Source organism: Rhodoferax sp. (assembly GCF_037143375.1).
Lineage (GTDB): Bacteria > Pseudomonadota > Gammaproteobacteria > Burkholderiales > Burkholderiaceae_C > Rhodoferax.
Window position 1 is genome coordinate 1 of record NZ_JBAWYV010000015.1, and the last position, 46,258, is coordinate 46,258.

Genomic DNA, 46,258 nt, shown 5'->3' on the forward strand with positions numbered 1-46,258 from the left:
CCTTGATGGGGCGGCCCAAGTTGTTGTTGCTTGATGAGCCGTCGATGGGCCTGGCACCGTTGCTGGTGCAGGAGGTGTTCAACGTCATCAAGACGCTCAAGGCGCAGGGCATGACCATTTTGTTGGTGGAGCAGAACGCGTTTGCCGCGTTGGCGATTGCCGACCGGGGTTATGTGCTGGAGACCGGTCAGGTCACCTTGACCGGCACCGGGCAGGAATTGATCAGTAACGAACAGGTGCGCGCGGCGTACCTGGGTATGTAAAAAATTTAACCAAGGAATACCATGACTAAAAAATTCGCATCCCAAGCTGACCTGGAGGTCAAAAAGACCACCTTTGCGCAGATGTCCGAGCACTGCTGGGCCTACACCGCCGAGGGTGATCCCAACACCGGCGTGATCATTGGCGACGACTCGGTGTTGATCTGCGACGCACTGGCCACACCCGTGATGGCGCAGAGCCTGATTGCCGAGATTCGCAAGATCACCGACAAACCCATCAAGTACGTCGTGCTGTCGCACTACCACGCAGTGCGCGTGCTGGGCGCCTCCGGCTTCAAAGCGGCTGGTATGCAGGAAATCATCGCCAGCCAGGGCACCTACGAGATGATCGTGGAACGCGGCGCGCAAGACATGCAGTCTGAGTACGAGCGCTTCCCCCGTCTGTTTGACGCCTTTGACTCCATCCCCGGACTGACCTGGCCGACACTGGTGTTCAAGGATTCCATGACACTGTGGATGGGCAAGTTGGAAGTCAAGATCATGCATTTGGGTGCGGGCCACACCAAGGGTGACACCGTGGTCTGGGTGCCAGCAGAAAAAGTGCTGTTCTCAGGTGATCTGGTGGAAGCCGATGCCGCTTGCTACACCGGCGACGCCCAACTGGCCGAGTGGCCCGCCACGCTGGATGCGCTGGCCGCACTGCAGGCTGAAAAATTAGTACCCGGCCGTGGACCGGCGCTGGTCGGCCCGCAGCGGGTTCAGGATGGCCTGGCCTACACCCGTGATTTTGTGACGACGCTGCTGAGCTCCGCCAAAGAGGCGGTGGCCCAAAACATGAACCTGAACCAGGCCATGGCGCACTGCCGCAAGGCGATGGACCCCAAGTTTGGCCAGGTCTTCATCTATGAACACTGCCTGCCGTTTGACGTGACCCGTGCCGTGGACGAAGCCAGCGGCATCAAGCATCCCCGCATCTGGACGGCAGAGCGCGACAAAGAAATGTGGCACGCCCTGCAGACCGCGGCCTGAGTTTCAAACAATAAAAAGAGGAGACAGGCATGTTGAGCACCTATCAATATTCAAGTTATGACTACGTGCGCCCACCAGAGCAAAGCGGCGCTGATAAGAAACGTTATCCGGTGGTGATCGTGGGCGCAGGGCCGGTGGGTCTGGCGGCTGCGATTGAGTTGGCCCAATCCGGTGTGCCGGTGGTGGTACTCGACGATGACAACACGGTGTCGGTCGGTTCCCGTGGCGTTTGTTATGCCAAGCGCACGCTGGAGGTGCTGGACCGCCTGGGTGTGGGCGACCCTTGCGTGGACAAAGGCGTGAGCTGGAATGTCGGGCGCACGTTCTTTCGCGAGCAAGAGGTTTACAACTTCAACCTGCGCCCGCAAGACGACCACAAGCGCCCCGGCATGATCAACCTGCAACAGTATTACCTGGAGGAATACGAGATCACGCGGGCCAAAACTTTGCCCAACCTGGATCTGCGTTTCAAAAACAAGGTAGTGTCGGTGTCGCCAGATGGCAACGGGGCAACCTTGCAGGTTGAAACGCCTGATGGCATCTACAGCCTGGAGACCGATTGGTTGATCGTGGCCGATGGCGCACGCAGTGGCATCCGCCGCATGATGAACCTGGAGATTGACGGCAAGATCTTCATGGATCGCTTCCTGATTGCCGACGTGGTGATGAAGGCAGATTTCCCGACCGAGCGCTGGTTCTGGTTTGACCCCCCTTTCCATCCGGGGCAGTCGGTGCTGCTGCACCGTCAGGCCGACAACGTGTTTCGCATCGACTTCCAGTTGGGCTGGCAAGCCGACCCTGAAGAAGAGAAAAAACCCGAGAACGTCATCCCGCGTATCAAGGCCATGCTGGGCGATGACCGCGAGTTTGAGCTGGAATGGGTCAGCGTTTACACCTTCCAGTGCCGCCGCATGAACAACTTCACCCACGGTCATGTGCTGTTTGTGGGCGATGCGGCGCACCAGGTGTCGCCATTTGGCGCCCGCGGTGCCAACTCCGGCATTCAGGACACCGACAACCTGTGCTGGAAGCTGAAGCTGGTGATTGAAGGCAAAGCGCCCTCCAGCCTGCTCAACACCTACTCGGAAGAGCGCGTGTTTGCAGCCGATGAGAACCTGCTGAACTCGACCCGTTCGACCGACTTCATCACGCCCAAAAGCAAGATGTCGCTGACCATTCGCAACGCTGCCCTGACGCTGGCGCGAGACCATGCTTTTGCCCGGGCGCTGGTCAATTCAGGACGCCTTTCGGTGCCCGCAGTGCTGACCGAGTCGCGACTCAACACACCCGATACGTCTGAGTTTGCGGGCGATATGGTGCCGGGCGCGGCGATGGACGATGCACCCATGCAGGAAGACGGCGAGAACTTCTGGTTGCTGGAGCGCGTGGGTAACCAGTTCATGGCGCTGGTGAGGGTCAACGACCCGTCACAAGTCGATGCAGCCACCGCCCGTGTTTACAAGTCGTTGGCCGATGCCGCGATACCGATTGAAGTGGTGCTGGTGTCGCCCCAAGCCGGCACTGCGCCTGAAGGCCTGCGCGTTTTCGTGGACGAGAAGCATCGTTTTACTGAGCGTTTCGACGCCCAAGCGGGCACGACCTACTTGATCCGCCCAGACCAACACGTGGCGGCCCGCTGGCGTGCTTTTGACGCTCACGCAGTCAAGGCTGCGCTGGCCCGAGCAACATCCAATACCCTCTAAGGAGCCCGTCATGCCTCTCACTTTGACCCCGAATCTCTCCGAGCCCGGCAAGCGCTATTTCCAGGCCTACACGCCTGGCGATGATTTCTACGAAGCCCTGATCGAAACCCATCGAGATTTAACCGATGAGCAAAGTTCGCTGGTTAACGCCAAGCTGGTGTTGCTCTTGTCAAACCACGTTGGCGACTTGTCCGTGCTGCGCGAGGCGATGAATATCGCCCGCCAGAGCGTCTAACCTTGTTTAGGAAACTCACATGAAAATCCAGAAAATTCACCATGTCGCCTACCGCTGCAAGGACGCCAAGGAAACGGTTGAGTGGTACGGCAAGTACCTGAACATGAACTTCATCCTGGCGATTGCCGAGAACGAAGTGCCCTCGACCAAAGCACCCGACCCCTACATGCACGTGTTTCTCGATGCCGGCAACGGCAATGTGCTGGCCTTCTTTGAGCTGCCCACCCAGCCGCCAATGGGGCGCGACCCCAACACCCCGCTGTGGACCCAGCATCTGGCGCTACAGGTCGAATCGGTCGACGTCATGATGCAGGCCAAAGCGCGACTGGAAGCCGACGGCATTGAGGTGATCGGTCCCACCGACCACACCATCTTTAAATCGATCTACTTCTTTGACCCGAGCGGTCACCGCCTGGAGTTGTGCGCCAACACCGGCACGCCGAAGATGGCCAAAATGCTCGACGAAGCCAAGTGGGACATGCTTAACGAATGGGCCCTGACCAAAAAGGCCCCGCAACACGCACGCTGGATGCATGACGGCAGCTACGCCGGGGAATAAGCAGCATGAAACTTGCCACCCTCAAACAAGGCGGGCGCGACGGCACCCTGGTCGTCGTCAACCGCAGCCTCTCACACTGCCGCGCTGTTCCGGCCATCGCCCGCACGCTGCAAGCTGCCCTGGACGACTGGGACGTCAGTGAGCCGCAACTGCGCCAGGTTTATGAAGCGCTCAACAGTGGCGCTTTCAACGATCAGATGCCGTTTGACCCCGTGCTGTGTCATTCGCCCCTGCCACGTGCCTACCAGTGGGCGGACGGTTCCGCCTACGTGAACCACGTCGAACTGGTGCGCCGCGCCCGCGGGGCTGAACTGCCCCCTGAGTTCTGGACCGACCCGCTGATGTACCAAGGCGGCTCTGATTCTTTTGTCGGCCCCTGCGATCCGATGTTGGCCCTGTCGGAAGACTGGGGGATTGATCTGGAGGCTGAAGTCGCGGTGATCATCGGCGACGTGAAGATGGGCACCAGCGCGGCGCAATGCGCCCCAGCCATACGGCTGCTGATGCTGGTGAATGACGTGTCACTGCGTAACCTGATTCCGGGTGAGTTGGCCAAGGGCTTCGGCTTCTTCCAGTCCAAACCCGCTTCCGCCTTTAGCCCAGTGGCCATCACACCGGATGAACTGGGCGCTGACTGGCGCGACGGCCGGGTGCACCGGCCATTAACCGTGCACATCAACGACCAGTTATTCGGCCAACCGGACGCCGGTACCGACATGGTTTTCAACTTCCCGCAGTTGGTGGCGCATGTCACCAAAACGCGTGAAATGGAAGCGGGCTCCATCATTGGCTCAGGCACGGTTTCCAATAAACAAGGCGACCTTAATGGCTCGTCGATTGCGAATGGCGGCGTGGGTTACTGCTGTCTGGCTGAAGTGCGGATGTACGAGACGATTGAGACCGGCAAGCCACAAACCAGCTACCTCAAATTTGGTGACAAAGTCAGGATTGAGATGTTTACCACTGATGGAAATAGTCTCTTTGGGGCCATCGAACAAGAGGTCAAACCCTATCCCGGTTAAGCATTTTCATCATTTTATAAAGTTGATTTAAATCAAACCTGATTTATAGTTGTTCCGGCACTATCGGCCGTTTCGGGATTTGCACTTCGCACGCCTGCCCTGTTGCATGACCGCAAAACGAGAGGCAAAAAATGTTCCAGGTTCGTATTCATGGACGGGGTGGTCAAGGCGTGGTCACCGGCGCTGAAATGCTGTCCATTGCCGCGTTTCTCGGAGGCCGCCACGCCCAGGCCTTCCCCAGCTTTGGCTCTGAGCGCACCGGTGCCCCGGTCGTGGCTTATTGCCGCATCGACGACAAAGAGATTCGCCTGCGCGAGCCCATCCTGGAGCCCGATGCACTGATCGTTCAAGACCCAACACTATTGCATCAGGTGAACGTGCTCAGTGGCTTGAAGGAAACGGGCTATATCCTGATTAACACCAACCGCACGTTTGATGAACTCGGTCTGGGCGACTTCGTCAAAGGCTATCGTGCCGATCATTTGCTGACCGTGCCCGCCACGGAATTGGCAATGAGGCATGTCGGACGTCCAGTACCTAATGTCCCGCTGCTGGGGGCTTTTGCGGCACTGGGCGGGCTGATCTCCTTGGAAGGTGTATTGGCCGCTATCGACCAAAAGTTTCGTGGCACGGTCGCTCAAGGCAACAAGGATGCGGCCCGTGAGGCCTATGAGATCGTCATGAATCAGGAAAAGAAAGCGCAGGCACACCATGCTTGAACAGTGCGAAGGATCTCATGCAGTCGCCAAAGCGGTGGCCTTAAGCCGCCCGGAAGTGATTTGTGCCTACCCTATTTCGCCTCAGACCCACATCGTGGAAGGGCTTGGTGCGATGGTCAAATCCGGTGCACTGACCCACTGCGAATTCATCAATGTTGAGTCCGAGTTTGCTGCTCTGAGCGTGGCCATTGGCGCTTCAGCCGCCGGGGCACGGGCCTACACCGCGACCGCCAGCCAAGGGCTTTTGTTCATGGCCGAGGCCGTTTACAACGCCTCCGGTCTGGGTCTGCCCATCGTCATGACCGTGGCCAATCGTGCGATTGGCGCGCCCATCAACATTTGGAACGACCACACCGACAGCATGTCGATGCGGGATGCCGGTTGGCTGCAAATTTTTGCCGAGACAAACCAAGAGGCGCTGGATCTGCACATTCAGGCTTTCAAGATTGCCGAAGAGTTGTCCTTGCCGGTGATGGTGTGCATGGACGGATTTATTCTGACGCACGCTTATGAGCGGGTAGATATGCCAGACCAGGCTCAGGTTGACAAATTCTTGCCGCCGTACGAGCCGCGTCAGGTGCTAGACCCCAATGACCCCGTCACCATCGGCGCCATGGTGGGGCCCGAGGCGTTTACGGAAGTGAGGTATCTTGCGCACGCCAAGCAGATGCAGGCCCTGGAGCTGATGCCGCACATTGCCGAAGAATTCAAAAAAGTTTTTGGCCGTGATTCGGGCGGGCTCGTCAAACCCTACCGGCTGGACGATGCCGACACCATCGTCATCGCGCTTGGCTCGGTGCTTGGCACCATCAAGGACACGGTGGATGATTTGCGCAATGAGGGTGTAAAAATTGGCGTACTGGGCATTACGTCGTTTCGACCCTTTCCGATTGAAGCCATTCGGGATGCGACTGAAAACGCCAAACGCATTGTGGTGATCGAGAAATGTTTTGCCGTTGGCATCGGTGGCATCGTCTCGCGGGATGTACGCAGTGCCGTGCAGAACCGCCAGCAATCCGTACTCACGGTTGTCGCCGGTTTGGGGGGGCGACCCATCACCAAAGCGTCATTGCACAAGTTGTTGATTGATACGGTAGCTGACAAGCTTGAACAACTCACCTTTCTTGACCTGAACTGGGAGGTGGTCAACCGCGTACTGGATCGTGAAAAACATCTTCGTCGCTCGGGTCCGATTGCTGAAGGCATTCTGCGCGACATCGGCTCAGTGTCTTCGGGCATTGCCTGAACCCACGACTGTTTAGGAAAGTTTATGGAACAAACCGTTGTTAAGTTTTACCAGACCGGCACCTTCACGGTGGGCAACCGCCTGCTCAAGCCCGACCAGCGTAGCGTGCAGGCCAATACCGAACGCAACAACTCGCTGAACTCGGGCCACCGCGCCTGCCAGGGCTGCGGCGAAGCGCTCGGCGCACGCTATGCCATTGACGCAGCCATGAAGGCGACCCATGGGCAACTGATTGCAGCCAACGCCACGGGCTGCCTTGAAGTCTTTTCCACGCCCTACCCCGAAACATCCTGGCAGATGCCCTGGATTCACTCGCTCTTTGGCAACACCGCCGCCGTGGCCACCGGCATCGCCGCTGCCATGCGTGTGAAGGGTCGCAGCGATGTGCGGGTAGTAGCGCAAGGTGGCGATGGCGGCACCACCGATATCGGTTTTGGATGCCTGTCGGGCATGTTTGAACGTAACGACGATGTGCTCTACATTTGCTATGACAACGAGGCCTATATGAACACGGGTGTGCAGCGCTCATCAGCCACACCACCGACTGCGCGTACTGCCACCACCATGCCGGTGGGACCACATCCGGGCAACGTGTTTGGTCAGGGCAAAAACATGCCGCAACTCGCCATGGCGCATGAAATTCCTTACGTAGCGACTGCTACGGTGGCCGATCTGCGGGACCTTGAATACAAGGTCACCAAAGCAATGTCGATTCGCGGCGCCCGCTATATCCACATCTTTGTGCCATGCCCGCTGGGTTGGGGGGCAGCCTCGCATGACACCATCCGGCTGGCACGACTGGCCACAGAAAGCGGTATTTTCCCGGTGTTTGAGGCCGAACGCGGTGAAGTTACAGGCTCCTCGAAAATTCGACGGCGCGTACCCATCGAAGACTATTTAAAACCCCAAAAACGCTTTGCCCATTTGTTTGGAAAAGACCCGGATACCGTCACCATCGCCCGATTGCAGGCCATGGCTGACCGCAATATTCGTCGCTACGGCCTGATCGACGAGGAGAAATAAGCATGCAAAAACCGTTTGCCATCACCCTGGATGTCGGCAGCTCCCTGGCCAACCACACGGGCTCATGGCGCAATGCGCGCCCGGTTTATGTGGACCGTCTGCCGCCTTGCAACCACCAATGCCCAGCAGGTGAAAACATCCAGGCCTGGCTTTTTCATGCTGAGTCTGGCGACTACGAGCAGGCCTGGCGCAAGCTGGTCGAAGATAACCCGTTTCCAGCCATCATGGGGCGTGTCTGTTATCACAGCTGCGAGGGCGCCTGTAACCGGGGCAAAGTTGATGCCCCGGTGGGCATCAATTCAGTAGAGCACTTTCTGGGTGATGAAGCGATTTCGCAAGGCTGGAAATTTGCACCACCCCAAGCAAGCACGGGTAAAAAGGTGCTGGTGGTGGGCGCCGGCGCTTCGGGCCTGTCAGCGGCTTATCACCTGGCTTGTCTCGGGCATCAGGTCACCGTGCAGGAGGCTGGGCCCCTCCCCGGCGGCATGATGCGCTTTGGTATCCCTAAATACCGTTTACCGCGCCAGGTGCTGGACGCCGAAGTGCGGCGCATTGTTGATCTGGGTGTCACCATTGAGTACAACACCAAGGTCGCCAACGTGCTGGAGTCCAAGCAATCAGGGGGGTTTGACGCTGTTTTTCTAGCGGTCGGGGCACACATCGCCAAGCGCGCCTACATTCCGGCCGGCGACTCGGCCAAGGTACTGGATGCGGTCTCGGTTCTGCGGTCCATGGAAGGCGAAGACCAACCCATGCTGGGTCGCCGGGTCGTGGTCTATGGTGGTGGTAACACGGCAATTGACGTGGCGCGTACCGCCAAACGGCTGGGGGCCACTGAGGCGATCATTGTTTACCGGCGTACCCGCGAAAAAATGCCGGCCCACGACTTTGAAGTTGAAGAAGCCCTGCAGGAAGGCGTCATGATCAAGTGGCTGTCCACCATCAAACAGGCGGGCGAGTCTTCCATTACCGTTGAAAAAATGGCGCTTGATGAAAAAGGTTTTCCGCAGCCCACCGGTGAATTTGAAACACTGGAAGCGGACTCTGTGGTGCTGGCGCTGGGCCAGGACGTAGACCTGTCTCTGATCGAGGGCGTCCCTGGACTGACAGTCGATGATGGCGTGGTTCAGGTCGACAACCGAATGATGACGGGCCACGCTGGCATTTTTGCAGGTGGCGATATGGTTCCTGCTGAAAGAAATGTGACGGTAGCCATTGGCCATGGCAAGAAAGCCGCACGAAACATTGATGCATGGCTTCAAGGTTTGGAACCTGTCGCCACGGTGAAGCACGAAATAGCCACCTTTGACAAACTCAACACTTGGTATTACAGCGACGCTCCCAAAACGGTGCGGCCCGTGCTCGATATCATTCGCCGCCAATCCACCTTTGACGAAGTTCAGGGCGGACTCGATGAAACCAACGCCTTGTTTGAGGCGCGGCGTTGCCTGTCGTGTGGCAACTGCTTTGAATGCGACAACTGCTACGGTGTGTGTCCAGACAACGCAGTCATCAAACATGGTCCCGGTAAAGGCTTTGACTTTAACCTTGACTACTGCAAGGGCTGTGGGATTTGCGTCGCTGAATGTCCATGCGGCGCCATCAAAATGGTGCCTGAAGAAATTTAGCTCAGCGAAGCCATTTTTGTAGAAACTGCGCCTGACCCATCGCTGGGTCAAGTTGGTAGTTGGCAAACCCTACCCGGTGGTATAGCTTGATGGCCCCGGCATTGCCCTGAAGCACTTCAAGCGTGAGCTTGCAGGCTCCGCGCTCCCTTGCAATTTCTTCAACCAGCAGCATCATTTTTTCAGCAATGCGTTGCCCACGATACTCAGAGTGCACCGCCACATCGTGAATATTTACCAAAGGCTGGCAGGCAAACGTAGAGAAACCTTCGATGCAGTTCACCAGACCAACGGGAACCTGCATCGCCTTGCTACCAGGTGCATCCCTATCAACAGCCTCACCAAAAGCCAACACACTGAAGGCTTGCGGACGGTCCGCCAATGACGACACCAGATTTTCCTTGGCGAAAGTGCTCAAAGGTTCGCCGCCACCCATCGGGTCTTGCGCATAGGCATCCAGCAGATCTACCAAAGCACGCGCATGAATGGGATTGGCATAGTCAGCGCGGCACACGCTCAGTTTCATATCGACGGGAATGTTCAAAACAGTTCTTTTCATGCAGTCAAAGTGTCCGCGATGCGCTGTGCACAGGTTTGGGCCTGAACGGCATCACGCGCTTCAACCATCACGCGAACCAGGGGTTCCGTGCCACTGGCACGAATCAGAACGCGACCGGCATCTTTTAATTCAGCTTCAACGGCTTGCGTCACTTCGGCCAAACGTGGACTGGCTTTCCAGTCCTGTCCGGGTTTCAGCCGCACATTGATCAGTATTTGCGGAAAGAGTGTTAAATCTGACAGCAACTCGGCCAGCGTCTGCCCGGTGCGCATACAGGCTTGCAGCACTTGCAGGGCAGAAATCAGACCATCGCCCGTGGTGTGTTTGTCCAAGGCCAGCAGATGGCCAGAGCCTTCGCCACCCAGCAACCAGCCGCGTTTCTCCAACTCTTCCAAAACATAACGATCGCCCACTTTGGCGCGCACCAGTTCAACGCCTTTGTCCTTCAAGGCCAGTTCCACCGCCATGTTGGTCATGAGTGTTCCGACCACACCAGGTACGGCCTCTCCTGCACGTTTGCTGGCGACTTTGCCCCCCCGGGAAAGACGTTCCTTAACCATCAAATACAAGATTTCATCGCCATTGAACAAGCGTCCTGCTGCATCCACCAGTTGCAATCGATCAGCATCACCGTCCAATGCAATGCCATAGTGCGCACCACTCGCCTTAACGGCTGCAACCAGCGCCTGAGGGTGGGTTGCACCTACCTCGTGGTTGATATTCAAACCATCAGGCGCACACCCAATGGAGATCACTTCCGCGCCCAGTTCGTGAAACACTTTGGGAGCCACCTGGTAAGCCGCACCGTGAGCACCATCCACAACTATCTTCAGGCCCTTGAGCGTGAGATCGTTGGCAAAAGTGCTTTTACAAAACTCAATGTAGCGGCCCGCAGCATCGTCAAGGCGGCGTGTTTTGCCAAGATCGGCTGAATCAGCCCACACGGGTGCATCCTTCAGCGCTGCCTCCACTTCCAACTCCCAGGCATCCGACAGCTTGGTGCCTTGAGCGCTGAAAAACTTGATGCCGTTATCGGCAAAAGGGTTGTGACTGGCGCTGATCACGACGCCCAACGAGGCCCGTTGTGCGCGCGTAAGGTAGGCCACCCCCGGAGTTGGCAAAGGGCCCAACAGCACCACATCGACCCCAGCTGAGTTAAAACCACTCTCCAGCGCACTCTCCAGCATGTAACCCGAAATGCGGGTGTCTTTGCCGATCAAAACGGTGGGGCGAGCCTCTGTCTTTTTAAGGACGCGACCGACAGCGTGAGCTAAGCGCAAGACAAAGTCAGGCGTGATGGGTGCTTGTCCAACGGTGCCCCGAATGCCGTCAGTTCCGAAATATTTTCTAGTCATTTTGTTCTCTATCCCTTGTATTTAATTGGTTTACAGCTATTTATTTAATAGCATTTAAAATTTTGAGTGCCTGCACAGTTTCACGTACATCATGCACACGAACGATCGACGCTCCGCGCTCAACTGACAACACGGCAGCCACCACACTGGGCACCATACGCTCATGACTGCCGATCGTTGCTGCAGTAGATAGCGCGTTGCCCACCACTGCTGCCAGGGAAGATTTTCGTGACCATCCGGCCAGAACGGGATAACCCGCAGACAACAATTCAATTTGTCGTGATAACAATGAAAAATTCTGTGCCGCCATTTTGCCAAATCCAATGCCGGGGTCGATAACTAGTCGATTCTTTTGCACCCCTAGCGCATTTAGATCCTGGGCTACCTGCTTTAAAAATAATAGCACTTGAAGAACAACATCCCCATCCATTGGGGCGACCTGCATGGTCAAAGGTTCACGGTGCATGTGCATCAGGCAAACACCACAATTGGGATGCCGGGACACAACGCTTACTCCCGTCAACCGAGAAGTTCCAATCTCTGGCTCAGACCAGCGCAAGGCCCAAATGTCGTTAATGATGTCGGCACCAAGGTCCAGCACGGCTTGCATGACTTGCGGCTTGTAGGTATCGACAGAAATAGGCACATCCAGCTTAATTGCCTCGCGAACCACCGGTATAACACGCGCCAATTCTTCTTCTAGTGATAAGGGAAGGGCACCAGGTCGGGTCGATTCACCACCGATATCAAGAATATCAGCGCCCTCCTGCAACAACAATTCGCAGTGCTGAAGCGCGGCAATTACCGAATCATGTTGACCACCATCCGAGAATGAGTCAGGTGTCACATTCACGATACCCATGACTTTGGGCGTCGTCAAGTCGAGCAAGAAGCGGGATGTTTGCCATTCCATGAAGCACCTTGTTGCTTTCAATAGCAAAAGGGCTGTTGCCAGCCCCTTTGAATCATTTAATGAATGAACGTTTACCGATTAGGCTGCCGTAGGTGCTGCGTCAGGCTTGATGGTGGGTGCACCACCACTGCTACTGTCACCACCGATAGTCGGAATACGCGGTGTCCAGTCTTTGGGAGGACGGGGCTCCTTGCCAGCCATGATGTCGTCCAACTGGTCGCTGTCAATGGTTTCCCACTCCAGCAAGGCCTTGGCCATGGCGTGCATTTTGTCTTGGTTGTCTTCAATCAGTTTGCGCGCCATCGTGTACTGCTGATCAATGATGCGACGAACTTCGGCATCCACCTTTTGCATGGTTTGCTCGCTCATATTGGTCGTCTTGGTCACCGAGCGGCCCAGAAACACCTCGCCCTCGTTGTCAGCATATACCATGGGACCCAAGGCATCGGTCATGCCGTAACGCGTCACCATGTCGCGCGCAATATGAGTCGCACGCTCAAAGTCGTTGCTGGCACCGGTGGTCATTTGGTTCATGAAGACTTCTTCAGCAATACGGCCACCGAAGAGCATGCTAATTTGACTCAGCATGTATTCGCTGTCGTAGCTGTAACGATCTTGCGCCGGCAGACTCATCGTGACGCCCAGTGCTCGACCACGAGGAATGATGGTGACCTTATGAACCGGGTCACACTTGGGCAACATTTTCCCGATCAAAGCGTGACCTGATTCGTGATACGCCGTATTTTTGCGTTCACCTTCAGGCATTACCATGCTCTTACGCTCTGGGCCCATCAGGATTTTGTCCTTGGCCTTCTCGAAATCCTGCATTTCAACTGTACGGGCATTGCGGCGTGCAGCCATCAGGGCCGCTTCGTTGCACAGATTAGCCAGGTCAGCACCCGACATACCTGGTGTACCACGGGCAATCACGCCTGCGTTGACATCCTGGCCCAAGGGCACTTTGCGCATGTGAACGTTGAGAATTTGCTCACGACCCCGAATATCGGGCAGCGTCACGTAGACCTGACGGTCAAATCGTCCTGGACGCAACAGCGCTGCGTCAAGAATATCGGGTCGGTTGGTGGCCGCTACAACAATGACGCCCACATTGGTCTCGAAGCCGTCCATCTCAACGAGCATCTGATTCAGGGTTTGCTCACGCTCATCGTTGCCACCACCCAAACCAGCGCCCCGCTGACGGCCCACGGCATCAATTTCATCGATGAAGATGATGCAAGGCGCGTTTTTCTTGGCGTTGTCAAACATGTCGCGGACCCGGGAAGCACCGACACCCACAAACATTTCAACAAAATCAGAACCCGAAATCGAGAAGAAAGGCACTTTGGCCTCGCCAGCAATACCCTTGGCCAACAAAGTCTTGCCGGTTCCGGGCGGACCCACCAGTAATAGACCACGGGGTATGCGGCCTCCAAGCTTTTGAAACTTGGCAGGGTCTTTCAGGAAATCGACGACTTCTTTAACTTCTTCTTTGGCTTCATCGCAGCCTGCCACATCAGCAAAGGTCACTTGGTTGGTATTTTCATCCAGCAAACGGGCCTTGCTTTTACCAAAACTGAAAGCACCGCCTTTGCCACCGCCCTGCATCTGGCGCATGAAGTAAACCCACACACCAATGAGCAGCAGCATGGGACCCCAACTGACCAGCAAGGTCATGAGCAAGGATCCTTCTTCGCGGGCTTTAACGTCAAATTTGACGCCATTGGCGATCAGGTCGCCCACCAAACCACGGTCTAGGTAAGTGGCTGTGGTTCTGACTTTACGGTCATCGTTGGTCACTGCAATTATTTCAGTACCGCCCTGACCTTCTTGAATGACGACGCTCTTGATGCGTTTGCCACGAACATCTTCAAGAAAATCGGAATAACCTACATACCCAGCGCTACTTGGACCCCGAGTGTCAAACTGTTTGAAAACAGTAAACAGCACAAGTGCAATAACGAGCCAAACGGCAATTTTCGAGAACCACTGATTATTCAAGCGAGGCTCCAATAGGGAAGCAAATAAGAAGACTGAACATAACTGGGCGTTATTTTAGGCGTTTCAAGAGAGGCCGGGCGTTGATTTAATATTTTCAGCCACAGACAAAACAGGGGTTTCAGACTGATTTCAGGCCCATACCGACTAAAAACGTTTCAGAAGATTTGTCGCGCGAGGCCTTGGGCTTGATTCGCTTGACCACTATAAAGGTCTCCTTGAAGCGTTTGACCAGCGGCTCATAAACCCCACCATGAAAAACCTTGACTACCAGCGCACCCTGCGGCTTCATGTGGTTTTGGGCAAATTCAATTGCCAACTCGACCAAATTTTCAATACGGGCGTCGTCAGCGGATGAAATACCTGACAAGTTGGGCGCCATGTCGGACACCACTACATCGGCCAAGCGGCTGTCCATCTCGTTCGTCAAGCGCTGCAAGACTTCCGGCTCACGAAAATCGCCTTGCAAAAACAAAACGCCTTCGACCGGCTCCATGGGCAAGATATCCAGCGCGATGATGACGCCATTCAGCGCACCCACCGCCGCCCCGCCACTGGTCGCCGTTTTGGGAGACAGTTTGCGCCGCACATACTGACTCCAGGCGCCGGGGGTTGACCCCAAATCAACCACCAGATGCCCCGGCTTGATCAAGTTGAGCGTCTCATCAATCTCTTTGAGTTTGAACGCAGCACGGGCACGGTAGCCCTCCAGTTTTGCCTGTTTGACATACGGGTCATTGACGTGATCGTTGATCCAGGCCCGGTTGACCTTGCTGCCTTTGGTTTTGGTTTGGGTTTGGATTTTCATTTTTTCCTTCGTGACCGATAATACCGGCATGCCTCAAATTCAATTGACCCCTGCCCAACGCAAAGAACATCGCTCCGAAGCCCATCATCTTGACCCCGTCGTCATGGTGGGTGGCGATGGTCTCACCGCCAACGTTAAAAAGGAAGCTGATGCTGCCTTGAACGCCCACGGACTCATCAAAGTTCGTGTTTTTTCCGATGATCGCGCTGCGCGTGAAGCCATGTTTCAGACGCTGGCCGACGAACTCAACGCCGCGCCGATTCAACACATTGGCAAACTGCTGGTGCTCTGGCGTCCCATGCCCGAGCGCGAAAAAACCGTTGACGAAGACCGCATGGCCGGTCCGCGCGACATCAAAGTGCTGAAATACAGCAAGCGTGGCGGCCAACGTCCTGAAGTCAAAACCCTGCGCGTGCTGGGCAACCAACGCCTCACTGCGGGTGGCTCTGTCAAGCGCTCCAAGCCCAAGCAAATCAGCATCAAAAAACAGAGTCAAACCTGATGGTTTGCGGGACTGGTCAAGCGCTGGCTCGGTCCCGATAATTTCCAAAATGTTGTTGCAGAACATACCCACTGCAGCACATACATCCCGCTGCCAACACTGTGCCACAGCCTTAAATTTTCGCGTGCCACGATTCTGGGCGCCACGGCAAATTCTGCCAGCAGTGCCAGCAACATCCCCGTCACTATAAAAATAATAGCTGCTTGCGCATGCTGGACGGGGGCTTCAGCCTGATTCGGTCTAGAAAGCATGAGCAGCAAGAGACCACACACACAAGACACCCAGGTTTGAGCCGAAAACAGTTTGGCAGCCATCCCCCCCGCCATCGACGGGGTTGGCAAATGCACAAACAACATCGGCACCACCCAAAACCCGATCGTTGTCAAACTGACCCACCACAGCGCGGCCAGTGCAATCGAGAAGCGGGTATTGAAATTAGACGTAGCTAACCTGCACGACTTCATAAGTTTTGACACCACCCGGTGCTCTGACCTCGACCGAGTCACCTTCAAGACGACCGATCAGGGCGCGTGCAATTGGGCTGCCAATATTGACCAAGCCCAGTTTGATGTCAGCCTCGTCTTCTCCGACGATCTGATAGGTCATCAAATCACCTGATGCTTCGTCTTCGAGCTTGACCGTGGCACCAAAAACCACCCGGCCATCAGCATCCAGTTCGGCAGGATCAATGATCTGGCACACCGACAGCTTGCCTTCGACTTCCTGAATACGGCCTTCAATGAAGCCCTGGCGGTCTTTGGCGACTTCGTACTCGGCGTTTTCGCTCAAGTCACCCTGTGCGCGGGCCTCAGCAATGGCGTTGATGACCCAGGGGCGATCAACTGTTTTGAGCTTGTGCAACTCGGCTTTGAGCTTTGCAGCGCCGCGCTTGGTGATGGGAATGGTAGCCACTTACTGCTCCGATGAAATAGTGAATATCGTGTGAAACAGACCGCAGATACTGCGCAAGCAAATCAAGCCCTGTCCCCAACTGTTGATGAAAAAAGATACCGCCGAGCGTTGCCGCCTGACGGTATCTAATAGACGGATTATGCCGTGAATGTCAGCGCAGAATCAACCAGCGGCCAACTGAGCATGCATTTCCTGAATAGAAATAACGTCCAGATGGTCGATGTGCGGCATACCCTGAACCGCCGCCTCGGCACCGGCAATGGTCGTGAACGTGGTGACCCGCGCCAGCAAGGCTGAGGTGCGGATTTGCCGCGAATCAGCAATCGCGTTGCGCCGCTCTTCCACCGTATTGATGACCAGCGAAATCTCGTTGTTCTTGAGCATGTCAACAATGTGCGGACGGCCTTCAGTGACCTTGTTCACCACAGCGCAAGGTACGCCTGAAGCGTTCATGGCAGCCGCGGTTCCTTTGGTGGCCGACACGTTGAAACCCATTGCCGTCAACGCACGCGCCACTTCAATCGCACGTGGTTTGTCGTTGTTTTTGACCGAGATAAACACCTTGCCGGTGGACTCACCGGTGGCCGTGAACGGCTTTGGCAACTTGGTGCCCGCGCCCATTTGTGACTTCACAAAGGCTTCGCCAAAGGTCTTGCCAACGCCCATCACTTCGCCGGTGGATTTCATCTCGGGGCCGAGAATGGTGTCCACACCGGGGAACTTGACGAACGGGAAAACCGCTTCTTTCACGCTGAAATACGGTGGCGTGATTTCGCGGCCAATACCTTGCGAGGCCAGCGACTGCCCTACCATGCAACGTGCTGCGACCTTGGCCAGCTGGATACCGGTCGCTTTGGACACAAAAGGCACGGTCCGTGAGGCACGCGGGTTAACTTCGAGCACAAAAATAACGTCTTTGCCATCCAGATTCTGAATCGCAAACTGCACATTCATCAGGCCCACCACGTTCAGGGCTTGCGCCATGGCCGCGGTCTGGCGTTTGATCTCGGTGACGGTTTCGGCACACAGGCTGTAGGGCGGCAGCGAACAAGCGGAGTCGCCGCTGTGCACGCCAGCTTGTTCAATGTGCTCCATCACGCCACCAATAAAGGTAGCACCGGGCGCACCGTTGAGGCCCGCGTCACGAATGCAATCGACATCGCACTCGATGGCATCGTTCAAAAAGCGGTCTAGCAGCACCGGCGAGTCATGGCTAACCTTGACGGCTTCGCGCATATAACGCTCCAGGTCACGTTGCTCGTGCACGATTTCCATTGCACGACCGCCCAGCACGTAGCTGGGGCGAACCACTAGCGGGTAACCCAAAGCGGCGGCTTTTTCGAGCGCTTCGGGCTCGGTGCGGGCGGTGGCATTGGGCGGCTGGCGCAAGCCCAGCTCATGCAACAGCTTTTGGAAGCGCTCGCGGTCTTCGGCGGCGTCAATCATGTCAGGCGAGGTGCCGATGATGGGCACGCCGTTGGCTTCCAGATCAAGGGCCAGCTTCAAAGGCGTTTGCCCGCCATACTGAACAATCACACCGTAAGGCTTTTCCTTGTCCACGATTTCGAGCACGTCTTCGAGCGTGAGCGGCTCAAAATAGAGTCGGTCGGAGGTGTCGTAATCGGTCGAAACGGTTTCAGGATTGCAGTTGACCATGATGGTCTCGTAGCCATCCTCGCGCATCGCCAAGGCGGCGTGAACGCAGCAGTAATCAAACTCGATGCCCTGCCCGATGCGGTTGGGACCACCGCCCAGCACCATGATTTTTTTCTTGTCGGTGGGTGCCGCTTCGCACTCAGAGCCTTCTGACTCGTAGGTCGAATACAAATAGGCGGTGTTGGTCGCAAACTCGGCCGCACAGGTGTCCACCCGTTTGTAGACCGGGCGAACGCCCAACGCAATCCGTTTCTGGCGAATGGCGGTGTCGGTGGTCTTGAGTTGCTTGGCCAGACGGCGATCGGAGAAACCTTTTTGTTTAAGCGCACGCAAGGTGGTCGCATCAATCGCATCGAGCGTGGTGGTTTCAAGTTCGAGTTCGATCTTGACGATCTGCTCGATTTGAACCAAAAACCAACGGTCGATCTTGGTCAGCGCAAACACTTCGTCCACACTCCAACCCGCCGCAAAGGCGTCGCCCACATACCAGATGCGTTCAGGACCGGGCTCGCCCAGCTCTTTTTCCAGCAACTCTCGGTCTTGTGTTTTTTCGTTCATGCCGTCGACACCAACTTCGAGGCCGCGCAAGGCTTTCTGGAACGACTCCTGGAAAGTGCGACCAATCGCCATCACCTCACCGACCGATTTCATTTGAGTCGTCAGACGACTGTCGGCAGTAGGAAATTTTTCGAAGGCAAAACGAGGAATTTTGGTGACCACGTAATCGATGCTGGGCTCGAAACTGGCGGGCGTCAAGCCACCCGTGATGTCGTTGCGGAGTTCGTCCAGCGTGTAACCCACAGCCAGTTTGGCAGCGACCTTGGCAATCGGGAATCCCGTGGCCTTGGAGGCCAGTGCCGAGGAGCGCGAAACACGCGGATTCATCTCGATCACCACCATACGCCCGTCTTCGGGGTTGATGGAAAACTGGACGTTGGAGCCACCGGTGTCCACGCCAATTTCGCGCAGCACGGCCAGCGACGCATCGCGCAGAATCTGGTATTCCTTGTCGGTCAGGGTTTGCGCCGGGGCCACGGTGATGGAGTCGCCGGTGTGAACGCCCATCGGGTCCAAGTTTTCAATCGAACAAACGATGATGCAGTTGTCGGCGGTGTCGCGCACCACTTCCATCTCGTACTCTTTCCACCCCAGGAGCGACTCTTCAATCAGCAACTCGTTGGTGGGCGAGGCTTCCAGACCGCGCTTGCAGATCACCTCAAACTCTTCCGAGTTGTAGGCAATGCCGCCACCAGTGCCGCCGAGCGTGAAACTGGGGCGAATAACGGTGGGGAAACCCAGCGTCTTTTGCACGGTCCAGGCTTCTTCCATGGTGTGCGCAATGCCGGAGCGGGCGGAACCCAGACCAATTTTGGTCATGGCGTCTTTGAACTTGAGGCGGTCTTCGGCCTTGTCGATGGCCTCGGGGCTGGCGCCAATGAGCTCGACCTTGTATTTCTCCAACACGCCGTTGTGCCACAAATCAAGGGCGCAATTCAACGCAGTTTGGCCACCCATGGTGGGCAAAATCGCATCGGGACGCTCTTTGGCGATGATCTTCTCGACCGTCTGCCAGGTGATGGGCTCAATGTAGGTGACGTCGGCGGTGGCCGGGTCGGTCATGATCGTGGCCGGGTTGCTGTTGATCAGGATGACTTTGTAACCCTCTTCGCGCAGCGCTTTACAGGCTTGCACGCCAGAGTAATCAAACTCGCAGGCCTGACCGATGATGATCGGGCCGGCGCCAATGATGAGGATGGATTTAAGGTCTGTGCGCTTAGGCATTTTTGCGGGTCTCCATCAGCGCGGTGAAGCGGTCAAACAAATAGGCGATATCAGCTGGGCCTGGCGAGGCTTCAGGGTGGCCCTGGAAGCAAAACGCCGGCTTGTCGGTGCGGGCCAAGCCTTGCAGCGTGCCGTCAAACAGACTGACATGGGTCGGGCGCAAGTTGGCAGGCAGCGTTTTCTCGTCCACGGCAAAACCGTGGTTCTGGCTGGTGATGCTGACGCGGCCGGTGTCGAGGTCTTTCACCGGGTGGTTGGCGCCGTGGTGACCAAACTTCATCTTGAAGGTTTTGGCGCCACTGGCCAGTGCCATGATCTGGTGACCCAGGCAAATGCCGAAGGTGGGAATGCCGGATTCAATCAATTCGGCTGCTGCGGCAATGGCGTAGTCGCAAGGCTGGGGATCGCCGGGGCCATTGCTCAAAAAGAGGCCATCAGGATTGAGTTTGAGCACTTCGGCGGCAGGGGTCTGCGCGGGCACCACGGTAACGCGGCAACCGCGCTCGGCCAACATGCGCAAAATATTGAACTTAACCCCAAAGTCGTAAGCCACCACATGAAACCGGGGACTCGTTTGCTCACCGTAACCTGGCTTGCCACCGAGTTGCGGATAGGCTAACTTCCATTCGGTCTGCGTCCACTCATAAGCTGACTTGGAAGTCACCACTTTGGCCAAATCTGTGCCGGCCATATTGGGAGCCGCTTTTGCCAGGGCCAAGGCCTTGTCTTTGGCCGCTTGCGTGATGGGTTCACCAACAGCCAAGGCCAAAATGCAGCCATTTTGCGCACCGTGAGTACGCAAGTGGCGTGTCAGTTGGCGGGTATCGAGGTTGGCAATCGCGACTGTTTTTTGTTGCACCAAATACTCGGGCAAGGTCATGTTGGCGCGGAAATTGGACATCACCAGCGGCACGTCCTTAACGATCAGGCCGGCGGCATGCACCTTGGCGGCTTCGACGTCTTGGGTGTTAACGCCATAGTTGCCGATGTGCGGGTAGGTGAGTGTGACGATTTGCTGGCAGTAGCTCGGGTCTGTGAGAATTTCCTGGTAGCCGGTCATGGCGGTGTTGAACACCACCTCACCAACTGTGGAGCCGGGGGCTCCGATGGAATTTCCTACAAACACCGTGCCGTCTGCGAGCGCCAGAATGGCGGGGGGGAATGATCCCTGTAAAGACAAAAGCACTGGGTTCTCCGGAAGGGTTTTCGGGTACGCCCAATTGCGCTCAAGAGACCACTCTTGGCATGCGACTTGAAGGGGATTGGCTTGAGACAGCGCTAGGCGTACGGGGTGCGGTAAAGCGCCCAATTATAGCCGAGGGGCATTTACCCCAAGGTGTATCCAGACATCAAGATCGACCGGGCGATGTTACGCCAGCAAAAAAGCCGATGCACTGGCGTGCAGGCAAATAGCGGCAGCAGCCGCCACATTCAAGGACTCTTCGCCGCCGGGCTGGGCTATTCGCACGTGCAAGTGAGCCAGTGCTTCAAGCTCGGCACTGACGCCCTGCCCTTCGTGCCCCAACGCCCAGGCACACGGTGATGGCAGCTCTTTGTTTTGCAGCGCCTGGTGCAAAAACGAACCCCGGTGCGAACTGGTGACCAAAATCGGCACTGCCAGCTGGGCGACATCAGCGAGGTCAAGTCCCTCGACCAGATGCAAGCCCCAATGCGCGCCCATCCCCGAGCGAAGCACTTTGGGACTCCACAACGCGGCCGTTCCCTTGAGGGCAATGATCTGCTTAAAACCAAAGGCCGAAGCACTGCGCAGGATCGAGCCTACGTTACCCGCATCCTGCACGCGATCCAAAATAACAGAGGCCATTTGGGTTTGCAGCACGTCTGCCGTTGGCAAATCGAACACAAAACCCATGCTGGCAGGCGACTCCAGGCCGCTGATGTCGTGAAACATCGCGTCTGAAATTACTATGTTTTTAATAGCTGCTTGCGCATACTGGACGGGGGCTAGAGGCCAAAAAGACTCTGAATAAACACCAATGGCAGGTTGCACGCCGCGCACCAGTGCAGCGCGGCACAGGTGGTCGCCTTCGGCCCAAAAACGGCCTTGCTTGCGGTAGGCCGTGTTGTCTTGCGCCAAACGACGCAGGTCTTTTAAAAAAGCATTGTCACGCGAAGTGATGTGCTGAACTGGCGGTGCGGTCATCGCGCCACCTCGGCCAAGACCTCGGTGACGGGGCGGAAGGTTTTGCGGTGCTCGGGGCAAGCCCCATGCTCTCGCAAGGCCGCCAGATGTTGCGCGGTGCCATAGCCTTTGTGCTGGGCAAAACCGTACTGCGGAAACTGCACATCGTAGTCAGCACACCAGCGGTCACGGTGCACCTTGGCCAGAATACTGGCGGCCGAAATGGCGGGCACCAGCGCATCGCCTTTGACAATCGCCTCGGCCCGCATGGTCAAAATCGGCAATCGATTGCCATCCACCAGCACCAGTTTGGGCTTGAGTCGCAAGCCCTCAACCGCCCGGCGCATGGCGAGCAGCGTGGCTTGCAGGATGTTGAGTCGCTCGATTTCTTCAACACTGGCCTGACCGATGGAGCAGCACAAGGCTTTGGCGCGAATTTCATCAAACAGCTTTTCGCGGCGCAACGCCGTCAGCACCTTGGAATCAGCCAGGCCCTGAATGGGATTCAACTCATCCAGAATCACGGCGGCAGCAACCACGGGGCCTGCCAACGGGCCGCGACCAGCCTCGTCCACACCCGCCATCAGACCGGTGATGTCCCACTTGAGAGCGGCTTGCTTGAAGGCAGCCTGGCGACTGGCGGCTTGATCAGCCTTGGAGAACTTGCTGGAGGGCATAGGCGGCTAATTGTGGGGTGTCGCGCTGCAATTCGGTATGCAGCGCGTTAAATTTTTGTTCGAGGGCTGCTATTTTTTCAGGCGCCTGCGTTTTGGCATCAAGCCAATTGAGAACAGCATCGGCCAGCGCTTGGGCCGTGGCGTCGTCTTGCAACAGTTCGGGCACCACGAAATCCCGGCACAGAATATTGGGTAATCCGACCCAGGGTTGCAGTTTTTTTCGCCGCATGATTTGCCACGACAGCCAACCCATGCGGTAGGCAATCACCATCGGGCGCTTGAACAAGGCGGCCTCCAGCGTGGCGGTGCCGCTGGCAATCAACGCCACATCGCAAGCAGCCAAAACCGTGTGCGACTGCCCTTCAATAATTTGAATATGCTCTGACATCCCGCTGGCCCTGGCTGCTTTTTCGATCTCGGCCTTCAGGGCTGGAATCGCAGGCACTATAAATTTAGTAGCTGCTTGCGCTTGCTGCATAAGGGCTGCAGCCTGAAAGAACCTTAAAGCCAGGTGTTGAATCTCGGATTTTCGACTGCCCGGCAAAATGGCAACCACGAGGTCTTCAGCGTTCAGCCCGAGCTTGGCACGCGCCTGCGCCCGGTCTGGCACCATCGGAATCACGTTCGCCAACGGGTGCCCGACATAAGTCGATTGAATGCCGTGTTGTGCCAGCAAAGCGGGCTCAAACGGAAAAATGCACAGCACATGGTCGACACTACGGCGAATTTTTTCAACCCGCTCCGGCCGCCAGGCCCAAATGGAGGGCGACACAAAATGCACGGTCTTGATGCCCTGCGCTTTAAGATCGGCTTCAAGATCGAGGTTGAAATCAGGCGCGTCAACGCCGATAAACACATCCGGGCGTTGCGCTAACAATCGGGTCTTGAGTTGTGCACGGATGCCGACAATTTCGCGGTAGCGCCGCAGCACTTCCCAACCATAACCGTGGACCGACAATTTATCGTGCGGCCACCAGGCCTCAAAGCCGCGCCGGGCCATCTGCGGTCCGCCAATACCAGCCGCAGTCACATCCGGCCAACGGTCTTGAATGCCGTCCAGCAGCAAGCCCGCGAGCAAGTCGCCCGAGGCTTCGCCTGCCACCATGCCGACTTTCATCTCAGCGTACGATGCCGCGCTGAGGTGATGACTGCTCTAAAAACGAGAGCATCATCTCAACGTCTGGCGATGCTTCTGGGGTTTTATCTACCAGTTCAGCAATGCGCTCACGGGCTACCTGAAGCGTTAAATCATCCCGGTACAGCGCCTTGTGCATGGCCTTGACGGCCGACACCCGCTCGGGCGAAAAACCACGCCGACGCAAGCCCTCATAGTTCATGGAGCGCGCCTGTGCTGGCTGTCCCTGGCACATGACAAACGGCGGCAAATCAGCAAACAGCAGCGTGCACATCGCCGTCATGCTGTGGGCGCCAATCTTCACAAACTGGTGTACCACCGTAAAACCACCCAAAATTGCCCAATCACCCACATGAACGTGGCCAGCCAATTGGGAGTTATTGGCAAAAATAGTGTTGTTGCCGACCACGCAATCGTGGGCCAGATGAACGTAGGCCATCAACCAGTTGTCGTCGCCGACCTTCGTCACGCCCGTGTCGCCGGGCGAGCCGATATTAAAAGTGCAAAACTCACGGATGACGTTGCGGTCACCAATAATCAGTTCGCACGGTTCGCCGGCATATTTTTTATCTTGCGGAATGGCACCCAAGGAGTTGAACTGAAAAATCCGGTTGTCGCGCCCAATAGTGGTGTGGCCTTCAATCACACAATGCGGACCAATGGTGGTGCCCGCACCCACTTTGACATGGGGACCAATCAGGGTGTAGGGGCCCACCGTCACCGAACTGTCAAGCTCGGCAGCGGGGTCAATAATGGCGGTGGCGTGGATAAAAGTCACCCGACAATCCTTACTTGATGTTGCGCATGGCGCAAGTCAACTCGGCCTCGACCGCGAGTTCATCGCCCACCAGGGCGCGTCCCTTGAACTTGAAGATACCGGCCTTCATGCGCAGCAGTTCGACTTCAAGAATCAACTGGTCACCCGGTTCCACCGGACGCTTGAAACGAGCGCCGTCTATACCGGCAAAGTAATAAACCATTTCGTCGCTGGGCGAGGTTCCCAACGCATCAAACGCCAGCAAGGCCGCCGCTTGCGCCAGAGCTTCCAGCATGAGCACGCCCGGCATGACGGGGCGGTGCGGAAAATGTCCCACAAAAAAGGGCTCGTTGATGGTGACGTTTTTTAAGGCCTTGATTGATTTTCCCTTTTCGATCTCCAGCACGCGGTCAACCAGCAAAAATGGATAACGGTGAGGGAGTTGCTTGAGAATTTGGTGGATGTCCATCATGATATTTTTGTTTTCTGGTTAATTGGAGGCTGACCTTGCACATCGGGTGCGCAAAGAAGTACCCTTTTAGGTTTCAAAGTTTTAACTGGGCTTCCAACGCGCGAATGCGGTCACGCAAACTGTGAAGCTGCTTCAGCGAGGCAGCATTTTTTTCCCAAGACGCATTGTCGTCAATCGGAAACATGCCGGTGTAATGGCCGGGCTTGCCAATGGAGCGTGTCACCACCGACGCGGCAGAAATATTGACGCCATCGGCCAGCGAAAGATGACCGAGCACCACCGCGCCACCACCAATGGTGCAATGGGCACCAATGGTGGCGCTACCTGCCACGCCAGCACATCCTGCCATGGCTGTATGTTTTCCGACATGCACGTTGTGGCCAATTTGGATGAGATTGTCGAGTTTGACACCGTCTTCAATCACCGTGTCTTGCAAAGCGCCACGGTCGATGCAGGTGTTGGCGCCAATTTCGACATCATTGCCAATCCGAACGGCACCGAGTTGCTCGATCTTTTCCCACGCACCCGCGTTGGGTGCAAAACCAAAACCATCGGCACCAACCACCACACCGGAATGCAACAGGCAACGGTCGCCCACCACGCAGTTCTCACCGATGGTGACCCGTGATTTGAGTTCTGTTTCAGCCCCTATTCGAGCGCCCGACTCGATCACGCACAAGGCCCCAATGCGGGCCGACGGGTGAACAAACGCCAAAGGATCAATCACGGCACTCGGGTGAATCAAGGCTTGTACAGACCGGGGAAGGTGTTTTTTCCAGAGCTGCGTGACCCGCGCAAAGTAAAGATAAGGTTGATCCGACACGATGCAGACACCCCGCAACTGCGCTGCGGCTTGCATCTGCGGACTCACGATCACGCAAGCTGCTTGAGACGCGGCCAGTTGATTCTGGTATTTGGGATGACTGAGAAAGCTTAACTGCCGAGGGTTTGCCTGTTCAAGTGGCGCCAAGCCGTCAAGCTCAAGGGCTGGATCACCATGCAACTCACCCCCAAGGGCTTCGACAATAAAACCAAGACTTAAGCTCACACGTCACACGCCAGAAAAGCGATTACTTAACGCTGCCTGAGTTCAAAACTTTAATGACCTTGTCAGTGATGTCGTGTTTTGGATTGACATACACCGCTTCTTGCAGCACCAGGTCATACTTTTCAGACTCAGCCACTTGCTTCACGACCTTGTTGGCACGCTCAAGCACTTGTTGCAGTTCTTCATTTTTTCTGGAATTCAGGTCTTCCTGAAACTCGCGGCGCTTGCGCTGAAAGTCGCGGTCTTGTTCGACCAATTGTTTTTGGCGGCTGACGCGCTGGGCCTCTGGCAACGTGGGTGCTTCACGCTCGAACTTGTCAGCCATGGTTTTCAAGGTGGTACCAAGATCCACCAGTTCTTTTTCACGCTTGGAAAACTCTTGCTCCAGCTTGACCTGAGCCGCCTTGGCGGTACTGGCTTCTTTGAAAATTCGGTCGGTGCTGACAAACCCGATACGAAACTCTTGCGCTTGAACTTGCGCAGACACCAGCAGACCACCCAGGCAAATACTGGCACCGCAAAGACGTAAAAAGTGTTTCATTAGAAAGAGGTTCCGATTTGAAATTGCATGGTTTGTATTTTATCGCCATCAAACTTGACGATAGGCTTGGCAAAGGCGAGGCGCAAAGGGCCTACTGGAGATATCCAGCTGATACCGACGCCGGTTGAGGCACGCAAGCTGCCCGCGTCCGCATTGAACGCATCAGGCCCCGATACGCTACCGGCATCGAGGAAAGCGTACATACGTAACGTTCGGTCATTGCCGGCGCCAGGGAACGGGCTCAGTATTTCAGCATTCAGGTTGACTTTTCGGGTTCCACCCATGACGGTTCCAAGGGAGTCCTGGGGACCGAGGCTACCTTGTTCAAAGCCACGAACCGAACCCAAACCACCCCCATAGAAATTCTTGAAAACCGGGTAAGGTCGGTCTCCGGATGCCACGCCCCAGCCCACCTCGCCATTAAAGGCAGCTGTAAACTGTTTGTTAATCGGGATAAATTCCTGGTACTGGTAAGTGGCGCGAACATAGCGAACATCACCGGCTACTGACCATTCTGCGTTCGCGCGTTGGTAGCGACCCGAGTTTGGCGACATCGCGCTGTCGCGACGATCACGTGACCACCCCACGGACAAAGGGATCGCCGTACTGCTATAGCCAAACTGGTCCGCGTATATTTGATATGACGTTGGCAATGCTGTGCCAGGAACAATCTTCGTACCCTCAACGCCGGCACCAAAATAGACCGTGTCCGTTTCTGTAAATGGCACCCCAAACCGCAGACTACCGCCAGTGGTCTCAAGTTGGTAATAACTCTGATCCTGGTACGGACTGGTGGTGCGGTGGTAAACGTCAATCGTGCGCGAGATACCGTCAGGCGTGAAATAAGGATCGGTGGTGTTAAAAACAATCGCGCGATTAATTTTGCTGGTATTGACCTGCACGCCCAAGGAGTTGCCCGAGCCAAACGCATTGTCCTGCTTCAGACCAAACGAAAGTCCAAGTCCATCGCCACTCGAAAAACCAGCGCCCAAACTCAAGCTACCGGTTGGTTTTTCAGAGACATTCAAAGTCAGGTCAACCTGATCAGGCGAGCCGGGGACTTCTTGGGTTTCGATGCCCACGTCTTTGAAGTAACCCAAGCGGTCAACCCGGTCGCGCGACAAGCGGATTTTGTCGCCGTCATACCATGAGGCCTCAAACTGACGAAACTCGCGGCGCACCACCACATCACGCGTGCGGTTGTTGCCTGCCACATTAATTTTGCGAACATAAGCACGGCGAGAAGGGTCGGCTTGCAAAACCAAAGCCACACGGTTGTTGGCGCGGTCAATTTCAGGACGTGCTTCCACCCGTGCAAAAGCAAAACCAAAATTACCAAAATAATCAGTGAACGCCTTGGTGGTCTTGGCTACTTCGTCAGCGTTGTATGCCTGACCAGGACGAATCGTCACCAGCGACTTGAACTCATCGTCTTTACCCAGGAAGTTGCCTTCCAGCTTGACCCCACTGACCACAAAACGCTCACCTTCGGTGATGTTGATGGTGATAGCGATATCGGTTTTGTTTGGCAGTATCGCGACCTGAGTGGACTCCACCTTGAATTCAAGATAGCCACGTGTCAAATAGTAGGACCGCATTGTTTCAATGTCGGCATTGAGCTTGGCGCGTGAATAACGATCGGACTTGGTGTACCAACTCATCCAGCCACCGGTATCCAGATCAAACAGGCCACGCACCGTCGACTCGCTGAAGACTTGATTGCCAACGATACGGATTTCGCTGATCTTGGCTGAATCGCCTTCCACCACCGTGAAAGTCAGATTGACCCGATTGCGCTCAATTGGCGTGACGGTGGTCACGACTTCAGCCGCGTAAAGGCTGCGGTTGATGTACTGGCGCTTCAACTCCTGCTCAGCGCGGTCAAGCTGCGCCTTGTCAAAGGGTCTGCCATCAGCGAGACCCACATCACGCAAAGCTTTTTTAAGGACGTCTTTGTCAAACTCTTTGGTGCCGACAAACTCCACCTCAGCCACAGTGGGACGCTCTTCAACAATGATCACCAATACATCGCCACTCACCTCAATGCGTACATCCTTGAAAAGTCCGAGTCCAAACAAGGTACGGATCGCAGAAGAACCTTTGTCGTCGTTGTAAACATCCCCAACACGCACCGGCAGTGTGACGAAAACAGTGCCAGGCTCAACGCGCTGCAGGCCTTCAATACGAATATCACGCACGGTAAAAGGGGTAACTGCCCACGACGTGCTGGCAGCAAACAGAAGTGACGCCACAGCTGAAACTGAGCGCAATCTAAAACGATTAATTTGCATTTTTAGTAGTAAGAAGTCAAGCAGATGTTGAGGATCAACACCTGTTATTTAGCTAAACAAACGGGTGATATCGTTAAACAGAGCAATTGCCATCATGACCAAAAGGATCGCAATACCCCCGCGTTGCAAGTGCTCCATCCAAGTATCTGAGACGGGTTTTCCCGTGAGCCCCTCCCAAAGATAATACATCAGGTGACCACCGTCCAAAACCGGCAACGGCAGCAAGTTTAAAACACCCAAACTCACACTGATCAGGGCTAAAAACAGCAGGTATTGCGTCATACCCATACCCGCTGACTTGCCCGCGTAGTCGGCAATCGTCAAAGGACCGCTCAAGTTTTTCAAGGACGACTCGCCGATGACCATTTTCCCCATCATCTTGAGCGTCAGCATCGACACATCCCAGGTGTGTTTCATGCCGCGCCATAAGCCGTCCAGAGGACCATAACGGACCATCACCAGTTCAGGCATGGCACCCACATAGGCGCCAATTTTCCCCACCATCAAGTCTCCCTCTTGCCGAACTTCGGGTTTGACCAGAATGTCGAGATACGCCCCGGCACGGTTGATTTTCCAGATGGATTCGACTGCGTCACCGTTCAGGACAGAAGCCCGAATCAACTGGCGCAATTGTTGACCATCCACGACGCGCACTGAACCCACCTGATGCACCACATCGCCCTGTTTCAAGCCCGCTTTGTCTGCCGCCGCGCCTACCGTGACTTCACCCATGATGGGGCGACTGTAAGGCCCTAAAACACCAATCTTTTTGAACAAGTCGGTGTTCGCCTCGCTGGCGTCCAATTGAGCGAGCTTTAACAAAACGGTTGACGTGGAAACGCTACCGAACTGGCTTAACTCCATGCGAACATCTCGCCCTTCGAGCGCACCGCGCGTCAGCGTCCAGTGAACATCTTCAAACGAATCAACGTCTTGCAGGTCATCACCTTCAAAACCAATACGCTGTATTTTTTCGCCACCAGTCAAACCGGCATGCGCAGCAATGGACCCCAGCGCAGGACTGGCCAAGACTGCGGCGGGAAGTTGCACGCCACTCCAGTTAACCACCGCATAGAGCAGCACCGCCAACAGCAAATTAGCGACCGGCCCTGCAGCAACAATCGCCACGCGCGAGCGCAAAGGTTGGGTATTGAAAGCAAGATGCCGCTCTTCTTCTGGTACCGGTGCCTCGCGCTCGTCGAGCATCTTCACGAAACCACCCACCGGAAAAGCAGCCAGCACAAATTCGGTCGACGAGCCCTTGATCTTCCAGCGAAACAGGGGTTTGCCGAAACCGATTGAAAACCGCAGAACCTTGACACCACACGCGACTGCCACACGGTAATGGCCATACTCATGGACGGCAATCAGCAGTCCCAACGCAAGTACAAAAGCAGCAAGGGTCAGCATGAATTACCTGGATTTCCGTTGACCGAACGGGTCTTGTTAACGTCCCACACGGCGCACCACCTGCTGAGCAGCCTCTCTGGAAAGCGTATCAAGTTCGAGTAAATCTTCCAGCGACTGCGGAGGGGTTGTGACCACTGAGGCCAGTGTTTCAAGATTGACAACATGGATCTGGTCAAAACGAATTTGTCGATCCAGGAACGCCGCCACGGCCACCTCATTGGCCGCATTCAACACGGCGGTCGAACCCGAGGGCGCTTTCAAAACCGACCAGGCCAACTTCAAACCAGGAAAGCGCTGCTCGTGTCCATTTGAATCAATGGCCTCGAATGTCATGTCAGCCATTGACCTGAAATTTAGGGCGGAGGCGCCCGACACCATGCGATCGGGCCATGAAAGGCCGTAGGCAATGGGAACTTTCATGTCGGGCGTGCCCAATTGCGCCACCACCGAGTTGTCTTTGTACTGCACCATGGAGTGAATAACGCTTTGCGGGTGAATCACCACCTCGATTTGTTCAGGCGTCACGTCAAACAGAAAACGAGCCTCGATTACCTCAAGTGCTTTGTTCATCATGGTGGCGGAATCCACCGATATCTTGCGCCCCATTACCCAGTTGGGATGCGCACAGGCCTGCTCGGGCGTGACATCACGCAGCGACTCTGGCGCTCTTTGCCGAAATGGGCCGCCCGAAGCGGTGAGAATAATCTTGTCAATCTGACTGGCCCAAGCTTTCGAATCATCGGGAAGCGACTGAAAAACGGCCGAATGTTCGCTGTCAATCGGCAGTAACTTGGCGCCGCCCTGCACCACCGCCTGCATGAAATAATCGCCGCCAACAACCAGCGCTTCCTTGTTGGCCAACAGCAAACGCTTGCCAGCACTCGCCGCACCCAAACAAGACGCCAGTCCAGCCGCCCCAACAATAGCGGCCATCACAGCATCCACCAAGTCGTGCGATGCGATCATGGTGATGGCATCAGCACCCCAAAGTACCCGCGTCGTTAAACCGAGGTCGAGACATTTTTGCTCCAGCGCACGACCATGGGGCTCACTGGCCATCACTGCAAAGGCGGGCTTGAACTGTACGCATTGGCGCAACATCAAGTCAATCTGCGTTGAAGCGCTCAAGGCGAAGACGTCAAACCGATCGGGATGACGCGCAATCACATCAAGCGTACTGACGCCAATAGAACCCGTCGAACCCAATATGGCAATGCGTTTTTTTACTTGGTTTGTCAATTCATTCACCATCGATTTCACAGACTGTAAAGCATCATGGCCAACGGCAGCGCCGGCAGCAATGCGTCTACGCGGTCCAGAACGCCACCATGACCGGGAAGCAGGCCGCTGCTGTCCTTTACACCGGCACTGCGTTTGACAAGCGACTCAAACAAATCACCCACCACGCTCATCGCCGCCATAAAAACGACGGCAATCAGCAAAAACCAGGCGCCTTTTTGGCCGATATGGGTGTAAAAACTGGGAACCGGCGCGAGCCATGTGGCGTCGGCCCAACGCCAGACAAATGCGAGCGTCACAACGCCAGCCATACCACCCCAAACACCTTCCCAACTTTTGCCAGGACTTATGCTGGGCGCCAGTTTGCTGCTGGTAAAGCGACCGCCGAATGCACGGCCGGCAAAGTAGGCAAAAATATCTGCCACCCAGACCAGCACCAGGATGGACAGCAAAAATTGTGTCCCAATGACCCGTGCCTGCGCCACTGCTAACCAGGTGAGCACCAAGGCAATGAGCCCGGCCATCAGTCGAATCACGCGAGGGTGACTCGACCAGGCGGCCACACCACTTCGCAATACCCATGCACCCGCGAGCACCCATATTGAACCCGCCATAAGCCACAGCATCGGGAGCGATTGCTCAAGCAATCCCAATTGCCACAAGCTGGCACAGACGACAACAGATACAAAGCCTGAAAGCAAGGAGGTGACGGAACCATAGCCGTTGAGTCGCGCCCACTCCCAAGCGCCGGCAGCAATCATGACCAAGGCAATGGCACAAAAAGGCGCGGGAGAGTGGTAAAACAACGCCGGCAACAAAATAAGCAACAAGACGATGGCCGTGATGACGCGCTGTTTTAACATCTGCTTACCTCAAACAAGTGGGGGATTGTTGGCCTGCGCAACCAGTTGATCGGACGTCTTGCCGAAACGTCTTTCGCGCTGACTAAAGGCCGTAATGGCTTGATCAAGCGCTGTTTCATCAAAGTCAGGCCAAAGATGGTCGCTGAAGAAAAACTCGGAATAGGCCGATTGCCAAAGCAAAAAGTTGCTGATGCGCTGCTCGCCGCCTGTGCGAATAACCAGATCAGGATCAGGCACATGGGCCAACGCCATGGCATTATTCAAATTTTGCTCGGTCGCGGGTTGCCCTAAATCTGCCAACTTGGCCACTGCCTGAACAATATCCCAGCGTCCACCGTAGTTGAAACAAACATTCAAGATCAACCGCGAATTACCAGCGGTTGCCGACTCGGCCTGCTCTATGCCTTCGATAACCTTTTTTGACAGATTGGCGCGTTCACCCACAAAACACAAGCGAACCCCATCGGCATTGAGTTCTGGCACTTCTCTGCCGAGCGCCACAGCAAAGAGGTTCATTAAACCGGAAACTTCTTCAGCCGGGCGGTTCCAATTTTCTGACGAAAAAGCAAACACCGTGAGTACACCAACACCACGGCTTTCACATGCTTTGGCACATCGGCGAAGCGAGTCAACCCCTTTTTTATGTCCTACGAGCCGCGGAAGAAATCTTTTGGATGCCCAGCGGCCATTGCCATCCATCACGATGGCAATATGGTGCGGAACCACGCTAGCAAAAGTCATGACAAACGTGCAATGACGTTAAACCGCCATGATGTCGTGTTCTTTGGCCGCAACGAGTTGGTCAATGGCAATGATGTGCCGATCGGTCGTTTTCTGGATGTCTGACTCTGTTCGTTTTTGGTCATCTTCTGAGGCCAGCTTGTCCTTAACGGCCTTTTTGACAGACTCATTCGCATCGCGCCGCAGATTACGCACCGCTATCTTGGCACTTTCACCTTCGTTGCGAACTATTTTTGTAAGTTCTTTGCGGCGCTCTTCCGACATAGCGGGCATCGGGACGCGAATCAAATCGCCCATCGATGAGGGATTAAGACCCAAATCGCTGTCGCGAATGGCTTTTTCAATCTTGGCGCCCATGCCTTTTTCCCAAGGCTGGACACTGACCGTGCGCGAATCGAGTAACGAAACATTGGCAACCTGACTAATCGGCACCAAGGAACCGTAGTAATCAACCTGAACCGAGTCAAGCAGCGCAGGGTTGGCGCGACCCGTACGAATTTTGGTCAGGTTATTCTTGAACGCAACAATGGACTGATCCATTTTGGCTTCTACGGTATTTTTTATGTCTGTAATCGGCATGTTTTATTTCCTAACTTGACTGTTCAATCGGCACTATTGAAGCGCCGTGATTTTGACACGATCAGGCGTAGACCAAGGTGCCTTCATCTTCACCCATCACCACGCGCTTGAGAGCACCGTGCTTGAAGATGGAGAAGACTTTGACCGGCAGCTTTTGGTCACGGCACAAGGCAAACGCGGTGGCATCCATGATGCCCAGGTTTTGCGACATGGCATCGTCAAATGAAATTTTGCTGTAACGAGTGGCCAAGGGGTCTTTTTTGGGATCAGCCGTGTACACGCCATCGACTTTGGTGGCCTTAAGCACAATTTCGGCACCAATTTCAGCACCGCGCAAAGCGGCTGCGGTATCGGTCGTAAAAAAAGGATTGCCGGTTCCAGCGGCGAAGATTACCACCTTGCCCTCTTCGAGGTATTGCAAGGCTTTAGGGCGAACATAGGGCTCTACCACCTGCTCAATGGCAATCGCGGACATCACACGTGCAACCAAGCCAGCCTTATTCATGGCGTCACCCAAAGCAAGTGCATTCATGACGGTTGCCAGCATGCCCATGTAGTCCGCAGTGGCCCGATCCATGCCTACTGACCCACCTGCGACGCCACGGAAAATATTACCGCCACCAATGACAACAGCCACCTCTACGCCCAACCGGGTCACCTCGGCCACCTCTTGCACCATGCGAACGATGGTGTCACGGTTGATACCGAACTGATCGTCCCCCATCAAAGCCTCGCCTGACAGCTTGAGCAATATGCGCTTGTAGGCTGGTTTAGCGATGGTCATGTGGGACTCCTTGATATGGTGAATATTGAATGGGATTGATCCAAATTCAGGGCGAGTAACTCGATCTGAATTTGGATAGTTGGAAAACGCCTTGCGCTGTCTATTGAAAATTAACCAGCCTGCTGAGCAGCAGCGACTTGAGCGGCGACTTCTGCAGCGAAATCGTCAACCTTTTTCTCAATGCCTTCACCGACCACGTACAGGGTGAAACCCTTGACGGTTGTGCCGGCGGCCTTGAGCATTTGCTCAACCGTCAACTTGTCGTTTTTTACGAAAGACTGGTTAAACAGCGAAACTTCCTTGAGAAACTTCTGCACGCCGCCTTCGATACGCTTGGTAACGATTTCAGCGGATTGCACTGGCTTGCCAGCAGCAGTCGCCACCGATGCATCTTCAGCCGCTTTGGCGGCAGCCACGGAACGCTCTCTAGCGACCAATTCGGCAGGCACATCGGCGCTGGACAAAGCCACTGGCTTCATGGCGGCAACGTGCATGGCCACATCTTTGGCAGCCGTTTCGTCGCCTTCAAACTCGACCACCACGCCAATACGCGTGCCGTGCAAGTAAGCAGCCACCTTGGAATCGGTCCCAAAATGCTTGAAACGGCGGAAACTCATGTTCTCGCCGATCTTGCCGATCAAGCCTTTGCGCACATCTTCCAGTGTCGGGCCAAAGCCGTCTTGAGCGTAAGCCAAAGCGCCTAAAGCAGCGACATCAGCCGGGTTGTTCTTGGCAACCAGTTCAGCAGCGGCATTAGCGAGAGCCAGGAAGCTGTCGTTTTTAGTCACAAAATCGGTTTCGCAATTGACTTCAAGCAAAGCGCCCACGCCGTGAGCGATATAGCTGGTGACAACGCCTTCAGCCGTGATACGGCTAGCAGCCTTACCAGCCTTGCTACCCAACTTGACACGCAGCAGTTCTTCAGCTTTAGCCATGTCGCCTTCAGCTTCGGTCAATGCGCGTTTGCATTCCATCATGGGCGCGTCGGTTTTTCCACGCAGTTCAGCCACCATGCTTGCGGTAATTACAGCCATTTATATCTCCGTATTCAGTTCAATTATTTAAAAAAAGACTAAAAAAAAGGGGCACAGAAGCCCCCTTTTTTGGGGTCGTAGCTAACTTAAGCCGAAACTTCAGCCACTTCAACAAATTCGTCGGTGCTTTCAGCAACCATGGCCTTGACAACGTCGTCAACCATGTTGGAACGGCCTTCGATGATCGCGTCAGCAATACCGCGGGCATACAAAATCACAGCTTTAGATGAGTCATCGTTACCAGGAATGATGTAGTCAATGCCTTCTGGCGAGTGGTTGGTATCAACCACAGCAATCAAAGGAATACCCAATTTCTTGGCTTCAGCGATTGCGATTTTGTGGAAACCCACGTCGATCACAAAAATGGCATCTGGCAGAACTGTCATGTCTTGAATACCACCGATGTCACGCTCAAGCTTGGCGAGTTCACGGGCAAACATCAACTGTTCTTTTTTGCTCAAAGCATCAAGACCAGTTTCTAACTGAATCTTCATGTCTTTCAGACGCTTGATGGAGGTCTTGACCGTCTTGAAGTTGGTCAACATGCCGCCGAGCCAACGCTGGTCAACATAAGGAACGCCAGCGCGCTTGGCTTCTTCAGCGACGGTGTCGCGAGCTTGGCGCTTGGTGCCAACCATCAGAACCGTGCCGCGCTTGGCGGAGATTTGGGTCACAAACTTGGCAGCTTCCTGGAACATCGGCAGCGATTTTTCCAGGTTGATGATGTGAATTTTGTTGCGATGGCCGAAAATAAACGGGGCCATCTTGGGGTTCCAGAAGCGGGTTTGGTGGCCGAAATGGACACCGGCTTCGAGCATTTCGCGCATGGTAACTGACATATTTAACTCCAAAGGTTAGGTCTAAAATCCAGTTCTTTTTTGCATCTCCACAAGCATTTTAAATTACTTGCAAAGCTGCAACACCTTGATGAAACTGGTTTGCTGATTTCTTCACCAGACAGACAACAGCCTGTCTAGTAAAGCCAAAAATTATAACCCACCCCGCGTACTCCATGCTTTACGACCGTCACAAGACGCGGCACCTGATGTGCGACGAAATAATTCAGCAAAAAACAGGACTCGAATGGGCGATTACCAACAGAAAAATCCCCATGTGCGAGCATAGGAATAAATAATTGCTACTAATAAAATAGCTGCTTACGCTTATCAGACGAGGGCTAGAAGCTATTTTTACTTATAAAAAAGGGATTCATGAAGATTGCAGTCATTGGCGCCGGGATCATTGGCGTCACCACAGCCTACGAGTTAGCCTGTGATGGACACGATGTCACCGTGTTGGAACGGCGCACCGCCGTCGCCGAAGAATCCAGCTTTGCCAATGCCGGCATCTTGGCACCGGGTTGTTTGAGCGTCTGGACTGCGCCCGGGATGCCGACCCTGGTAGTCAAGCACTTGTTGAATAAGGCGTCCATCAAAATGGGGTTGCCATTTTCATGGCATGAAATGGCCTGGCAGTGGAAGCGCCATCTCGCCTGCAAACCGGAGATTTTTCAGACCAATCAGACGATCCTGCGAAATTTGGCGCTTTACAGCCGAGAACGGTTGCACCATATTACGGCGGATCTGAATCTGGAGTACGAACGCAGCGAGGGCAACTTGGTGCTTCTACGAACCGAGCGCGACAGTAAAAACGCTCAACCCGGCTTGCAGGTCTTGCGTGATGAGGGAGTCAGGTTCAAGGAATTGGGTGAGACTGAGGCCCGCAAGATTGAGATGGCCCTCAATCCGGACACGCCATTTTTTGGAGCAGTGCAATTACCCGACGATGAAGTTGGCAACTGTCGTCAGTTTGCCCACCTCCTCAAAAATGAGGCCCTGCGCCTGGGTGTCAAGTTTGACTTTAACGCGACCGTCACAAAAATTACGCCCACAAACGGTGTCACCCTGAGAATGGCCAACGAAACCACCCCCAGGCCATTTGATGCGGCAGTTTTGTGCACTGGACTGGACTCGGTTCGACTACTGGATCCTTTGGGCCTCAAAATTCCACTGGCTGCTGTTTATGGTTATTCGATCACGGCCAACCTGCGTGAACCGCTCAATGGTCCACGCAGTGCCGTGCTGGATGCTCATGACAAGGTGGCTATTTCGCGTTTGGGCAACCGCGTTCGGGTCTCGGGCGGCGCCGAAATCGGTGGAAATCCTGACAAAAAAAACACGGCGCTGATTCAAACGCTGTACAAGGTATTGCACACTTGGTTTCCCGGTGCCGCCCATTTATCAGGCGGTATTCAGGAGTGGAAAGGCGCTCGCCCCATGCTGCCTGATGGCTTACCCGTGGTGGGTGCCAGCGCGATGGCTGGACTGTGGCTCAATCTGGGACACGGCGCCCTTGGCTGGACACTGAGTTGCGGCTCAGCCCGGATTCTTGCTGACCAGATCTGTGGTCGTTCGCCTGACCTGAAAAACAGCGGTCTGGGCATAAGCCGCCTCAAAAGTTAAATTTATTCTGACCTAAAGCCTATTTATTTGACGCCGCAAAATTTGACAGACAATCCACGCCATGAGCCCCGAACTCTCTCAAAAATTGACCGCTGCAGTTGACGGCATGCCTGCATTTCCCAAAAGTGTTCAGAAAATTCTGGAACTGACCCGGGACGTCAATTGCTCGCCCAAAGATCTGGTTCAAGTGATCGATAAAGACCCGGTGGTGACGGTCAAGGTACTGCGGGTGGTCAACTCGGCCTACTACAGCTTGCCCAAGCAAATTACATCAATCAACCACGCGGTGGTTTATTTGGGCTTCAACACCATCAAGAACCTCGCCTTGAGTATTGCGGCTATTGGCATGTTGCCGGCCAACAATGAAGCCGGATTTGATGCTCAACAATATCTTCTGCACTCCCTTTCGACGGCGGGCATCGCAAAGAAGCTCGCGTTGCAATTGGATGATATCGACCCCATGGACTGTTTTATTGCAGGCCTTTTGCATGATTTCGGCAAAGTGGTTTTTGCGCAGTTCATGCCCAAGGAATTTAAAAAAGCGCTTCAGATCAGCCAGAGTAACAACAGTTCTTTGCACCTGGCGTTGCGCGAAGTCGTTGGCACTGACCACGCGGTGGTTGGCGCCATGTTGGTGGAAAAATGGCGTTTCCCCGCTGATCTGGTCGACACCATTCGCCATCAATACAGTCCAGAACTCAATGACACACCCATGGTTGCGTGTGTCTTTGCAGCCAACCAGATCAGTAAAAAACTGGGCTTCGGTTTTGGTGGCAACCCTTATATTGAAGGACTCACGCCCACTATTGCCAACCGACTCGGTGGTACGCTTGACGAGGTGATCGCGTCACTAGGAAACTTGGAGCCCTTGTTTGAGGAAGCCAAGATATTTTCAAAAGTTTGAGGACAAGGCATGAAAATCAGATTTTGGGGAGTGCGGGGCTCCATCGCGTCGCCGGGACCTAAAACAGTGCGCTACGGGGGCAACACCACCTGTATCGAAATTCGCACAGACAACAACGAGTTGATCATCATTGATGCGGGTACCGGCATTTTCCCTTTGTCTCAAACCCTTCTGGCTGAGATGCCAGTGACTGCCAATGTGCTCATCACTCATTCGCACTGGGACCACATACAGGGATTGCCCTTTTTCATCCCTAACTTCATCCCAGGTAACGCATTGCGACTACACGGTGCGTTTGACCCGGTATCAGGCAAAGGCGTGGAACAGGTGATGTCGGTGCAACTGCAATACAGCTACTTCCCGGTACGCGAAGCTGAAATGAAGGCGCGCATTGAATACATCACCCTGGCGCCCGAGCAAAGTATTCAAATCGGATCTGCCACAGTCACGCCCTTTCTGATGAACCACCCTGTCATCGACTTTGGTTACCGCATAGAAGCCAATGGCAAATCGGTGTTTTTTACCGGTGACCATGAACCGCCCCAAAACATCTACGAGCCCGGTGAAGAAGGCTATGACGAGTACCAAACCTTTGTCGATGAAAAAGCCGCCGACATCCGCCGTGCCATGAAGGGTGTGGATGTGCTGATCGCTGATTGTTCTTACACGGAACAGGAATATCCAGCCAAAAAAGGCTGGGGCCACGGCACCTTCCACACCAGTATTCAATACGCCAAAGAAGCGGGTGCCAAAGTGCTTTTTTGCACCCACCACGAACCCATGCGCAGCGACGACGCGCTGGATGCCGTATTTCAACAGGTGCTTGAAGACAACCCATCAAAAACGGGTGATCCGGAGTATCGATTGGCCCGAGAGGGCGACACCTTCGAGTTCTGATTTTTCCGAGGGTCTTATGCTGAAAATTGATTTTGGAATGCGTCAGACTTTGCAGGATGTGGCGGCCACTCGCCGCATTGAAGCGGCCACCCAGGCAACATTAGCACCCCACACCTTGATGCAACGCGCTGGGCTCGCCGTCGCACAATTGGCGTTGGCCATCGCACCCCATGCACGCTGCATTTGGCTGGCCTGCGGTCCTGGGAATAACGGAGGCGATGGTCTGGAAGCCGCCATGCACTTGCAGCGATGGGGCAAATCCACTGTGGTGACCTGGCTCGGAAGCGTTGAAAAGTCACCTGTAGATGCCGTCGCGTCTTACTGGCGCGCGGTGGAAGCAGGCGTCACTTTTTCAGAGGTCCCGCCTGCAAATTTCGATTTTTGCGTTGATGCTTTGCTGGGCATCGGCGCCCAGGCTCGTGAACCAGAGGCATTGATGGTCGAATGGATTACGCTAATGAACGCAGGAATGACGTCCCTGCTCGCCGTCGATATTCCAACGGGTTTGCAGGCCGACACCGGCCGTGCCTCTGAAAACTGCGTCAAAGCCACACACACCCTAAGCCTCCTCACCCTCAAACCCGGCCTGTTCACAGCAAATGGGCGAGACGCCGCTGGCACCCTCTGGCTCGACAATTTAGGTGAGGGTCATCCCCGCTTTGTCGATGAAGAAGCACCCACCGCTTGGCTATCCGGTGAACCGCTTTCAGCCTCCCGTCTGCACGCCTCGCACAAAGGCAGCTTTGGTGACGTCGCCATCATCGGCGGGGCTTTGGGCATGACCGGCGCGGCACTGCTGGCGGCAACAGCCGCCTTGAGTGCGGGCGCAGGTCGCGTTTTTGTCGGACTGCTCGATGGCGGCAAACTCACAGTCGATACCAGCCAACCCGAATTGATGTTCAGAACCCTCAATGACCTTGATTTTTCGGGCATGACAGTGGTCTTCGGCTGTGGGGGGGGACACGGGTTACACAATCTACTATCGAAGGTATTATCTTCACCATCCCCCGTTGTTATTGATGCAGATGCTATTAATGTAATAGCAGAAGATCAGCAACTCCAAACACTCCTGTCCGCCCGATCTCAACACGCCAAGATCACGGTACTGACTCCGCATCCCCTGGAAGCCGCGCGATTGCTGGGCATCACGGCGCAGGAGGTTCAAAGTGACCGACTGAATACGGCCCATCAACTGGTGCTGAAATTTGGCTGCACGGTGGTGCTCAAAGGGTCAGGAACGGTGATCGCAGCACCTGGTGAAATCCCCGCCATCAACCCGACTGGAAATGCCAGACTGGCCACTGCTGGCACCGGCGATGTGCTGGCGGGCATGGTGGGGGCGCGCTTGGCAACAGGCATGCCGGCTTTTCAGGCCGCAAGTCAGGCCGTCTACCGTCACGGGCAATTGGCAGACCAATGGCCTGCTGCCCTGCCTTTGACAGCAGGACGGTTATCCAGATCGCTATTAATTTAATAGCTACTAGCGCATACTGAACAAGCGCTAGAAGCCTATTTTCCTTAAACTACTATGAGCGACGCCGAGGTTTCTTACTTTTATCCTTGCCCTTGACTGCCACGGGTCGATCACCATTCTTCTGGGACTGTGAAGTGACTCTTGGCACCCGAGCCAGCGGCTCTGAAATTTTTCGTGGCGCACGCTTGGCAGCCGAGTTACCGGGCCTTTTATCCAAGTCAGCGAGATTCCCGCCCTCCCGCAAAGCGCCTTTGTCTTTCATAGCTCTGGAAGTCAGCGCCTCACCGTCCTGAATCAAACGGAAATCGATACGGCGACCATCCAGATCCACCCGGCTGACTTGCACCTGAACGCGTGTACCGATGGCATAACGCATTCCAGAACGCTCTCCGCGAAGTTCCTGGCGAGCTTCATCGAACCGGTAGTACTCACCTCCCAATTCGGTAATGTGAATCAGGCCTTCGACATACATGGCGTCCAGTGTGACGAACAGTCCGAAGCTGGTCACAGAGCTGACCACACCGGAATACTCTTCACCCAAGTGCTCATGCATGTATTTACATTTGAGCCAGGCCTCGACGTCACGGCTTGCCTCATCGGCGCGGCGCTCGTTAGCGCTGCAATGCATGCCGGCAGATTGCCAGGCCTGAGTTTCAGGACTCAGTTTTTTAGGTTTTTGCCCTGGCTCAGTTGCCTTGGCGGCCAAACCTTTTTCAAGCCGACGTGACAACTTGGCATGCGCTTCGCCCGGCGTGGGAAGCACCGGAAGTTGGTATTTGGTCTTGGCCAGAATGGCTTTGATGACCCGGTGCACCAGCAAATCCGGGTAACGCCGAATTGGGCTGGTGAAATGGGTGTAAGCATCAAACGCCAGACCGAAGTGGCCGTTATTAACGGGCGTGTAGATGGCCTGCTGCATCGAGCGCAACAGCATCGAATGAATTTGCTGCGCATCAGGCCGGTCTTTGGTGGCATTGGCAATGGCCTGGAACTCAGCCGTCGCGGGATCGTCGCTGATCGTTAATCCCAAACCGGTTACTTTGAGGTAATTTCGAAGAATCTCGATTTTCTCGGGCGTCGGGCCCTCATGCACCCGAAATAATCCGGCATGTTTGCTGTGGGCAATGAAGTCTGCACTGCAAACATTGGCCGCCAGCATCGCTTCTTCAATCAACTTGTGGGCATCATTGCGGGTGCGCGGCACGATTTTTTCAATTCGCCCGCCTTCATCGCAAACAATCTGCGTCTCGACCGTCTCGAAATCTACCGCACCGCGTCTAACGCGCGACTTGAGCAAGGCTCGGTAAACATCGTGCAGATTCAATAAATCTGCCACGCGGTCCTTGCGTTTGATCGCCTCAGGGCCATTCGTATTCGCCAAAATGGCGGCGACTTCGTTGTAGGTAAAGCGGGCGTGACTCCACATCACGGCCGGATAAAACTGGTAAGCAGACACTTCGCCATCTTCAGTCACAACCATGTCGCACACCATGCAGAGACGTTCGACCTCTGGGTTCAGTGAACACAAGCCATTAGAGAGCTTCTCCGGCAACATGGGAATCACCCGACGCGGAAAGTAAACACTGGTAGCGCGGTCATAGGCATCAATGTCGATGGCAGAACCGTTTTGCACGTAATGACTGACATCGGCAATCGCCACCAGCAAACGCCATCCGTTGACAGCAGCTTTGCCTCTGCCGATTTTTGTCGGCTCACAGTACACCGCATCATCAAAATCGCGGGCGTCTTCGCCGTCAATCGTGACCAGTGACACATCGGTCAAATCGACGCGGTGTTTTTTATCCAGAGGACGCACCTTGTCTGGCAAAGTGCGTGCCAAGGCAATGCAAGCGTCAGAGAACTCATGGGGAACACTGTATTTCCGCACGGCGATTTCAATCTCCATGCCGGGGTCATCGACCTCGCCCAAAATTTCTTTTACACGCCCAACCGGTTGACCATACAAGGCCGGCGCCTCCGTCAATTCAACAACGACTACTTGCCCCGGTTTGGCAGCGCCGGTGGCGGTCTTGGGAATAAGCACATCCTGCCCAAACCGTTTGTCCTCGGGGACAACGATCCAGATACCACTTTCCAGAAGCAACCGACCAATAATCGGCAGCTTGGGTCGCTCGATGATTTCAACCACCCTGCCCTCAGGCCGACCTTTGCGATCACTGCGCACAATGCGAACCAAGACGCGGTCCTTATGCAACACCGCACGCATTTCGTTGGGCGGCAAATAGATGTCGGACTCACCGTCATCACGGGACAAAAATCCATGGCCATCACGGTGACCTTGAACAGTGCCTTCAACTTCATCCAGCAAGCCGCTGGTTTGGCTAATATTTTTAATAAAAAAACCTTTTTTCTTAAATGCTCAAGTAGCAAGATGAGAAACCGAGCTAGCGCAGCGCAATAGCTCTGATTGAAATAACAAAACTAATATTCGCAAGATAAACGAATAATGTAGGTGAGATAAATGACGAAGAAATGTTGCTAGAAACAAAATTTGAAAGTTGAAGACAACATGAATTCATCATCATTGGATGCCGTTTGTCGCGGGTAGCTGTGATATAGTAGCACCTGTGCCCAGATGGCGAAATTGGTAGACGCACCAGCTTCAGGTGCTGGCGCCTGCAAGGGCGTGGAAGTTCGAGTCTTCTTCTGGGCACCAAAAATAGATGAGCCCCATGTAAGTTTTACATGGGGCTTTTTCTTTGTCTGCTCAAAATATGCAAAAAAGAAATAACTCCAATGCCGTTGCGGAGATCCGAGTTACGGGATCTCTGCAACGAGGCATTTGTAATCACTATCAACCAGATTTTTTATTAAAACGGTTGCGCAACCAGGTCATGACCCTGTGCTCCTACTATGCGGGCTTTTGTGAACTCGCCGACCTTCAGCGTCTTGCTTATTTTTTCTGGGGGCAGCAATTTCACGATGCCGTCAATCTCTGGCGCATCGGCATAGGATCGACCCAACCCGCCCTTTTTGCCCATTCCTGGTGCCGAATCAACCAGCACCTGCATGGTGGCACCGATTCGTTGCTGAAGTTTGGCCACAGAAACGGCCTCCGCAACCGCCATGAACCGGGCGCGTCGTTCTTCACGCAACTCGATCGGCAACATGCCAGGAATGTCATTAGCCGCAGCACCTTGCACCGGGCTATAGGCAAAACATCCAGCGCGGTCAATTTTCGCTTCGCGCATGAAATCCAGCAGGTGTGAAAACTCTGCTTCGGTTTCCCCAGGAAAACCCGCTATGAAAGTACTTCGCACAACGATATCAGGGCAAGCTACACGCCAAGATTGAATACGCTCAAGATTTTTTTCACCACTGGCGGGGCGCTTCATACGCTTGAGCACATCCGGGTGACTGTGTTGCAGGGGAACATCTAGATAAGGCAACACTTTGCCCGTGGCCATCAGCGGAATTATTTCATCCACACTTGGGTATGGATAGACATAGTGCAAGCGCACCCAGGCACCGTAAGGCTCGGCCATATCTCCAAGCGCTTGTACCAATTCCAGCATGCGCGTCTTGATTGGCTTCCCATCCCAGAACCCAGTCCGGTACTTGACGTCCACGCCATAAGCAGAAGTATCTTGGCTGATCACCAGCAACTCCTTGACGCCACCCTCAAACAGCGCTCGAGCTTCCTTTAAAACATCTCCAATCGGACGTGATACCAAATCTCCCCGCATGGAAGGAATAATGCAAAACGTGCAACGGTGATTACAGCCTTCACTGATTTTTATATAAGCGTAATGTCTTGGCGTGAGCTTGATACCGGCAACGCCAAATGCGTTAGGCACCAAATCCAAAAATGGATCATGCGGCTTGGGCAAATGAAGATGCACTGCGTCCATCACATCTTGCGTGGCTTGCGGACCCGTCACAGCCAGAACGCTAGGGTGCATCTTTCGCACCAGATTGCCACCTCCATCAGCAGCTTTGGCACCGAGGCATCCGGTGACGATAACTTTGCCATTGGCTGCCAAGGCTTCACCAATGGTGTCCAGGCTCTCCTTGACGGCATCATCGATGAAGCCACAGGTGTTGACGATTACCAGATCAGCACCCTGAAAAGTCTTTGATGTTTGGTAACCCTCAGCACTCAGTTGCGTCAAAATCAACTCAGAATCGGTCAGTGCCTTGGCGCATCCAAGACTGACAAATCCTACTTTGGGTGCGGTGTTGCTCTTAGTCATTAATTCATTCATTTAGTGATGGCAGCCGCAGCTGCACTTTTCAGCGTTTGATTCCGAAGGCCCCGAACATTTGGCCGGTCTGCTTTTGCATCTGCTCCTGCATTTGCTGCAAGATGTTTTTGGATTGATCCAGATTTCCGCCCATCATGCCCTGCAACACTGGAGATTGCATGGCCACAAACTGGGTCCACATTTCAGGCGTTAAACCTTTGGACTGTTCCGCGAATTTGGTTTGAACATCCATCAAGGATTGAATATTCTTCTCAAGATAACCACCCATCATTCCTTGCATGGCATGGCCATAAAAACGAATCACACTGGCAAGTACGGGTGCCGTAAACATGGGAGAACCATTGGCTTCTTCTTCAAGAATTATTTGAAGAAGGATGCTGCGCGTGAGGTCCTCGCCGGTTTTAACGTCGAGGACAACAAAAGGCTCACTGTCCATCACCAAATGCTTAACTTCAGCCAAGGTAATGTAAGTTGAGGTATCCGTGTCATACAAACGACGATTAGGATATTTTTTGATGATTCGCTGAGGAATTTTTGAGTCAGCGGATTTTGCGTTTTGCATATGGACTCCTTTGGCCAAAATCGACCCTAAACAGACAGCATTGCACAGCAACACATTTTAGGGATCGAACTAACACAAAGTTCCAAGCTTTCCCTGAGATGATGAAGACTGGTCATCTTCATCCGAGAAAGTTGGTAGGCGCAATTGGACTCGAA

Annotated in this window: 42 protein-coding genes, 1 tRNA gene and 1 pseudogene; 16 read left to right on the forward strand and 28 right to left on the reverse strand. The window is 54.7% G+C overall.

The genetic code is table 11. From position 1 onward, the window contains the following. The 10 genes and pseudogenes from WCG50_RS04200 to WCG50_RS04245 form a co-directional block, all read left to right on the forward strand. Positions 1-263: pseudogene (locus WCG50_RS04200) on the forward strand (ABC transporter); the annotation flags it as partial. Positions 264-284: 21 nt separating this feature from the next. Then, a complete protein-coding gene (locus WCG50_RS04205; protein ID WP_336898318.1) occupies positions 285-1,250 on the forward strand; it encodes an MBL fold metallo-hydrolase in 966 nt (321 codons plus the stop codon). 29 nt (positions 1,251-1,279) lie between these two features. Next, positions 1,280-2,953 carry an FAD-dependent oxidoreductase gene (locus WCG50_RS04210; RefSeq protein WP_336898319.1) on the forward strand — a complete coding sequence of 558 codons (1,674 nt, stop codon included), beginning with the start codon at positions 1,280-1,282 and terminating at the stop codon, positions 2,951-2,953. A gap of 10 nt (positions 2,954-2,963) precedes the next feature. After that, positions 2,964-3,188: a DUF2783 domain-containing protein gene (locus WCG50_RS04215; protein WP_336898320.1), complete on the forward strand. Its 225-nt coding sequence runs from the start codon at positions 2,964-2,966 to the stop codon at positions 3,186-3,188. A 19-nt stretch (positions 3,189-3,207) separates the two neighbouring features. After that, on the forward strand, positions 3,208-3,747 hold the full coding sequence (locus WCG50_RS04220; RefSeq protein WP_336898321.1) for a VOC family protein: 540 nt from the start codon (positions 3,208-3,210) through the stop codon (positions 3,745-3,747). Between the two features lie 5 nt (positions 3,748-3,752). Continuing rightward, positions 3,753-4,769 carry a fumarylacetoacetate hydrolase family protein gene (locus tag WCG50_RS04225; protein ID WP_336898322.1) on the forward strand — a complete coding sequence of 339 codons (1,017 nt, stop codon included), beginning with the start codon at positions 3,753-3,755 and terminating at the stop codon, positions 4,767-4,769. 131 nt (positions 4,770-4,900) lie between these two features. Next, a complete protein-coding gene (locus tag WCG50_RS04230) occupies positions 4,901-5,488 on the forward strand; it encodes a 2-oxoacid:acceptor oxidoreductase family protein (RefSeq protein WP_336898323.1) in 588 nt (195 codons plus the stop codon). Next, the gene (locus WCG50_RS04235; RefSeq protein WP_336898324.1) at positions 5,481-6,734 is read left to right on the forward strand and encodes a transketolase C-terminal domain-containing protein; all 1,254 of its coding nucleotides are present in this window, start codon (positions 5,481-5,483) and stop codon (positions 6,732-6,734) included. The genes WCG50_RS04230 and WCG50_RS04235 overlap by 8 nt, the downstream gene beginning before the upstream one ends. A gap of 24 nt (positions 6,735-6,758) precedes the next feature. Continuing rightward, positions 6,759-7,757, forward strand: a complete 999-nt coding sequence (locus tag WCG50_RS04240) for a thiamine pyrophosphate-dependent enzyme (RefSeq protein ID WP_336898325.1) — start codon at positions 6,759-6,761, stop codon at positions 7,755-7,757. Between the two features lie 2 nt (positions 7,758-7,759). Then, positions 7,760-9,385 (forward strand): NAD(P)-binding protein, encoded by a 1,626-nt coding sequence (locus WCG50_RS04245; protein WP_336898326.1) that lies wholly within the window; start codon positions 7,760-7,762, stop codon positions 9,383-9,385. A 1-nt stretch (position 9,386) separates the two neighbouring features. Here the strand turns inward: WCG50_RS04245 and WCG50_RS04250 are convergent, their stop codons facing one another. The 5 genes from WCG50_RS04250 to WCG50_RS04270 all read right to left on the reverse strand — a co-directional run bounded on the left by WCG50_RS04250 (position 9,387) and on the right by WCG50_RS04270 (position 15,012). Further along, positions 9,387-9,941, reverse strand: a complete 555-nt coding sequence (locus WCG50_RS04250) for an N-acetyltransferase (RefSeq protein ID WP_336898327.1) — start codon at positions 9,939-9,941, stop codon at positions 9,387-9,389. After that, positions 9,938-11,296, reverse strand: a complete 1,359-nt coding sequence (gene glmM / locus WCG50_RS04255; RefSeq protein WP_336898328.1) for a phosphoglucosamine mutase — start codon at positions 11,294-11,296, stop codon at positions 9,938-9,940. The genes WCG50_RS04250 and glmM overlap by 4 nt, the downstream gene beginning before the upstream one ends. Before the next feature lie 40 nt (positions 11,297-11,336). Continuing rightward, positions 11,337-12,209, reverse strand: a complete 873-nt coding sequence (gene folP, locus WCG50_RS04260; protein WP_336898329.1) for a dihydropteroate synthase — start codon at positions 12,207-12,209, stop codon at positions 11,337-11,339. 78 nt (positions 12,210-12,287) lie between these two features. After that, the gene (gene ftsH, locus WCG50_RS04265) at positions 12,288-14,207 is read right to left on the reverse strand and encodes an ATP-dependent zinc metalloprotease FtsH (protein ID WP_336898330.1); all 1,920 of its coding nucleotides are present in this window, start codon (positions 14,205-14,207) and stop codon (positions 12,288-12,290) included. A 118-nt stretch (positions 14,208-14,325) separates the two neighbouring features. Further along, positions 14,326-15,012, reverse strand: coding sequence for an RlmE family RNA methyltransferase (locus WCG50_RS04270; protein WP_336898331.1), 687 nt, complete (start codon positions 15,010-15,012; stop codon positions 14,326-14,328). Positions 15,013-15,040: 28 nt separating this feature from the next. Here WCG50_RS04270 and WCG50_RS04275 point away from each other — a divergent pair, with 28 nt between their 5' ends. Continuing rightward, complete coding sequence (locus WCG50_RS04275) at positions 15,041-15,514, forward strand: YhbY family RNA-binding protein (RefSeq protein WP_336898332.1); 474 nt, start codon at positions 15,041-15,043, stop codon at positions 15,512-15,514. Here WCG50_RS04275 and WCG50_RS04280 read toward each other — a convergent pair. The 20 genes from WCG50_RS04280 to rpsB all read right to left on the reverse strand — a co-directional run bounded on the left by WCG50_RS04280 (position 15,505) and on the right by rpsB (position 36,417). Beyond that, positions 15,505-15,978 (reverse strand): DUF4149 domain-containing protein, encoded by a 474-nt coding sequence (locus WCG50_RS04280; RefSeq protein ID WP_336898333.1) that lies wholly within the window; start codon positions 15,976-15,978, stop codon positions 15,505-15,507. The genes WCG50_RS04275 and WCG50_RS04280 overlap by 10 nt on opposite strands. Continuing rightward, on the reverse strand, positions 15,950-16,426 hold the full coding sequence (greA, locus tag WCG50_RS04285; protein ID WP_336898334.1) for a transcription elongation factor GreA: 477 nt from the start codon (positions 16,424-16,426) through the stop codon (positions 15,950-15,952). The genes WCG50_RS04280 and greA overlap by 29 nt, the downstream gene beginning before the upstream one ends. Before the next feature lie 162 nt (positions 16,427-16,588). Beyond that, a complete protein-coding gene (carB, locus tag WCG50_RS04290) occupies positions 16,589-19,864 on the reverse strand; it encodes a carbamoyl-phosphate synthase large subunit (RefSeq protein ID WP_336898335.1) in 3,276 nt (1,091 codons plus the stop codon). After that, positions 19,857-21,050, reverse strand: a complete 1,194-nt coding sequence (carA, locus tag WCG50_RS04295; RefSeq protein ID WP_336898336.1) for a glutamine-hydrolyzing carbamoyl-phosphate synthase small subunit — start codon at positions 21,048-21,050, stop codon at positions 19,857-19,859. Before carA ends, carB begins: the two co-directional genes overlap by 8 nt. 183 nt (positions 21,051-21,233) lie before the next feature. Then, the gene (locus WCG50_RS04300; protein WP_336898337.1) at positions 21,234-22,028 is read right to left on the reverse strand and encodes an RNA methyltransferase; all 795 of its coding nucleotides are present in this window, start codon (positions 22,026-22,028) and stop codon (positions 21,234-21,236) included. After that, a complete protein-coding gene (gene rnhB / locus WCG50_RS04305) occupies positions 22,025-22,684 on the reverse strand; it encodes a ribonuclease HII (protein WP_336898338.1) in 660 nt (219 codons plus the stop codon). Before rnhB ends, WCG50_RS04300 begins: the two co-directional genes overlap by 4 nt. Then, the gene (gene lpxB, locus WCG50_RS04310) at positions 22,656-23,789 is read right to left on the reverse strand and encodes a lipid-A-disaccharide synthase (RefSeq protein WP_336898358.1); all 1,134 of its coding nucleotides are present in this window, start codon (positions 23,787-23,789) and stop codon (positions 22,656-22,658) included. The genes rnhB and lpxB overlap by 29 nt, the downstream gene beginning before the upstream one ends. 13 nt (positions 23,790-23,802) lie before the next feature. Further along, on the reverse strand, positions 23,803-24,597 hold the full coding sequence (lpxA, locus tag WCG50_RS04315) for an acyl-ACP--UDP-N-acetylglucosamine O-acyltransferase (RefSeq protein WP_336898339.1): 795 nt from the start codon (positions 24,595-24,597) through the stop codon (positions 23,803-23,805). Between the two features lie 10 nt (positions 24,598-24,607). Beyond that, positions 24,608-25,048, reverse strand: coding sequence for a 3-hydroxyacyl-ACP dehydratase FabZ (fabZ, locus tag WCG50_RS04320; RefSeq protein ID WP_336898340.1), 441 nt, complete (start codon positions 25,046-25,048; stop codon positions 24,608-24,610). 73 nt (positions 25,049-25,121) lie between these two features. Further along, complete coding sequence (lpxD, locus tag WCG50_RS04325; RefSeq protein ID WP_336898341.1) at positions 25,122-26,096, reverse strand: UDP-3-O-(3-hydroxymyristoyl)glucosamine N-acyltransferase; 975 nt, start codon at positions 26,094-26,096, stop codon at positions 25,122-25,124. Positions 26,097-26,118: 22 nt separating this feature from the next. Next, complete coding sequence (locus tag WCG50_RS04330) at positions 26,119-26,637, reverse strand: OmpH family outer membrane protein (protein ID WP_336898342.1); 519 nt, start codon at positions 26,635-26,637, stop codon at positions 26,119-26,121. Then, the gene (gene bamA, locus WCG50_RS04335; RefSeq protein WP_336898343.1) at positions 26,637-28,928 is read right to left on the reverse strand and encodes an outer membrane protein assembly factor BamA; all 2,292 of its coding nucleotides are present in this window, start codon (positions 28,926-28,928) and stop codon (positions 26,637-26,639) included. The genes WCG50_RS04330 and bamA overlap by 1 nt, the downstream gene beginning before the upstream one ends. 48 nt (positions 28,929-28,976) lie before the next feature. After that, the gene (gene rseP / locus WCG50_RS04340; protein ID WP_336898344.1) at positions 28,977-30,338 is read right to left on the reverse strand and encodes an RIP metalloprotease RseP; all 1,362 of its coding nucleotides are present in this window, start codon (positions 30,336-30,338) and stop codon (positions 28,977-28,979) included. Between the two features lie 36 nt (positions 30,339-30,374). After that, entirely contained in the window at positions 30,375-31,589 is a 1,215-nt protein-coding gene (gene ispC / locus WCG50_RS04345) for a 1-deoxy-D-xylulose-5-phosphate reductoisomerase (protein ID WP_336898359.1), read from the reverse strand. 5 nt (positions 31,590-31,594) lie between these two features. Then, on the reverse strand, positions 31,595-32,440 hold the full coding sequence (locus tag WCG50_RS04350) for a phosphatidate cytidylyltransferase (protein ID WP_336898345.1): 846 nt from the start codon (positions 32,438-32,440) through the stop codon (positions 31,595-31,597). Between the two features lie 9 nt (positions 32,441-32,449). Continuing rightward, entirely contained in the window at positions 32,450-33,181 is a 732-nt protein-coding gene (gene uppS / locus WCG50_RS04355; RefSeq protein ID WP_336898346.1) for a polyprenyl diphosphate synthase, read from the reverse strand. An 18-nt stretch (positions 33,182-33,199) separates the two neighbouring features. Further along, positions 33,200-33,760, reverse strand: coding sequence for a ribosome recycling factor (gene frr, locus WCG50_RS04360; protein WP_336898347.1), 561 nt, complete (start codon positions 33,758-33,760; stop codon positions 33,200-33,202). Positions 33,761-33,821: 61 nt separating this feature from the next. Continuing rightward, positions 33,822-34,544 carry a UMP kinase gene (gene pyrH / locus WCG50_RS04365; RefSeq protein ID WP_336898348.1) on the reverse strand — a complete coding sequence of 241 codons (723 nt, stop codon included), beginning with the start codon at positions 34,542-34,544 and terminating at the stop codon, positions 33,822-33,824. Between the two features lie 110 nt (positions 34,545-34,654). Continuing rightward, the gene (gene tsf, locus WCG50_RS04370; RefSeq protein WP_336898349.1) at positions 34,655-35,578 is read right to left on the reverse strand and encodes a translation elongation factor Ts; all 924 of its coding nucleotides are present in this window, start codon (positions 35,576-35,578) and stop codon (positions 34,655-34,657) included. An 86-nt stretch (positions 35,579-35,664) separates the two neighbouring features. Then, positions 35,665-36,417 carry a 30S ribosomal protein S2 gene (gene rpsB / locus WCG50_RS04375; RefSeq protein WP_336898350.1) on the reverse strand — a complete coding sequence of 251 codons (753 nt, stop codon included), beginning with the start codon at positions 36,415-36,417 and terminating at the stop codon, positions 35,665-35,667. Positions 36,418-36,789: 372 nt separating this feature from the next. Here rpsB and WCG50_RS04380 point away from each other — a divergent pair, with 372 nt between their 5' ends. The 4 genes from WCG50_RS04380 (at position 36,790) to WCG50_RS04395 (ending at position 41,315) form a co-directional block, all read left to right on the forward strand. Next, positions 36,790-38,040, forward strand: coding sequence for an FAD-dependent oxidoreductase (locus WCG50_RS04380; RefSeq protein WP_336898351.1), 1,251 nt, complete (start codon positions 36,790-36,792; stop codon positions 38,038-38,040). A gap of 61 nt (positions 38,041-38,101) precedes the next feature. Continuing rightward, positions 38,102-38,944, forward strand: coding sequence for an HDOD domain-containing protein (locus WCG50_RS04385; RefSeq protein ID WP_336898352.1), 843 nt, complete (start codon positions 38,102-38,104; stop codon positions 38,942-38,944). Between the two features lie 9 nt (positions 38,945-38,953). Next, positions 38,954-39,841 carry an MBL fold metallo-hydrolase gene (locus tag WCG50_RS04390; RefSeq protein ID WP_336898353.1) on the forward strand — a complete coding sequence of 296 codons (888 nt, stop codon included), beginning with the start codon at positions 38,954-38,956 and terminating at the stop codon, positions 39,839-39,841. A gap of 37 nt (positions 39,842-39,878) precedes the next feature. Next, on the forward strand, positions 39,879-41,315 hold the full coding sequence (locus tag WCG50_RS04395; protein WP_336898354.1) for an NAD(P)H-hydrate dehydratase: 1,437 nt from the start codon (positions 39,879-39,881) through the stop codon (positions 41,313-41,315). A 52-nt stretch (positions 41,316-41,367) separates the two neighbouring features. Here WCG50_RS04395 and rnr read toward each other — a convergent pair whose 3' ends face one another. After that, positions 41,368-43,644 carry a ribonuclease R gene (gene rnr, locus WCG50_RS04400; protein WP_336898355.1) on the reverse strand — a complete coding sequence of 759 codons (2,277 nt, stop codon included), beginning with the start codon at positions 43,642-43,644 and terminating at the stop codon, positions 41,368-41,370. 261 nt (positions 43,645-43,905) lie between these two features. On the opposite strand from rnr, the gene WCG50_RS04405 reads away from it, so the two are divergent. Further along, positions 43,906-43,992: transfer RNA gene (locus WCG50_RS04405), tRNA-Leu, on the forward strand. Between the two features lie 154 nt (positions 43,993-44,146). On the opposite strand, the gene rimO is transcribed toward WCG50_RS04405, so the two are convergent. Both rimO and phaR read right to left on the reverse strand, forming a co-directional pair. Next, positions 44,147-45,541, reverse strand: a complete 1,395-nt coding sequence (rimO, locus tag WCG50_RS04410) for a 30S ribosomal protein S12 methylthiotransferase RimO (protein ID WP_336898356.1) — start codon at positions 45,539-45,541, stop codon at positions 44,147-44,149. A 28-nt stretch (positions 45,542-45,569) separates the two neighbouring features. Next, complete coding sequence (gene phaR / locus WCG50_RS04415; RefSeq protein WP_336898357.1) at positions 45,570-46,103, reverse strand: polyhydroxyalkanoate synthesis repressor PhaR; 534 nt, start codon at positions 46,101-46,103, stop codon at positions 45,570-45,572. Positions 46,104-46,258 lie beyond the last annotated feature (155 nt).

Bases quoted from the DNA above. Each gene is read 5' to 3' on its own strand.
- rseP (WP_336898344.1), bottom strand. From the start codon at position 30,338: ATGCTGACCCTTGCTGCTTTTGTACTTGCGTTGGGACTGCTGATTGCC.
- WCG50_RS04210 (WP_336898319.1), top strand. From the start codon at position 1,280: ATGTTGAGCACCTATCAATATTCAAGTTATGACTACGTGCGCCCACCA.
- lpxB (WP_336898358.1), bottom strand. From the start codon at position 23,789: ATGGTGGCAGGCGAAGCCTCGGGCGACTTGCTCGCGGGCTTGCTGCTG.
- uppS (WP_336898346.1), bottom strand. From the start codon at position 33,181: ATGACTTTTGCTAGCGTGGTTCCGCACCATATTGCCATCGTGATGGAT.
- WCG50_RS04235 (WP_336898324.1), top strand. From the start codon at position 5,481: ATGCTTGAACAGTGCGAAGGATCTCATGCAGTCGCCAAAGCGGTGGCC.
- ispC (WP_336898359.1), bottom strand. From the start codon at position 31,589: ATGGTGAATGAATTGACAAACCAAGTAAAAAAACGCATTGCCATATTG.
- WCG50_RS04205 (WP_336898318.1), top strand. From the start codon at position 285: ATGACTAAAAAATTCGCATCCCAAGCTGACCTGGAGGTCAAAAAGACC.
- tsf (WP_336898349.1), bottom strand. From the start codon at position 35,578: ATGGCTGTAATTACCGCAAGCATGGTGGCTGAACTGCGTGGAAAAACC.
- WCG50_RS04215 (WP_336898320.1), top strand. From the start codon at position 2,964: ATGCCTCTCACTTTGACCCCGAATCTCTCCGAGCCCGGCAAGCGCTAT.
- WCG50_RS04395 (WP_336898354.1), top strand. From the start codon at position 39,879: ATGCGTCAGACTTTGCAGGATGTGGCGGCCACTCGCCGCATTGAAGCG.
- WCG50_RS04330 (WP_336898342.1), bottom strand. From the start codon at position 26,637: ATGAAACACTTTTTACGTCTTTGCGGTGCCAGTATTTGCCTGGGTGGT.
- pyrH (WP_336898348.1), bottom strand. From the start codon at position 34,544: ATGACCATCGCTAAACCAGCCTACAAGCGCATATTGCTCAAGCTGTCA.
- WCG50_RS04245 (WP_336898326.1), top strand. From the start codon at position 7,760: ATGCAAAAACCGTTTGCCATCACCCTGGATGTCGGCAGCTCCCTGGCC.
- glmM (WP_336898328.1), bottom strand. From the start codon at position 11,296: ATGACTAGAAAATATTTCGGAACTGACGGCATTCGGGGCACCGTTGGA.
- WCG50_RS04250 (WP_336898327.1), bottom strand. From the start codon at position 9,941: ATGAAAAGAACTGTTTTGAACATTCCCGTCGATATGAAACTGAGCGTG.
- fabZ (WP_336898340.1), bottom strand. From the start codon at position 25,048: ATGATGGACATCCACCAAATTCTCAAGCAACTCCCTCACCGTTATCCA.
- carB (WP_336898335.1), bottom strand. From the start codon at position 19,864: ATGCCTAAGCGCACAGACCTTAAATCCATCCTCATCATTGGCGCCGGC.
- WCG50_RS04230 (WP_336898323.1), top strand. From the start codon at position 4,901: ATGTTCCAGGTTCGTATTCATGGACGGGGTGGTCAAGGCGTGGTCACC.
- WCG50_RS04380 (WP_336898351.1), top strand. From the start codon at position 36,790: ATGAAGATTGCAGTCATTGGCGCCGGGATCATTGGCGTCACCACAGCC.
- frr (WP_336898347.1), bottom strand. From the start codon at position 33,760: ATGCCGATTACAGACATAAAAAATACCGTAGAAGCCAAAATGGATCAG.
- bamA (WP_336898343.1), bottom strand. From the start codon at position 28,928: ATGCAAATTAATCGTTTTAGATTGCGCTCAGTTTCAGCTGTGGCGTCA.
- WCG50_RS04350 (WP_336898345.1), bottom strand. From the start codon at position 32,440: ATGTTAAAACAGCGCGTCATCACGGCCATCGTCTTGTTGCTTATTTTG.
- WCG50_RS04220 (WP_336898321.1), top strand. From the start codon at position 3,208: ATGAAAATCCAGAAAATTCACCATGTCGCCTACCGCTGCAAGGACGCC.
- WCG50_RS04385 (WP_336898352.1), top strand. From the start codon at position 38,102: ATGAGCCCCGAACTCTCTCAAAAATTGACCGCTGCAGTTGACGGCATG.
- WCG50_RS04390 (WP_336898353.1), top strand. From the start codon at position 38,954: ATGAAAATCAGATTTTGGGGAGTGCGGGGCTCCATCGCGTCGCCGGGA.
- WCG50_RS04280 (WP_336898333.1), bottom strand. From the start codon at position 15,978: ATGAAGTCGTGCAGGTTAGCTACGTCTAATTTCAATACCCGCTTCTCG.
- WCG50_RS04240 (WP_336898325.1), top strand. From the start codon at position 6,759: ATGGAACAAACCGTTGTTAAGTTTTACCAGACCGGCACCTTCACGGTG.
- WCG50_RS04300 (WP_336898337.1), bottom strand. From the start codon at position 22,028: ATGACCGCACCGCCAGTTCAGCACATCACTTCGCGTGACAATGCTTTT.
- rimO (WP_336898356.1), bottom strand. From the start codon at position 45,541: ATGAATGAATTAATGACTAAGAGCAACACCGCACCCAAAGTAGGATTT.
- rpsB (WP_336898350.1), bottom strand. From the start codon at position 36,417: ATGTCAGTTACCATGCGCGAAATGCTCGAAGCCGGTGTCCATTTCGGC.
- WCG50_RS04275 (WP_336898332.1), top strand. From the start codon at position 15,041: ATGCCTCAAATTCAATTGACCCCTGCCCAACGCAAAGAACATCGCTCC.
- rnhB (WP_336898338.1), bottom strand. From the start codon at position 22,684: ATGCCCTCCAGCAAGTTCTCCAAGGCTGATCAAGCCGCCAGTCGCCAG.
- WCG50_RS04225 (WP_336898322.1), top strand. From the start codon at position 3,753: ATGAAACTTGCCACCCTCAAACAAGGCGGGCGCGACGGCACCCTGGTC.
- folP (WP_336898329.1), bottom strand. From the start codon at position 12,209: ATGGAATGGCAAACATCCCGCTTCTTGCTCGACTTGACGACGCCCAAA.
- WCG50_RS04270 (WP_336898331.1), bottom strand. From the start codon at position 15,012: ATGAAAATCCAAACCCAAACCAAAACCAAAGGCAGCAAGGTCAACCGG.
- phaR (WP_336898357.1), bottom strand. From the start codon at position 46,103: ATGCAAAACGCAAAATCCGCTGACTCAAAAATTCCTCAGCGAATCATC.